Raw genomic sequence first — 56603 nt, 5'->3', positions numbered from 1 at the left:
GCGGGTGGCGAGCAGGGAGTGGCCGCCGAGGTCGAAGAAGCCGTCGTCGGCGCCGACGGCGCCCCGGGGCAGCCGCAGGACGTCCTCGTAGAGGCGGCAGAGCAGGGCCTCGGCCTCGGTGGCCGGGGCGCGGCCGCCGGCGGTGGCGGCGTAGTCGGGGGCGGGCAGTGCCGCGGTGTCGAGCTTGCCGTTGTGGGTCAGCGGCAGGGTGTCGAGCAGGACGCAGGCGCTGGGCACCATGTGCTCGGGCAGCAGGGCGGCGAGGTGGGCGCGCAGCCGCCCGGGGTCGGGGTTCGTCCCGGGCCGGGGCACGGCGTAGCCGACCAGGACGCGGTCGCCCTCGCCCTGCTCGCGGGCGACGACGGCGGCCCGGGCCACGTCGGGGTGGCCGGCCAGCGCGGCCTCGATCTCGCCGGGTTCGATCCGGAAGCCGCGGATCTTGACCTGCTGGTCGGCCCGGCCCTGGTAGGCGAGGGTGCCGTCGGGCAGGCGGCGGGCGAGGTCGCCGGTGCGGTACATCCGGGTGCCGGGCGGGCCGTACGGGTCGGCGACGAAGCGCTCCGCGGTGAGGTCGGGGCGGCCGAGGTAGCCCTGGGCGAGGCCGGGTCCTGCCACGTACATCTCGCCGGTGCGGCCGGGCGGGACGGGCTGGAGGGCGTGGTCCAGGACGTGGACCCGCAGGTCGGGCAGCGGCGCGCCGATGGCGCCGCGCTCACCGGGCCCGTCCAGGCGGTGGTGGGTGACGTGCACGGTCGTCTCGGTGATGCCGTACATGTTGACGAGGGCGGGGGCCCGGTCGCCGTGCCGCTCGGTCCACGGCAGGAGGTGGGCGGGTTCCAGCGCCTCGCCGCCGAAGACGACGTGGCGCAGCGCGAGCGGTCCGGCGCCGGGCGGCTCGTCGCGTTCGGCCTGGACGAGCTGCTGGAAGGCGGAGGGGGTCTGGTTGAGGACGGTGACGCCCTCGGCGCGCAGCAGGCGCAGGAACTCCGCGGGTGAGCGGGTGGTGGTGCGCGGGACGACGACCAGCCGGCCGCCGTGCAGCAGCGGGCCCCACAGCTCCCACACCGAGAAGTCGAAGGCGTAGGAGTGGAAGAGCGTCCAGACGTCGTCGGGGCCGAAGCCGAAGTGCTCCGCCGAGGTGGTGAACAGCCGGACGACGTTGGCGTGCGGGACGACGACGCCCTTGGGCCGGCCGGTGGAGCCGGAGGTGTGGATGACGTAGGCCGGGTCGGCCGGGGTGAGCGGCGCGGGCCGGTCGGCGTCGGTGAGGTCGGCGGGCGACTGCGCGGCGAGCGCGGCCTCGGTGCCGGCCTCGCCGAGGACGACGGTGGTGGCGGCGGTGACCGGCAGCCGGTCGGCCACCTCGGCCCGGGTGACCAGCAGCCGGGGTGCGGCGTCGGCGGTGACGGCGAGGATCCGCTCGGCCGGGTAGTCGGGGTCGAGCGGCAGGTAGGCGGCCCCGCTCTTGAGGACGGCGAGCACGGCGACGACGAGGTCGCCGGTGCGGGGCAGGGCGAGGGCCACGGTGCTGCCGGGTCCGGCGCCGTGGGCGACGAGCAGCCGGGCCAGCCGGTTGGCCCGCTCCCCCAGCGCCCGGTAGCTGAGCTCGGTGTCCTCGGCGGTGACGGCGACGGCGTCGGGGGTGCGGGCGGCCTGGGCGTCGAAGCGGGCGGGCAGGGTGGCGTCGGGGGCCGCGGGCGTGTCGGTGGTCGCGCCGGCGGGCGCGGGCCGCTCGGCCGGGTGCAGCAGGGTGGTGCGGGCCAGCGGCAGGTCGGCGCCGGCGTCGGCGAGCTGGTCGAGCAGGAGCAGTAACCGGTCCTGGTGGTCGGCGAGTTCGTCGTCGGTGTAGAGCGCCGGGTTGGCGTCGAAGGAGAGCCAGAGCCCGGTGTCGTCGGCGCCGGGGCGGACGTTGATCTGGAGGTCCTCGACCGCCCCGCCGGTCAGGTGGTGCCAGGTGGTGGGGTGTCCGGCGAAGCCCACCTCGTTGGCGAACGGGATGAGGTTGACGACGGGCCCGTACAGGCGCCGGGCGCCGTCGCCCAGCAGCCGCAGGTCGCGGCGGAGGTCCTCGCCCCGGTACAGCTGGTGGCGCCGGACGGCGTCCAGTTCCTCGCCGGCGGCGCGCAGCAGGCCGCCGACGGTGGTCCCGGCGGGCAGGGTGAGGCGCAGCGGCAGGATGTTGGAGGCGGTGCCGGGGGTGCGCAGGGCCGCCGAGCCGACCCGGCTCATGGTGGGCAGGCCGAGGAGGACGTCCTGGGCGCCGGTGGCGCGGTGCAGGTAGCCGGCGACGGCGCCGAGCAGCAGGGCGGTGCGGGTGACGCCGAACCGGGCGGCGGCGGCGTCCAGCCGGGCGGTGGCCGCCGCGTCGAGGACGGTCTCGCGGCGGCGGAACGGCGCGGCGGGGGGCGCGGTGTGCGGGGTGAGGCCCACGGCGGCGGGGGCGTCGGCCAGCCGCGCCGTCCAGTGGGCGCGGTCGCGCGCGAAGGCCGGGGACTCCCGGTAGGCCCGCTCCTCCGCGGTCAGCCGGTCCAGCGGCAGGAACGGTCCCGGCTCCGGTTCGCGGCCGTCGGCGAGCGCGGTGTAGACCTCGGCGAGGCGGCGGCCGACGAGCTTGAATCCGTAGCCGTCGAGCAGGATGTGATGGGCGCGCAGGAACCAGAACCAGCGGTCGGGCGCGGCCTTCAGCAGGGCGTGGGTGAACAGCGGGCCGTCGACGAGGTCGACGGGGGTGGCCAGGTCGGCGGCGATCCAGGCGTCGACGGCGGCGCCCGGGTCGGGTTCGGCGGCGAGGTCGACGTGGTGCAGGGGCCACGGGGCGTCGGGGTCGAGGGTGGCGCGCGGGCCGTCGGCCGTCTCCGCGAGGCGCAGCTGGAAGGTCTGTGCCTCGGCGACCGTGTACCGCAGCGCGGCCTCGAAGAGCCGCGGGTCCACCGGTCCGTGGATCTCCACGGACTCGCCGGTGTTGAACGCGGCGCTTCCGGGGTCGATCCGCTGCGCGAACCAGATGCCCCTCTGCGCACCCGACAGCGGGTGACCGGCGTCCTCGTGGCCAGACATGGCACCAACCCTCAATAGGTGTGAGTGGAATTTCCGCCTGAATACCCCCCGGCGCCCCGGGGCGGGCCGGAGCAGGACGGGTCGTTCATATTTCACGTAATCCACGGGCGCCGACGGGAGAGCGCGACGGCCCGGCTTCGGTGCCGACCCGAGTTTCACTCTGCATGAGGAGAACTCGACGAGTCAAGCGATCCATTTCACTGGCCGATAAAGGTCACGCGGAAATGCCGGACGGCCGCCCCCGCGCCGCCCGGCCTGACGTTACCCCCAGGTGAGCCCGGTGTAACACCCAGGCTGAGCTGATGACATAACACCGAGCGATCATGGTGTCACCTACCGGAGTTCGGCCACCGGAAGGCCTGGAAACAAGCCAATCTCCACTGATCGGTTCCCACCCATGCCGGATCGGCCTTGAATGCGGTCATCGATGACGATTCACTCATCGCGGTTCCGCTTGGTGTTTAGGATCGGCTCGGGGGCGCCATTCCGGCACACCCCGGCAATCCTTGTGACCTTATCCATCCCATTCCTGGAACGGCACATGAACGCCCGTGTCCGCACGGTGGTCCGGGGCCCCTCCCGAACACGTCGGCCGACCAGGACGGAAACAGTGAAAGGCGATCCGCATGGACCGCACCGCGCGGCCCCACGCGCACCTCACCCCACCGGCCCCGACGCCCGCCGTCCCGGGCGCACCCGACCCCGCCGTGTTCCCGGTGGCCGCGCTGCTGCGGCGCGCGCAGGCCGGCGACCACGTGGCGATGAACGACCTGCTGGTACACATCACCCCTTTCGTCGGGCGTCTCTGCCTGCCGATCGCGCGTACCCACAGCTGCGACGCCGCCCAGGAGGCGATGCTCGCGATCTACCGCGGCCTGCGCGGCCTGCGCGAACCCCTCGCCTTCTACGGCTGGGTGCGCTCCATCGCCGTCCGGGAGGCCGTCCGCACGTCGAAACGGCTGGCCCTGGAGCACACCGACGGCCTGCCCGACGTCGCCCCCGACGGCGACCCCCTGGGCGCCGTGCACATCAGCGACGTGCTGGACCGGCTGCCCCGCGAGCACCGCGAGATCCTCACGCTGCGCGCCGTCTACGGCCTGAACGAACGGGAACTGGCCTCGGCCCTGCGGCTTCCGGTCGGCACCGTGCGCTCGCGGCTGCACCGCGCCCGCCGCAACTTCCAGCGGGCCTGGACCCACCAGCCCGCCTGAACGGAGCGGCGCCCGGGCGCCGCACGGGCCCGGCCGGCGGCGGGCCCGGATTCAGGTCACGGTGGCCCTCGTCCGGTAGCGGGCCCGCAGATGGTCCCCGGCGTCGACCGCCTCGCGCAGCAGACAGAGCGCCCGCCAGATGTCCCGGTGGCTCAGGAACAGGGCGTTGACGCCGAAGCGGAGCAGGTCCGGGGCCCGCATGTCGCCGATCACCCCCCGGTCGGCGAGCGCCCGCACCAGCGCGTACGCCTCCCGGTGGCGCAGCACGACCTGGCTGCCGCGGCGCCCGGGCTCCCTGGGGGTGACCACCGTGAAACCCCGGCCGTCCAGCAGGGTGTCGGCGCAGTCCTGGAAGAAGCCGGTCAGTGACAGGCTCTTGGCCCTGACCTGCGCCAGGTCCACTCCGTCGAAGGCGGTGAGCGCGGCTTCCAGGGCGAGCAGCGACAGGATGGCGGGGGTGCCGATCCTGGCCCGGCCGACGCCCTCGGCCGGGGTGTAGTCGCCGCTGAGGCCGAACGGGTCGGCGTGGCCGTTCCAGCCGGTGAGCGGGTGGTCGAAGGAGGCCTGGTGACGCCGCGCCACGTAGAGGAAGGCGGGGGCTCCCGGGCCGCCGGACAGGAACTTGTAGCCGCAGCCGACGGCGAGGTCGGCCCCGAGCTCGTCCAGCCGCACCGGGAGGGCGCCGGCCGCGTGGCAGAGGTCCCAGAGCATCAGGGCGCCGGTCCGCTGGACGGCGCCGGTGAGCGCGGGCAGGTCGTACAGTTCGCCGGTCCGGTAGTCGACCGGGGAGTACCCGGCCACCGCGACGCGGTCCCCGTGCCCGGCGAGGAAGCCCGGCAGGTCGTGCGGCGGGACCCGCTCGACGGTGAGGCCGAACAGCCGGCCCACGGCGTCGGCGACGTACTGGTCGGTGGGGAAGTGGGCCGGGTCGGTGAGCAGCAGCGGCCGGCCGGGGCGCAGCCGGGCGGCGGCCCCGAGCGCGTTGAACAGCTGGACGCTGGTGGAGTCCCCGGCCAGGGTCTGGCCGGGCGCCGCGCCGACCAGCCGTCCGATCGCGTCCCCGACCCGCAGCGGTGCCTCCCACCAGCCGGCGTCGTTCCAGGAGCCGATCAGGCCCCGGCCCCACTGCCGGTGGACGGCGTCCTCCAGGGCGGCGGGGACGGCGGCGGGCAGCGGACCCAGGGAGTTGCCGTCCAGGTAGACGACGCCGGGCGGCAGCAGGAACCGTTGCCGCAGCGGGGCCAGCGGGTCGGCGGCGTCGAGGGCCTCGGCCCGGTCGGCGAGGAGGCGGTCGGGGCCGCTCGCCGCCGTCACCGTCGCGGGCCCGGGTGTGCGATCCCCCTCCGGACCGCTCCGCCGGTCCCGGATACGTTCAGACATGGCCACCTCTTCGTCTGGGCCCGCCGCTTGGCATGGCCTCCGACAATGAAGAGGCTGACCAGGGGCCGCCCTATCCCGCCCCCCGCGTGACGAAGGACACACGCCGGACGGCGAGGCGCCCCGCCGTCGGCACCGCGCCGCACACCGTCCCCGAAACGCCGCCGGTCGCCGGCCGGCCGCCCGCAGGCGACGGCGGCCCCGCGCACCCCCGCCACCGGCCGCCTACCAGAGCCCCGGCCCGGCCGGCCGGCCCGGCGGGCCCGGGCGGTAGGGGAAGGGCCGGTACGCGTGGAGGAAGCGGTGGTAGCTGCGGGCGGTGCCGACCAGGGATTCCATCCGCAGGACGTGTTCGATCGCGTCCAGCTGCCCGCCGGTGGCCGTCAGCACCCAGTGCGCGGTGCCCGCCACGGGGCGGGCCTCGGCCACCGCGGTCCGGAGGCAGGCCGCGTCGACGGCGGCGAGCCCGGCGATGCCGCGGGTGCCGGCGAGGGCCTGGCGCAGGAACGTCATCTCCGTCTCGGTGAACCGCAGCCGGGTGCGGCCGGGGATGTCGCCCTCCTCCTCGGGCCAGGGGGCGACCGGGCCCTTCCGGAGTTCGCGGTACTTCAGCAGCAGCCGGCCCTCGGGGGTGATCCGGGCGGCCCAGGCCGGCGGTCCGTCGGCGGTGGCCAGCGTCTCCAGGACGCTCTCCGGGGCGAGTTCGCACAGCCGCTCGGCGGTGAGCCGGCGCGCGGCGCTGGCGCGCCGCCGCGACCACGACGGGGCGGCCGGGGCCGCGGCGAGCCACCCGCCCTCCTCGGCGGCGACGTCCTCCAGCAGCTCCACGTCCTCGGCGCGCAGCGGCATGTCCCGGCCCCTTCGTCGTCCTGGCGTCGTCCTGGCGGTGCGCCGGCCGGCACGACCCGCGCAGCGGGACTCTACGCCCGGGGCCGCCCGCGCGCCGGTCTCTTCGCCGACCGGGGGCGGCGGCACCGCTCCAGGGCCTCCCGAGCTAGAACTCCCGTACGAGGGAAGCTCGTTCGCGCGAGCCGGGCGGGCCGTCAGCCGATCGTGACCCGCAGGTTGGCGAGCACGGCGGAGCCGTCGGCCGCGACGGCCAGCACCCGGCCGCCGCGCTGCCAGTACGTCACCGCCCCGCCGTGCCGCCGCACCCGGACCGGGGACCGGTCGGCGCCGGGGAAGAGGGCGAGGCCGGTCGGCGCGGAGGCGGCGCCCTCGCCCGCCGTGAGGCGGATACCGCGGCCGCCGTCGAGGGCGCGGCTGAACGCCCAGTGGTCGCCGTCGGCGGTCAGGCCGGCCGGCTCGTCCCCCTGGCCGGCCGGCCCGTCCTCGCGGGCAGCCGGCTCGTCCTCCTGGACGGTCAGCCCGGAGTCCGTCCCCTCGCCGAGGAAGCGCAGCACCGTCCGGCCCGGCTCCCGCGTGGGGTCGGGGTCGGGCACGATCAGCCGGCCGCTCGCCAGCACCGTCGCACCGGTCACCGCGGCCGGGTCGAGCGCGGTCCTGGACCGCAGCTCCCAGCCCGGCAGGTCCCAGCGCCAGAGCTCCGTCAGCGGCGCCCCCACGGCCGGGCCGGAGACCACCACGGCCGCGCAGCCGGACGGGGTGCGGGCGATCCGCCCGGTCACCCCCTGGTCGCCGCCGAGTTCACGCCAGACCACGGTGGGGCGGCGGGCCAGGGTGTCGAGGACGGCGATCCCGTCCGCGTCCACCGTGATCAGCTGCCGGCCGTCGTAGGACGGCACGATCTGCCGCACCCGCAGGGCGGTCCAGCGCCGTACGGCCCGGGTGGCGAGGTCCAGCCGGGAGACCTCGGCGACCTCGCCGTAGCGGGCGACCAGCAGCGCGGTGCCGCCGTGGTCGGCGAGCACCAGCTGGTCGGCGGGCACGTCCCAGCGGGCCCGGGTGCGGCCGTCCGGGCCGAGCAGCCGCACGCCCGCCTGGCCGCACGCGACCAGCAGCGAGCCGGAGTCCAGCAGCGCCGCGTCCAGGACCGGGAGTGTCCCGGGCCGGTCGGCGGCGGTGGCGGCCCAGCCGGCCCCCGTGGGGCGGGCGGAGCGGCGGGGCCTGGGCAGGTCGGCGGCGGCCAGCGGGTCGGCGCGCTTCACCAGCCCGTCGAAGAGGGCGCGTCCGGTCCGGTGGTCGAGGGAGCCGCCGAAGCCGCCGTCCCGGACGACGGCGCGGGCCGCGGCGGTGGCGAGTTCACGGTCGGCGGCCCGGTCCGCGCCCGGCAGCCCGGCCAGGGCGGCGGCCAGCGCGGGCCGGCCGGTGGTGTCGGGGTGCCCGTCGCCGTCGAGGACGGCCAGCGCGAGCGTACGGGTCGCCTCGCCCGCGCCGAGGGCGAGCAGGTGGGCGAGGGCCCGGCCGCGGGCCGGCCCGCCGAGGGCGACGGCGTCGCGCAGGTCGGCGGCGACCGTCGGCCGCAGCGTCTCGTCCGGCCAGGCGGCCTCGACCGCGCCGAGCCGGTCCCCGGCCGCACGGCGGTGCTCGGCCCAGGCGGCCCGCAGCTCCCGGGCGGACTGCGGGTCGGTGGCGGTGAGCCGCTCGACGGCGGTGGCGAACGCGCCCCGGCGGTAGGCGGTGCGCACCGCCCGGTCCCGGTCCCCGGCCCGCCACCAGAGGCGGACCACCAGGTCGGCCGCCAGCTCGCGGCCTTCGGCGAGTTCGGCGGCCTGGGCGCCGCGGCCGTGCCGGTCGAGCAGGGCCACCGCCTCGGCGGGCGCGTCCAGCAGGTCGGCGAGGACGAACGCCGCCTCGTCGATCCGGCCCTCCCGCTCCAGCCCTTCGGCGGCCTTCCGGTAGAGGTCGGCCAGGAGTTCGTGGACGGTCGGGCCGGAGAGCGGCGAGACGGCCGCCGCCCGGCCCCCGGCGTCCGGGGTGGGGCGCAGCGGGCCGGCGAAGCGGCGGGGCAGCCCGAGTGAGAGCCAGGCCCGCTCGGCCTCGGGCGACTGCCCGGAGAGCCGGACGGCGTCGCGCAGGGCGTCCTCCCAGCGGCGCTGTTCGAAGGCGCGGGTCAGTTCGCGCAGGTAGCGGGCGTGGCGGCCGCGGACGAGGCGCGCGGCGGGGGTGCGCAGGGCCAGCCGGGCGAGCAGGCCGCCCAGCCGGGACCGCCAGGACGGTCCGGGGTTCCGCCGCCCCTCCGCCGCCCCGGGGGCGGAGGCCTCGGAAGCTGTTCCCGGGGCGCGGCGACGCAGCGCGAAGGCCGCTCCGATGAGCAGCCCGGTCAGCAGCGTCGACGGGTGGAGGCCCCGCCCGGCGACGAGACGGACGAGACCGGCGAGCAGCGGCAGGCCCACGAGGACGAACAGCAGGGCGAGGCCGGCGACGGCGACGGCCCGGCCGACCGGGGCGGGCAGCCGGGGCAGGGACCACCAGCGGCGGGGGCGGTCGCCCCGGGCGCCGGGCGCGGTCGGCCGACGGGACCACCAGCGGCGGGGGCGACCCCGCCCGGCGGGCGCGGTCAGCCGACGGGCCCGCTCGGAGCGGGGGCCGATTCCGGCGGCGGTCCGCAGGTCCGCCGCCGGGCGCCGCGGCCGGTCGTCGAGCACCGGTTCGGGGGCGGCCGGGGCGCCGACCGGCCCGAGCCGGTGGAGGGTGAGGCCGGCCGGGTCGAGCCAGTCGGCGGGCCGCAACTTCGCCAGAACGGCGATCTGGTGACGGTCCATCAGCCCTGCGGTGGTGAGCAGCAGCTGCCCGGCGGCGGCCTGCGCGCCGTTGGTGCCGACGGCGACGAGCGCGCCGTCCCGCCCCAGCAGCGGCAGCCCGGGGGCACGGTCGGCCCGGGTCCCGACCGGTTCGGGCAGGACGAGCAGCCAGCGGCCGTCCGGCAGCCCGCGCAGGTCGGCGCCGTCCTGCCAGTGGGCCAGGACGCGCCCGGCGGCCTCGGCCGCGCCGATCAGCGGCACGTCCAGCACGAAGCCGGTGGCGTCGACGGTGGCACGGAACGCTCCGGCGGAGGTGGCGCTCACTGCTCGCTCCCGATCAGGTGGTGGATCCGGCCGCTGCCCGCGTCGCCGACCACGATCCGCCCGGGGTGCGGTTCGGCGGCGATGAGGGAGAGACCTGGGTGGACGGTCGCCGGGGTGACGCCGCCGGAGAAGCGGCTGAAGGTGCGGACGGCGTCGGCCCGGACGCTGCGCACCACCCGGGCGCTCCGGCTGCAGGTGATCAGCGCCGGCCGGCCGTCGTCGTGCCGGACGAGGCCGATCACCTCGGCATCCTCCCGGAAGGTGATCAGGCTCCGGTCGCCGGCCGGGGTGCGGACCTCCCAGGCCTTGCCGTCGGCCGACCAGGCGACGGCGGTGCCGCCGTGGACGAGGTGCGGCGCGTCCTGGGCCCCGGGTGGCAGCGGGTGGTCGAACGCCCGCGGATCCCGGGAGCGGTGGTACCGCGCGCCGACGGCGCTCGGCGCGACCGGGCCGTCGTCGTGGACGGATCCGTCGGGCGCGATCCGCCACCAGCGGCCGTCGAGCGGGAGCGCGAGGCCGTCCCCGGCGCGCAGCAGTGGCAGGACGGGGCCGGTGAGCAGGGTGTCGAGCAGGGCCTGGTGCAGGCCGAGGGCGACCCGGTCGGCGGTGTACTGGCCGGGCTCGCCGAGCGGGCGGCCGCTGATGTACGGGACCAGCCGGTCACCCTGGACGGACAGCGCGACCAGGCGCCGGCCGAGGCGTCCGGCGGCGACGACCGGCCCGTTCAGCTCGTGGCGACGGGTCCGGACGGGGGTGACGCGCTCCGGTGCGCCGCTCGGCAGGTTGACGGCGAGCAGGGTGGCGGCGTTCGCACCACGGGCCAGCAGGGTGCGGGCCGCGGTGGTGAAGACGGGGTGCGCTCCCCCGGTGGGGCCGGCCGGCAGCGCGGCGGCGGTCGGCGCGCTGCGGCGGAATTCGGCGCCGCGCAGCGCCCGGACGGCGATGTCGGTCGCGGGCAGGGGCAGTTCGGCCCGCGCCTCGCCCAGCCGGACGGTGACCGAGCCGGCGCCGGCCGCGGTCCAGCGGGCCTCCTCGCTCGCCAGCACCCTTCGCCGGGAGGGGAGCCGGTCGGCGAGCCGGGGCGAGGTGAGGACCCAGGCCTGGTCGGCGGCGTCGAGCGTGCCGCAGGCACGCCGGACGTCCTCGGGGGTCGGGTCGGTGCGGCGGCGGGCGTCGAGCCAGTGCGGCAGCAGTTCGGCGAGGTCGCCGTCGAGCCAGTGGCCGGGCCGGTCGCCGAGGATGCCGACGAGCAGTTCGGTGCCCCGGGCGGCGGCCCTGCGGTGCAGGACGAGCAGGGCGGCGAGCTGGACGAGCCGGCCGGCGCCGGCCTGGGCGGGCCCGGTGTCGGCCAGGACGACGATCCGGCCCCGGCCGGCCGGGGTGCGGAACTCGGGTGCGAGGTGGAGGAGTTCGCCGTCGACCAGGCGGCGCAGGAACTCGTCGGGGTACTCGTCGGCGAGCAGCCACTCGGAGGGCAGCAGCTGGTCGGGCCGGCCGGAGCGGGCCAGGCCGCCGTGGCCGTCCGGGGTGCCGTGGTCGTCGGTGGCGGGTTCGCGTTCGCCGGCCAGGGCGTCCAGGCGGCGCAGCAGGGGGCCGAGGGCGGTGGCGAGTTCGGGGGTGAGCGCGGAGAGGCCGGCGGCCCAGGGGGCGAGGGCGGCGGGCAGCGGCGTGGTCATCGCGGGTCGCTCCCGGTGCCGCCCGGACGCGTCGTGCCGCCGGTGCTCCGGGTGTACGGCTCCAGGGCGGCCGGGTCGGTGGTGGGCGGCGGCGGATCGGCGACCAGGGCGTGGCCGGGCAGCAGGACGCAGAGCTGGCCGTCCCGGGCGCCGAGCGCGGTGCGCCAGAGGGCGGCGGCGGGCCGGGGGCGGGCGGTGGTGGGGACGAGCAGTCCGGCGTCGCGGCCGAGGTAGCGGGCACCGTCGGCCCACGGCAGGTCGTCCTCGGCGCCGAGGACGAGCAGCGCGCCGTCGTCGGCGACGGCACCGAGCCGGGCGCCGCCGGTGAGCCGCTCCCGGGTGGCGGCGGCCAGGGCTGGCACGTCGGGGCCGAGGGCGAGCACGGCGGCGGCGGGCAGCGGCGGTTCGCACCGCTCCCAGCGGAGCGGGAGCGGCGGCGGGGCGGTGGTCACGAGGGTGCGACCACCGCGACGAGCTCGGCGCGTATGCCGGCCAGCCCGGCGGGCAGGTCGGCCGGGTCGAACCCGGCGTCGATCTCCCGCAGCGCGGCCTCCAGCCGCAGCCGCGAGTCGCGGCCGTCCGGCAGGGTGCGGTGTTCGGCGAGCAGGGCCGTACTCTGCCGGGCGAGCCGGTCGGCGCGGGCGGCCGAGCTGCGGGACAGCTCCTCGGCGGCGTGCGCCAGGCTGCGGTTGGCGGACTTCTCGACCAGGTCGGCCAGGGTGTCGCGGGCCAGTGCCTGGGTGTCGGCGGTGGGGGCGATGAGCGGCAGCACCCAGAGGTCGCGGGCGGTGCCGGCGGTGCGGCCGTCGAGGACGGCGGCCGCCGCGACCAGCTTCTGCGAGCGGACGGCCCGCCGGTCGCTGACCGGGACGCCGGCGGCGCGCAGCCGGCGCAGGGCGGTGCCGAGCAGCGGGGTGACCTCGTCCAGGTCGCAGTCGCGGGCGGCGGCGGCCAGCCGGTCGACGGCGCCGAGCAGGTCGGCGGGGCGGGCCGGGGCGGTCGCGGGCCGGCGGCCGGCTTCGAGCAGTTCCTCCAGCCGGGCGTCGGCCACCGGTTCGACGAAGACCCGGGCGAGGAAGCGGTCGGCGAAGGCGGCCAGGGCCGGATCCTCCGGCAGGTGGTTGGCGGCGCCGACGCAGACCCGCAGCGGGCTGGCGAGGACGGTGCCGCCGCGCCGGAAGACCCGTTCGTTGAGCAGGCCGAGCAGGGTGTTGAGGACGGCCGTGGAGCCGAGGAACACCTCGTCGAGGAAGGCGATCTCGGCCTCGGGCAGCATGCCGGCGGTCTCGAACTCGACCCGTCCTTCGCGCAGCCGGCGCAGGTCGACCGGGCCGAACAGCTCGTTGGGTTCGGTGAACCGGCCCAGCAGGTACTCGAAGTAGCGTCCGCCGAGCTGCCCGGCGACCCGGCGCACCGCCTCGGACTTGGCGGTGCCGGGCGCGCCGACGACCAGCAGGTGCTCGCCCGCGACGGCGCAGAGCGTCACCACCTCGGCCACCGTCTCGCGGTCGATCATGCCCTGCCCGGCGGCGGCCACGGCGGCGGCGATCAGCTCGGCGTCACCTGCCGCGGCGGTGCCGCCGGCGCCCGGGCGGGTGGTCGGGGTGGTGCTGGTCTCGGTCACGAGCACCGGAGTCTACGGGGGGTCCGGCGGCGCCCACCAGCGGATTGACGCTCGCCGCGCGGTCCCGGGGCCGGGGCCGCGCGGCACGCCGGGCCCCGGCGGCTCGGTCCGGGAGGCCTTCCCCGCCGTGGCCGTCGAGACCTCCCCCGGGCTGTTCGAGCAGCCCCTCCACAACCGCTCACACCACGGACCCGGGCCGGGCGCCGTCGGAGCGCTGGGCGCGGTGGGCGGCGACCCGGACCCGGGTGGCGCAGCGGGGGGTGCAGTAGCGCTGGGGGGCGCGGCGGCCGGTGTCGATGAAGTAGCGGGCACAGCCGGGGGCGGCGCACCGGCCCCAGGCGCAGCCGCCGCGCTCGCCGAGCCAGAGGGCGAGGGCGAGGGCGGCGGTGGAGGGGAGCCAGTGGGTGAGGCCGGCGCCGGCCGCGGCCTTCGAGGTGACCGGAGCCGCCGTCAGCCGGGTCCGCGAGGTGGTGCGCGGCCACGGCGTGCCGGACGGCGACGTCTCGACCTCCCGGCTGGACCTGCAGTCCTCGTGGAGCTACGGCGGCGGCGAGCGGCAGTTCCTCGGCTACGAGTGCACCGCCTCCTTCGTCATCGAGCTGCGCGAACTCGACGCCCTGGAGCGGCTGTTGGTGGACGTCGTGGAGGCCGGGGCGAACCACGTGGAAGGGGTGGAGTTCGACGTCCGCGCCAAGCGGGAGCTGCGGGCGCGGGCCCGGGAGGCGGCCGTCGCGGACGCCCTGGAGAAGGCGGAGCTGTACGCGCGGGCCGCCGGCGTCCGGCTCGGCCCGGTCGTGCGCATCAGGGACGTGGACTCCGAACAGCCGGGCACCGGCTACGTCGGCCACAGCCAGGGCGGCGGCGAGGGCTCGCTCGCGCCCGGCGCGATCCGCGTCTCGGCGGGCGTACTGCTCGGCCCGGCCATCATCGGCGGCTGACCGGACGCTCCCGGAGCTCGGCCCCGGCGGGACGGGGCGGGGCGGCGGGCGGTGGACGGCCGCCAGTCACCCCGCCCCACCCGGTCAGGCCTGCCAGTGCGGTTTGCCGCTGACCATCCGGCAGGTGATCATCCGGCCGTTGGCGTCGTGGGTGCTCTTGTCCAGGTCCGCGTTCCGGCAGAACTGGCCCGCCTGGTAGCAGTTGCCCGCGTTGGACCGGATCTCGCAGGAACCCGTCGCCCCCTTGGCCGCTTCGGGCTCGGGGTCGGTCGGCGGCTGGGCGGTGGTGATCTTGGGCTGCGGCGCCTTGGTGGCGGGCGCCTGCGGCTTGGCCGTGGTCGGTGCGGGTACCGGCGCCGGCGGCTGGGTCGGCTGCGGCGCCTCCGTGGTGGGCACGGCCGCGGGCGTCGTCACCACGGGCGGAGCCGGCACGGGCGCGGCCGCGGTCGCCACCGGCGCGGGGGTGGTCGGCCCGGGGGTGGTCGGCTCGGCCGCGGCCACGGCGGCGGGCGAGGAGGAGGCGGCCGTGGCACCGTCACCCGCCGCCGGGTCGCAGCCGGTCAGGGCGAGACCGACGGTGAAGACGAGTCCGGCGACGGCGGCCAGGCCGCGATGGCCGGCGCGTATCCGTGAAGACATGGGGGAAGAACGCTCCGTTCCGCTGGGGTGAGGTTCACGATTCAACCAGAACTGCGACACGGCTCGCGCACAGTTCCCGCACCTGTTGGCAGATCGAGATCTACGGCCCACGGAACGTCAGCGCACCGGCCCGGCCCCGTTCCCCCACCGACGCCGTCACCCGGCCGACAGCTCTGACATGATCGGCCCGCCGGGCGGAAGGAGTCCCCGCATCATGCCGGACAGCAGACCCCCACGCGACAGCATGAGCACGGAGGAGTGGACCGAGGCTCCGCCGCCCCGGGCGCCCAGGGGCGGGTGGCCGAAGCTCCTCGGGCCGCTCATCGGCCCGGCGTTCCTCCTGGTCGGCATCGTCTTCTCGGCCGGCCACTGGACGGTGTGGCAGCTTCAGCGGCACCTCGCGGGTCTCCGCCGTGGTCGACGAGGTGCGGTACGGCCGGCCGGAACAACGGACCGACGCCACCGAGGCACTGGTCACCGTGGAACCGGACGGCCGGCGACAGCCCGCCGTGGTGGACTCGCCGCACTCGGCGCCGGACCGGCCGTCCGCGGGCGACGCCGTGACCCTGCTGCACGACCCCCGGCGGCCGGGCCATGCCCTCTTCCCCGCCCAACTCGGCTGGGCGGACACCCTCTTCCCCGGCCTGCTGTTCTGCGCGACGGGCCTGGCCGCCACCGCGGCGGGCACGGTGGCGACCGTCCGGTACGTGCGCGGCCGCGAGGGCTGAGCACCGCCGGGCAGACCGGTGGGGCCGCCCGGCGGGCGCCGGAACGACCGGCCGCGCGGGCCCGCCCCCCGGGAGGGCAGGCCCGCGCCAATGCCGTTACGGCACCCAGTAGTTGCCGGAGGCCACGATCATCGACTGGAGCTGGACGCTGCTGCCGTAGTAGAGCGAGCTGTCCACCGCGGTAGCGGCCAGCTTGCTCCAGAGCGCGTCGAGCCACGCCTGCGAGCCCGGGTCGGTCATCGCGGTCACCACGAACGGCGCGGTGAACGCCAGGTCGTGGCCGCTGTCGAAGGCCGAGCCGTTGAGGTGGTAGCCGCTGACGATGTTCGCGGGACTGCCGCCCGTCTTGGCCTTGACCCAGGTGTTGAGCCTGCGCGCCGAGGCGAGCGAGGCGGCGTCGCCGCTGGTGACGGCGTCCGCGCCGATCCGCCACGGGTCGCGGCAGGCGTTCCAGCTGTAGTCGCCGTCGTTGGCGCTCTCCAGGACCTTCCCGGGCGCCGGTTTGGCGGTGCCGTTGGTGTTGACCACGAAGTCGGCGAGCAGACCGGTGTTCGGGGCGTAGCCGCTCTGCTGGGCGGTGATCAGCCGCTGGTGGGCGGTGCGGACGGTGTCCCAGGCGGCGTCGCCGGTGGCGGTCCGGAACGCCCGGAAGTGGTCGATCATCCAGTCCGAGGAGCGGGTGACGTAGTAGGTGGAGTCGCCCCTGCTCGACCAGTCGCCGAGCAGTGTCAGGTGGGTGCTCGGGTTGATCTCGCTCGCCATGATCGCGTTGATGTGCCGGACCGCCAGGGCCTTGTAGTCGTAGCTGCCCGAGCTGCCCCACTGCCGGTCGGCGAGCAGCAGCCCGTACGCGACGTCGAGGTCGCCGTCGGTGGCGGAGTCGGAGCCGTCGACGGACCGGCAGGAGGAGTCCTGCTCGGCGGCCAGCAGGTCGGGGTTGTTGACCGACTTGTGCGCCAGCATGTACTTCACCATGCCGTCGAAGACGGTCCTGGCGTTGGGGTCGGCCCCGGCCATGGTGGCGGTGACGACCATGCCGTAGCCCTGTCCCTCCGCCACGTAGGGGTGGTCGGCGTCCGGCGAGAGCACCTGGTACCAGCCGTTGCCGCAGTTCTGCTTGACGAACGCGGCCTTCCAGGCGTTGTAGGCGGCGATCACCTTCTGGTCGAGGTCCGCCTGCGCGCCGGAGGGCTTGAGGATGCCCGCCGCGTACGGGTAGCGGTGGCTGCCGAAGGGCACGGCGGGCGCGGCGGCGGCTCCCGGGCCCGGGGCGGCCGAGGCCGCCGGGGCCGCGAGCAGGCCCGCCGCCAGGCCGGCGCCCGCGAGCAGCGCCGCGGCGGCCCGGAGGCGGAGGCGGGGGCGGGGGTTCGGCTGTGTCATCGGAGTGCTCCTCAGCCCTGGTACTGGACGACGATCCTGGTGAACTCGTACGGGGACTGCGCGACGCCGCTACAGGCGTCGGCGTCCGTGCCGGAGCCGCAGGCGCGGTCGCGGTTGACCGCCCAGAAGGCGAACCGGGCGAGGTGGTGCTGCCGGGCGTAGCCGAGGATGGTCCGGAAGTCGGCGGTGGTGACGGTCTCACCGGCCTCGTCGGTCTTCCCGTTCGTCGACGAGACCCCGGTGTGCCGGTAGGCCGCGTCGTCGCTGTAGCCGTAGGCGCTCTTGACCGCCGCCTTCAGCCCGTCCAGCGCGCTGACGGTGGCCTGGCCCATGGTGCCGCTGTGGCCGCCGAAGTCGAAGGGCATGATCACCCAGCCGTCGTTGGCCAGGCCGGCCGCGGCGCCGCGCCTGATCAGGTCCTTGCCGGTGGCGTCCGGGCCGCTGGGGGTGGTGCCCATGGTGACGTAGGTGACGATGCCGGGGTTCCTCGCCTTGACGGTCTTCAGCGCGTCGACCACCCGCTGACGGACCGTCGCGCTGGAGAACTCGGTGTCCTCGATGTCGATGTCCAGCGCCTTGAGCCCGTAGGCGTCGATCACCTTCTGGTAGGCGCCGGCCAGCGCGCTCGCGCTGCCGCACTTCTCGCCCAGCTTGTTGCCGCTCCAGCCGCCGACCGAGACGACCACGTCGCCGCCGGCCGCCCGGATCGACCTGATCGCGGCCTCGTCGGAGCCGCCGGTCAGCGGCCGGCTGCCGTCCCACTTCGGGTTGCAGCCGCCGTCGGAGAGGATGAACGCGAGGGTGAACCACTTCACCCCGGTCGCGTTCATCACGTCGGTCGGCTTCTGCGGGTTGCCCCAGCCCAGGTACTCGTACGGCGCGGCCGCCATCCCGGGGGCCGCCGCCCTCCCGGGCGCGGCGGCCGGCTCGGGCGGGGCGGCTGCCGGGGCGGCCAGGGCCTGGGGCGCGGGGGCCAGCAGCAGGGCGGCCGGGCCGAGCGCGGCGGCCAGCAGCGGGGCGGCGAGCCGGGCGGCCGTCCCGGCCCTGAAGGTCTTGTACATGCCAACTCGCTTTCGTCGGTCCACCGCACGGTGACGGCCGGTCAGGAGAGAGGCGAAACGGCCCGCACCGGCCGGCGGGCGACCGGAGCGGGCGCCTGCAGGACCGAGGTGACGGGACGGCCGGTCGACGACTTTCGTTAGGAAAGTTTCCCAATGGTCGACACTCTCAACCCCCTTCACCGCCGGACACCTTGACGCGGCGGATCCGGCTCCCCGCCATTGACGACCCGTCAACGCTCGGGCACCGGAAGACCGGCCGGCGGTTCAGCGCGGGTGCTCGACGTCCGCGCGGATGGCCCGCATGACCGGGGCGACGTCGGCGGCGGTGAAGCCGACCTTGGTGCTGGTGCCGTCGCCCTTGATGATGAGGCTGACCCCCGCGGCCGTGGTGGCGGTGAACCAGGAGCAGGTGGTGACGGCCGTGGTGAGCATGGCGTTCTGGACCAGCACGGTGTTGCAGATCGCCCGCCCGCCGTGCGGGCCGGGGTCGGTGTCCACGGCGTTGGTGCTGATCCGGTCCCCGGCGCCGTCGTTCCTGGTGGCCGGGGGCTGGTTGAGCGCGTCGTGCAGACGGTCGGGGTCGAAGCCGCTGCCGGTGACGCCCGAGTAGAAGATCCACGCGCCCTGGGCCCGGTCGTCGTAGTAGCCGTGGACCGGTGTGCCGGTCACGCCCAGGCGCTTGGCGTACAGCTGGGCATCGGAGTCGACCTTCTGGATCAGGTCGGCCGGGGGCTGACCCTGCCGGTAGCCGGCCGCGACCGGCGGAGCGCTCAGCACGTACGCCGCCCCGCCGCCCCCGGCCGGCGGGGCGGCGCCGTTCTGTGCACCGGCACCGTTCCGCGTGGCCGGCGCATCCGGTGCGGCTGCGCCGCCGTTCTGCGAGGCGCCGCCGCTCTGCGCGGCCGGCCCGCCCGACGCCTCACCGGGGAAGCTGCCGGACGAACCGCAGGCCGCGACCAGGAAGAGCGCCGCCAGCGCGCACGCCGCCGCCGGCACGCGGCCGGACCTGGGCGGGCGCCGACCAGACGGCGCCGGGCCGGGCCGCCCCGCTGTCGAAATCGAACGGACCATGCGCTGCCTCCTGGTGGGCGTGAACGGGACGTGCCCGGCCGCGGGCACACGTCTGCCGGGGCGCGCCGCCGAAGTCCGGTGAGTGGCGGCCAGTGTGACATCCCGTCGGCCACCTGACGGCCCCGCCCGACAGCGGCGCTGAACCCGGGCGACAGCAGGACTGGCACCCTGCGGCCCGACGCGTGGCAGGATGGGCCGCCGAACGACCCGGAGGAACCGAGGAGGAGCCCGCCCCATGGACCTCGACCCCCGGCGGCTGCTGGTCCTGGACGCCATCGCCCGCCACGGCGGTCTGGCCCCGGCGGCGCGGGCGCTCGGCCACACGCGGTCGGCGGTGTCGCAGCAACTGGCCAGCCTGGAGCGGGAGGTGGGCCTGCCGCTGGTCGACCGGTCCGGCGGCCGGCTCGAACTCACCGCGACCGGCCGGCTGCTGGCCGCCACCGGCGACCGGATCAGCAGGGAACTCGCTTCCGCCGTCGAGCAGTTGAGCTCCGCCGACGGGAGCCCCACGCAGGGCCCGGTGGCGATCGGCGCGAGTTCCTGGGTGATCGAGCGGCTCGCGGCCCGGGCGCAGCGGCTGCTCGCCCAGTGGCATCCGCAGGTGCGGCCGAGGTTCGTGGAGACCGGTCTGCCGGACGGCCTGCAACGCCTGCGCCTGGGCGGGCTGGACGTCCTGGTCATCACCGACGACCGGGACACCGCCGTACCACTGCCGCCCGCCGTACGGGCGTGGGTGCTGAGCGAGGACGAGTACCGGGTGATCGTCCCGGACGGCTGGGACCTGCCGGGTCACCCCGCCGAACTCTCCGGCCGTCCGTGGATCGGCGCCCCCGAACAGTCCGCCCGCGCCCGGGCCTTCGCCCGGTTCGCGGCCGCGCACGGCGTGGTGCCGTCGGTGGAGCACGTCGCCGAGCACCCGACCGCCCTCGCCGCGCTGCTGGCCGGGCAGGCCGGTGCCCTGATCATGCCCGCCTACCACGCGGCTCTGCTGGACCGGGCGAAGGTGACCGGCCTGCCCGTCACCGGCAGCCTGATCACCCGGGTGCTCCACCGCACCGGACACGCCCCCGGCGCCCCGGCCGCGCGGGCCGCGGCCGACGCGCTGAGGCAGGCGGCCCGCGACCACGCCGAGGCGGTGACCGCGGGCGCACCCGCGGGCCGGGACATCGTCGTCCGCCGCCTGCACGACCCCAGCGGCACCGACCGGCAGTGAACTCCCCGTCCACGGCGCGGCCCTGCCCCGGGGAGGCGAACACCGGCGCCGTGACCGTGCCCGCCTCCGCAGGACGGCACCGTCACGGCGGTCCGCACGAAGGTGCACGCATGTGCACAATGGCCCGGTGGATCTCCAGGACCAGCTGACCCAGGCCATGGAAGCGGCCCGCCCGGTACTCACCGCCGGACGGGTCGCCGACTACATTCCGGCGCTCGCCGCCGCCGACCCGAACGCCTTCGGACTGGCGCTGGCCACCGTCGACGGCGCCGTGTACGGCGTCGGGGACTGGGAGCAGCCGTTCTCCGTCCAGAGCATCTCCAAGCTCTTCACCCTCTGCCTCTCCCTGGCCGCCGGCGGCGACGGCCTCTGGCAACGGGTCGGCCGCGAGCCCTCCGGCAGCCCCTTCAACTCGCTGATCCAGCTGGAGACCGAGCACGGCATCCCGCGCAATCCGTTCATCAACGCGGGCGCCATCGTGGTCACCGACCGCCTGCACAGCCTGACCGGCGACGCCCGCGCGGCCGTCCGGGACTTCCTGCGCGCCGAGTCCGGCAACCCACTGCTCGACAGCGACTCGGTGGTCGCGGCCTCGGAGGCCGCGCACGGCCACCGCAACGCCGCGCTCGCCCACTTCATCGCCAGTTACGGCAACCTGGAGAACCCCGTCGACACGGTTCTCCAGCACTACTACGACCACTGCGCCCTCACCGCGAGCTGCCGGGACCTGGCCCTGGCCGGGCTCTTCCTCGCCCGGCACGGCCTGCGCGCCGACGGCTCCCGGCTGCTGAGCCGCAGCGAGGCCAAGCGCATCAACGCCGTGCTGCTCACCTGCGGCACCTACGACGCGGCCGGCCAGTTCGCGTACCGGGTCGGGCTGCCCGGCAAGAGCGGCGTGGGCGGCGGCATCCTCGCGGTGGTGCCGGGCCGGGGCGCCCTCTGCGCCTGGGGCCCCGCGCTGGATCCGGCCGGGAACTCCGTCGGGGCGGTGGCCGCGCTGGACGCGTTCACCACGGCCACCGGGTGGTCGGTGTTCTGAGCCGCGGCGGCCGGGCCCGGGCGGCGGCGCCCCGGACCGGCCGCTCGCCCGCGCGGGGCCGGTTCACTCGGCTCTCCCCGCGTGGGCCGGTCCGGTCAGCCCTCGGCCGCGACCGCCTCGCGCTCGGGGGACGGGGCGTCCCGCTCGCTCCCGGCCGCGCCGCGCACCGCCGGGATGACCGCCGCGATCGCCGCGGCGATCAGCGCGACCCCGAGGCCGATGAGCAGGCCGGTTCGGAAGCCGCTCTCGGAGGCGAAGGCGTGGCCGCCCATCGTGGTGGTCATCTGGGAGAGGACCGTGCCGATCACGGCCGCGCCGATGGAGGTGCCGAGCGAGCGCATGAGCGTGTTGAAGCCGTTGGCGGCGGCGGTCTCCGCGGGCGGGATCGAGCTCATGATCAGGGCGGGCATCGCCCCGTAGGCGAGGCCCACACCGCTGCTGGTGACCATGGTGACCAGCATGAGCCCCCAGGCCGAACCCATCAGCGCCAGCGACAGGCCGTAGCCGGCGGCGATCACCAGGACGCCGCTGATGAGCGTGAACTTCGGGCCGCGGGCGTTGGTGAGCTTCCCGCCCAGGGGGGAGACGATCATCATCATGATGCCGCCCGGGGCCATCCACAGGCCGGCGGCGAGCATCGACTGGCCCAGCCCGTAGCCGGTGGCCTTCGGGAACTGGAGCAGCTGGGGGACGATCAGCATGCTGGCGTACATGCCGAAGCCGACGAAGACGGAGGCGAGGTTGGTGAACAGCACCCGGGGGCGGGCAGTGGTGCGCAGGTCGACCAGCGGGTCCTTGGTGCGCACCTCCCAGAAGCCCCAGCCCGCCAGCACCACGACGGCGGCGGTGAACAGGCCGATCGTCGTGCCGGAGGCCCAGCCCCAGTCGGCGCCCTTGGAGACGGCGAGCAGCAGGCAGACCAGGCCGACGCCCAGGCCGAGCGCGCCGGGCAGGTCGAATCGCTGACCCCTGGCGGTGGCCGGCACGTCCGGCACCAGGAACCAGATCAGGGCGGAGACCACCAGGGCCAGGACGGCCGCACCCCAGAACAGCACCCGCCAGTCCGCGTACTGGGCGACCGCCGCGGCGATCGGCAGGCCGAGACCACCGCCGATCCCCATGGATGCGCTGACCAGGGCGATCGAGGAGCTGAGCTTCTCCGCCGGGACGACGTCACGCAGCAGGGCGATGCCCAGTGGCACCATGCCCATGCCCATCCCCTGCAGCCCACGCCCGACGATCATGGGCACGACGGAGGAGGCCAGCGCGCACACCACCGAGCCGGCGACCAGGGGCACCGAGCAGACGAGCAGCATCCGGCGCTTGCCCACCATGTCGCCGAGGCGTCCGGAGACCGGCACGCAGACGGCCGAGACGAGCAGGGTGACGGTGATCACCCAGGCCGCGTTCGAGGGCGTGGTGTGCAGAATCTGCGGCAGTTCCGCGATGAGCGGGGTGACCAGCGTCTGCATGACCGCGGCCACCGTGCCGGCGAAGGCCAGGGTGGCGACGACGCCGCTCGGGTGCGCGGATCGTTGAGAGGTGTCCATGGGGAAGCTCCGGAACAGTCTGTCGGACAAGAAGTGCATCATACATGTCTAGTGCATCATGCACATTCTATGGTGGATGCATAATGCTGTCCGGAGGGACGCGGACGGAGCCGGCCGGCCACGGACCGAGGCGGCCGTCGGCCAGGAGGTGGCAGGAACATGGTCAGACCCACGCACGAGGTCGAGTACGAGCAGATGCTCCTGAGCCGTCACGGCCTCCAGGGCAGCGCCGGCGCCCGCCGCAAGGACAGCCTGCTCGAACGCAGCGCCTACATCCTGCTCAGTCGCATCCGCGTCCAGGGGCCGATGTCGATCGGAGAGCTGAGCGACGCCTTCGACCTCGACGCCTCCACCCTCAACCGACAGACCACCGCCGCGATGCGGGCCGGGCTCGTGGAGCGCATCCCCGACCCCGAGGGCGGGATGGCCAGGAAGTTCCGCATCACCGGCCGGGGCGTGCGGCTGCTCGACCAGGAGCGCGCCGGCACCATCGACAGCCTGGAGCGGGTGATGGCCGACTGGACGGACGACGACATCGCCGCCTTCGCCGGCTACCTGAGGCGCTTCAACACCGGCATCGAACGCCTGGGCGGACACCCCTGGCCGCGCCCCTGAACCACCCCCGCCCCGGTCCCGACCCCGGCACGAGGGTGGAACGACAGCGACGCACCCAGCATGATGGCAGTTCCGGGTGCGGGGCCCGCAGGGGAGGGGAGGTCCGCATGTGGCGTCCGTCGGCGCGAGCGGCGGCGGTACTGGCGGCGATCGGCCTTCTGGCTGGGGCGGGGTGGCTGGCCTGGGTACTGGCTGCCGAACGGGTGGGCGCGGCCGCGGGCCTCGGTCCGCCGAGCGGCGTCGTGCTGGTGGAGAAGTGCTACGACGTGTCCGACGACGAGGGCAACAGCGCCGGCCGCGACTGCCGGGGCCAGTACACCCCGGCCGGCGGGACGGCGGCCGGGGCCCGTCCGGTCGTGGTACGCGGCGTACCCCGCGACCACCGGGCGGGCACCCGCCTGACAGTCCGGCTGTCCCACGGCGTCGCCTACGAGCCGTCGTCGACGCCGGCCCTGCGGTACGGCGTCGTCGCTGGACTGATCATGGTGCTCGGCACCGTACCGGCCGCGTGGTTCCTCTCCTGTGCCCGGCACGGGAACCTCCAGGACGGCAGCGGCTACGTCGCGGCCGGCTTCGCGGGACTGCTGGGCGTACCGCTGCTGGGCATCGCGGTCGGCCTGGTGGCCGGGATCGCCGAAGCCGTCCTCTGAGCGCGGCCCGGCCGGCTACAGCCGGAACGGGTTCCCGCCACTCGCGGCGAGCGGGTGGGCGGTGCCCTCGGACCAGACCTTGCCGGTGTCCGCGGTACTGAAGCTCACACCGGTGCAGGGACCGTCGGTGACGGAGAGCCGGCCGATCGTCCGGTCCACGGCGGCCGAGCAGGCTGGGTCGGGCGTGGCCGGGTGGCTCCAGGTCCGGACGTCCTCGGCGGGGCCGGCCACGGGATCAACTGCCGGACAGGCCTTGGGCCGTCGCGCCCGAACGGCGGCCGAACACCTCCGGCCGGGCGATCTCCAGCGCCGTCGAGACGGCGCCGAGCAGGACCGCCTCCTCCCCCAGCAGGCTCGGGGCGAGCCTGGTCCGCAGCGGGGAGAGCCGGTGCAGCGCCCGCTCCAGCGGCTCCAGCAGCAGATCCGCGCTGCCGCCGACGCCACCGCCGAGCACCACCAGATCCGGGTCCAGCACCGCCGTCAGCACCGCGACGGCGTAGGCGAGTTGCTCCGCCTCCTGCTGGACGGCCCCGGCCGCGAGCGGGTCGCCGGACCGGGCCGCGTCGAAGACCTGCTTGGCCGTCAGCGGGCCCGGCATGCCGAGGCCGAGCGCGGTGCGCACCACCGCGTCCGCCCCGGCCACCTGCTCGATCGTCCCGGCCGGCTCCCCGGCGGGCCGGCCGGGCAGCGGCAGCAGCCCCACCTCGCCCGCGGCTCCGTGCGCGCCGGCGAGCAGTTCGCCGTCCTTCACCACGCCGACGCCGAGGCCGGTGCCGACCAGCAGATAGGCGAACACCCGGCTGCCCTGCCCGGCGCCGAGGGCGAACTCGCCCAGCGCGGCGAGGTTGGCGTCGTTGGCGACGGTGATCGCGGTCTCCAGCCCGTCCGCGATCCGGTCGAACAGGCCCGGTCTGCCCCAGCCCGGCAGGTTGGTGGCGTAGCGGACGCCGCGGCGCCGCTCGTCCCAGACGCCCGGGCTGCCGATCACCGAGTGGACGATGCCGCCGGCCGTCAGCCCCGCCTCCGCGATGGTCTCCCGGGCCGCCGCCACCACCGCGTCGGCCACCGCGTCGGCCGTCCGCCCCCGGTTGGGCACGTCCCGCCGGGCGACGATCCGCCCGGCCAGGTCGGCCACCGCCACCCGCAGCCGGGCCCGGCCGATGTCCACGCCGAGCACATGGCCGGCCGTCGGGTCGGCCTCGTACAGCACCGCCGTGCGGCCGCGCTCGGGGACGAACCGCCCGGCCTCGCGGGCCAGTCCGGCCTGTTCCAGCGCGGCCAGCGCGGCGGAGACGGTGGGCTTGGAGAGCCCGGTGTCGCGGGCGAGCTGGGCCCGCGAGGACGAGCCGCCGGTGCGCAGCAGTTCGAGCAGCAGCCACTCGTTGTTGCTGCGCAGCCGCTGCCGGTTCCACGGCTGCACCGGCGCTCCGGCCGCCGGGAGGTGGGTCGGCAGGTGGCGGCTCATCAGGTCCTCCGGTCTCGGCGTACCCCGCGGACCGGCGCGGTACCGGGGCGGTGGCGGGCCTGGGCTCAGGCACCGCCGCCCAGTATGACCGGTTGTCAACCCGCCCATCGGCCCGGATCCGGCCCCGGGACCGGTCAGCCCACCCGGCCTCCGGTGAGGGACCGCACCGCGGAACTGTCGAGGTCCGCCGGCTTGGCCGCGACGAAGGCGCGGGCCCGCCCGCCCGGCGCTCGTCGGTCCGCCCGGCGCCGCGCCGGTCCGGGCCGTCCGCTCGCCCGCCGTCCGCCCAGAGCTCGGCGAGCGCCTGCTCCAGGTCCGCCCAGAGGTCCTCCGGGTGCTCGGTGCCCACCGAGAGGCGGACCGTCCCGGCGCCGATGCCGGCGGCGGCCGGCTCCGTGTCGTCCAGCTGCCGGTGCGAGGTGCCGGCCGGATGCAGCACCAGGGTGTGCGCCCCGCCGGGCGAGGGTGCGAGGGAGGCCGGCCGGACGGACTCGGTGAAGGTCCGGGCCGCCTCCCGTCCGCCCGCGAGGTCGAACGCGAGCACGCCGCCGTGGCCGTCCGGGAGCAGTCGGCGGGCGCGCTCGTGGTCCGGGTGGGCGGGCAGGCCCGGGTAGTGGACGGCGGTGACGGCCGGGTGCGCGGCCGGACGGCCGGGTCGAGCGCGGTGTCGCAGCGCCTGCGCACCCGCAGGGCCGGCGTCTGCAGGCCGCGCAGCGTCAGCCAGGCGGCGAACGGGTCGGCCGCGGCGCCGGGTTCGATGGCGTAGCGCCAGACCCTCCCAGAGCCAGTCCCGGTCGATCGGCCCTGGACGGCCGCCGGGCCCGACGGCGCGTGCCGAGGGGCCCGGCGGGTCTCAGCGGCGGCGTCCGAAGACCCGCTTGGCGGCGTAGACGATCCCGACGATCAGCAGCACGAAGAAGAGAATGATCAGGATCACCACGATCAGCAGGAACTTGCCGAGCTTGGCGAAGAAGCCCTTCTTCTTCTCCTTCTCCGCCGCCAGCCGGCTCGCCGGAGCCGCCGCGCGGTCCTCGGCGGCCCGGGGGACCTGGACGGTCTGTCCGCCCTCGGCCCCCTCCATGCCCTGGATGCCCTGGACGCCCTGCGGCTGGACGGCGCCGGCCGCCACGGCCGCGGGTCGGGGTGCGGCCACCGCCGTCGCGCTCGACGCCGCCGCGGTCAGGCCTGCGGTGGCCAGCAGGGCCACCAGGGCGCCGGCTATCGAACGTGCGATCCGGTGAGTCATCGTGCTCCTTGGTTCCGGTCCGGGTGCGGCACCGATGGGCCCGGCCGTCCAGACCCCCTGGGCTGACCTGCGGGTTTCCTCATCGGCGCCTAGTATGCTCCACTGAAGTTCTACAGCGGTGTAAAAGTTTACCGGCGGCGGACCCGCCCACGGTACCCGGGGTCCGCGCGCGGGCGCCCAGCACACCGACGGGGATCTCGTGGCAACTGTGGAGGGTGACGACATGTCAGGTCGCAGGGGTCCCGGCGGAGCCGGGGCGTCGAGGAGCCGGTCGGGCGGCCGACGCGCCCGTCCCCGGCGCAGCCGCAAGCAGAAGGTGCTCTGGGTGACCGCCGGCTGCACCGCCCTGCTGGTACTGGCCGGCGGCGCCGTCTACTACCGGCTGAACGGGAACATAGCCACCTTCGACGGAGACGCCGTCAGCAAGGACCGCCCGGAGGCGGCCAAGCCCGACGCGCAGGGCCATGTGCCGGTCAACATCCTGCTGATCGGTTCGGACAGCCGCGGCGGCAACAACAGCGACCTGGGGGGCGGCCAGGAGGGCGGGGCCCGTTCGGACACGGCGATCCTGCTGCACGTCTACGCCGACCACAAGCACGCGGCGGGCATCTCCATCCCGCGCGACTCGCTGGTCACCATCCCGCCCTGCAAGCTGCCGAACGGGAAGTGGACCAAGGAGCAGAACAATGTCATGTTCAACAGCGCCTTCGCGGTGGGCGACACCGAACAGGGCAACCCGGCCTGCGCCCAGAACGCCGTGGAGAAGCTGACCAACATGCGGGTCGACCACACCATCGTGGTCAACTTCGAGGGCTTCGCCGCGATGACCAAGGCCGTCGGCGGGGTGGAGGTCTGCCTGCCGAACGAGATCCGCGAGGGCGACCTCAACCCCAACCTCGGCCGGAAGGGCAAACTGCTCTACCCCAAGGGCCTGCAGAGGGTTCAGGGCCAGTCCGCGCTGGACTACGTCCGGCTGCGGCACGGCATCGGCGACGGCTCGGACATCGGCCGCACCAAGCGCCAACAGGCCTTCCTCTCCGCGCTGATCAAGGAGATCAAGGCCAAGGGCATGGACCCGACCACCCTGCTGCCGGTCGCCGACGCCGCCACCCGGTCGCTGACCGTCGACCAGGACCTCGGCTCCGCCGCCAAGCTGCTCTCCTTCGCCATGTCGCTGAAGGACATCGATCTGCACGACGTCAAGTTCGTCACCGCGCCCTGGCGTTACGAGGGCCCCCGGGTCGCGCTGGTCCACCCGGACGTCGACCAGCTCTGGGCGGCGCTCCGGGCCGACCGCACGCTGGACGGCCAGGACGCGAGCGCGCCGAGCGCGGCGGTGTCCGAGGACCCCTCGCCCTCCCCCACGGCCTCCCCCGCTCCCGAGCCCCCGGCGGCCGGCACAGACGTCAAGGTGACCGTGCTGAACGGCACTTCGGCCACCGGCCTCGGCGGCCGGGCTGCGGAGTCCCTGAAGGCGGCCGGGTTCACCGTGACGGCCGTCGGCAACGCGCCGAACCGTCAACGCGCCACCACCGTGGTCGACTACGGGCCCGGCGAGCGGACCTCGGCGGAGGCCGTGGCGAAGCTCTTCCCCGGCGCCGGGGTCCAGCCCGGCGCCAAGGCGGGCGTCAGCGTGGTGCTGGGCCACGACTACGCCGCCACCGCCACCGCCGCGCCCTCCGGCCCGCTGCCGCCGGCCCCGGGCCCGCTGCCCACCAGCGTCCGCGACGCGGCCCGCTCGGCCGACGACGACCCCTGCGCCAACCTCTCGTACGGCTGACGGCGCCGCCGGCCCGCACAGGGCCGGCGGAGAGCGTCGGGGGGGCCCCGGGGGGGGGGGGGGGGGGGGGGGGCCGGGGGCGGGGGCGCCCCGGGGGGGGCCCCCCCCGCCCCCCCCGCGGCCGCCGCGGGGGCCGGCGGCGCCCCCGTCCCCCCGGGGCCCCCCGTCGCCTCGGGGGCCGGGCGGCGGGGCCCCCCGGGGGGGGGGGTGGGGGGGGCGGCCGCCGGGGGGGGGGGGGGGGCCGGGGGCCCGCGACGGTCCTGGTCAGCGGCGGGTGCCGCACCCCGGGCAGAACGCGGCGCCCTCGGGCAGCGCGGCCTGGCACTGCCCGCACTGGTTCGGGTTGGCCAGGCGGAAGCCGCAGCCCGGGCAGAACGGCGTGCCGTGGGTCTCGGTGCTGCACTGCGGACAGACCAGCTGGCGCGGCGTCTGCACGTCGAAGGCCTGGCCGGTCTGCTGCCCCTGCGTGTAGGCCCGCTCGGAGACCATGTCGTTGAGGCCGCGCCGCTGGGCCGCCATCGCCTCGGCGGCGGTGTCCGGGGCGCAGGTGTGGCAGAGGCCCTGGGCGGGGTCGAAGCAGCGGCCGCAGACGTAGTTGGTGCACCGTGCGCACCGGTTGAAGTGGGTCTGGGCGTTGGCGATGGCCCGCTGGAAGGCGGCATCGCGGGAGCTGCCCCAGTTGGCGCCGGCCAGCCCGTCGGCGGCGTTGCTGATGGTGTTGGCGTTGCCGCCGATGAGGTTCCAGGCGGCACTGACGCCCTTGCTCACCCAGCCCGCCACCTGGCCGGTGGTGAACGCCTCGAACGGCGAACGCCAGGTGTCGGAGCAGCGCGAGCAGGAGAACTCGAACTGGAAGCCGGCCCCGGTACCGTGTTGCTCGCACAGGTCACGGTAGTTGTTGCTGAAGTAGATCTCGGAACTCACGTCGTCCCCGGTGGCTGAGTTGGCATGTCGGCGGTCCCCGGCCCTCTGACGCCGACACGGCTGCGATGGGTCACGGGGCGCTGCACAGAATGACATATACCGTCATATTTTGTGAATCCCGTTGGGGTAAAGCTTCGCTGAGCAACGGTTCAAGAACCGCCCGGTCCACCGGAGTGGGTCTCAGACCCCACCGGCCGGCAGCAGCACCACCCGGGCCGGGTCGAACGGCTCCCAGCGGGCCGGCCGCCCGCTCCGGGCCACCCGCAGCCGGCACCAGCGCCGCCCGGCCGCGTCCTGCCACCACCCGCTGATCCGCCCGAGCGCCCAGGTGCCGTCACCGAAGTGCACCTCGACCGGCTGGTACACCCGCTCCACGCCCGGCTCGGCGTCCAGGTCCACGCCCCCCGGTCCCTCGCCGTCCACAGGCCCGCGCCGACTCTCCTCCACGGTTCCGCCTCCCGACCCGGATGTCGCCACCGGCTCCCCCGACAGGGCAGCCGCGAGGCCTGGCGTACAGCTCACCCGACAGACTCTACAGCCGTGTAGAGAACAGCGTGGCGAGAACCCCCGGAAGGCGGCCCCGGGCCCGGCCCGGATCCGGCCCGCGACCGTCCCCCACCCGTCCGGAGGATGAATTCCGGGCAACACGCCGACCGGTCACCGCCTTCCCGCCGCGCCGCGCCCACCCCCCGCCTAGCGTCTGAGTGCCTCCCCCGCCCCTGTCTCCTCTGTTCACCTCCAACCCCTGTGGCCCGATCGCACGAAGGAGCGCCATGCCCACCATCACCACCGACGACGGCACCCGGATCTTCTACAAGGACTGGGGCAGCGGCCGGCCGGTCGTCTTCAGCCACGGCTGGCCGCTGAACGCGGACGCCTGGGACGAGCAGCTGCGGCTGGTCGCCGAACGCGGCTACCGCGCGATCGCCCACGACCGGCGCGGCCACGGGCGCTCCGACCAGCCCTGGCACGGCAACGACATGGACACCTACGCCGACGACCTCGCCCAGCTGACCGACCGGCTCGACCTGCGCGACGCCGCCCTGGTCGGCCACTCGACGGGCGGCGGCGAGGTGGCCCGCTACCTGGGCCGGCACGGCACCTCCCGGGTGGCCAAGGCGCTGCTGCTGAGCGCCGTCCCGCCGCTGATGCTGCGGGGCCCCGGCAACCCGGAGGGCACACCGCTGGAGGCCCTCGACGGCATCCGGGCCGGGGTGGACGGCAACCGCTCGCAGTTCTACTGGGACCTCAGCGAGAGCTTCTACGGCTTCAACCGCCCCGGCGCCGACCTGTCCGGGGCCGACGGCATCCGCCGGGCGTTCTGGCTCTGGAGCATGCAGGTCGGCGCGAAGGCGGCGTACGACTGCGTCCGGCAGTTCTCCGAGACCGACTTCACCGAGGACCTCAAGCGCATCGACATCCCCACCCTGGTCGCGCACGGGGACGACGACCAGATCGTCCCGATCGCGGCCGCCGCCCCGAAGACCGCCCGGCTGATCCCGGACAGCGTGCTCAAGGTCTACCCCGGCGCGTCGCACGGCCTGCACGGGGCGTACCGGGCCGCCTTCGAGGCCGACCTGCTGGACTTCCTCACGTCCTGATCCCCACGTCCTGACCCCGGGACCCGGGCGGCCCGTTGCCCGCCGGTACGGCCGGGACCGGGGCCGCCGGCCCGGTCAGCGCCTGCGGGCCCGGGCCCGGCGGCGCTGCCAGACGGCCAGCGGAACGGCGGCGGCGAGGGCGGCGGCCTCCGGGGCCGGCGGGCTGTCGAGGGGGTTGTCGTGCGGGGCGGGTGCGCCCAGCGGTGCCTGGTCGAAGGTGTCGGGGACGGGGAGGGTGTCCCAGTGGGAGAGCGGCCAGGCGACGACGAAGGCGCGGCCGATGACGTTGTCCACCGGGACGAAGCCGCCGCCGGCCTCGCGGGTGTGGTACCGGGAGTCGCGGGAGTCGTCGCGGTGGTCGCCCATCACCCAGAGGTGGTCCTTGGGGACCTTGACCGTGCCGGCCGGCTCGTTGTCGCAGGGCGTGGCGCCCGGGTAGATGTACGGCTCGTCCAGCGGGACGCCGTTGACCTTGACCGGGCTGCCGCTGTTGCACTCGACGGTGTCGCCGCCCACCGCGATCACCCGCTTGATCAGGTCCTTCTCGTCCGCCGACGGCATCAGGCCGACCACGCCGAGCACCGTCTGGACACCACGCATGACGCTGTTGCCGGACTGCTCGGGCGGCCCCTCCAGCCAGCCGCCCGGGTCGCGGAAGACCACCACCTCACCGCGGTCCGGGGTGGCGCCGAACCACGGCGTGAACTTGTCGACCAGCACCCTGTCCCCCTTCTCCAGGGTGTGCTGCATCGAGCCCGAGGGGATCGAGAAGGCCTGGACGAAGAAGGTCTTGATGCCGAGTGAGAGCAGCAGGGCGATGACCACCAGGACCGGCAGCTCCCGCCAGAAGGACCGTTTCTTCGACCCCGCCGCGCCCTTCCCGCCGGCCTCATCGGCCTGATCGGTCTCCGTGGTCTGTTCGACGCTCATCCCTGGGCCCCCTCCGGACGGCCTGTCGGGAGCCCGGTGCGGAACCCCCGTTGTGAGCCAACGAACCTAACGACCAGAGGTTCCCGGCCGGGCCCGGACGTGGATGCGTTCGCCCTGCGGCCCGAACAGGCTCAGGAACTCGACCGGCGTCGGCCCGGCGTTGCCGAAGGCGTGCGGGATCCGGGTGTCGAACTCGGCCGCCTCCCCCGCGGTCAGGACGAGATCGCGCGAGCCCAGGAGCAGGCGCAGCCGGCCCGCCAGGACGTACACCCACTCGTGACCCTCGTGCACCTTGGGCTCCAGCTCGGGCCCGGCCCGGTAACCCGGGGGCATGATCTGCTTGTAGGCGTGCAGCCCGCCGAGGTGGTGGGTGAGCGGGACGAAGGTCTGGCCGCCCCGGGTGAACGGCCGGGCGTGGATGCGCGGATCCCCGGTGGCCGGGGCGCCCACCAGTTCGTCCAGCGGCACCCGGTACTCCCGGGCCAGCGGCAGCAGCAGTTCCAGGGTGGGCTTGCGCCGGCCGGACTCCAGGCGGGAGAGGGTGCTGAGGGAAATGCCGGTCGCGGCGCTCAGCCTGGCCAGGGTGGTGCCACGCTCGCGCCGCAGCGCCCGCAGACGCGGGCCCACCGTGGTGAGGACGGTAGAGAAGTCGTCGGCCATGTCTTCTATTTGCCGAGGCGGCAAGCGTGGTTGTCAAATCAGCTTGCCGGCACGGCGGCCGGCGGAACCGCGGGGCGGCGGGCGGCGCCGGGGAGCCCCCGCGGTCGGCCTCCGCCCCGGCCCGGTGCCGCCCCTCAGTGTGCGCCGCCCCTCAGTGGCCGACGCCGAGCATGACCCGGGCGATCAGCTCACGGCGGCTGGCCACCCCGGCCTTGGCGAAGACCGACTTGAGGTGGTCCTGCACCGTGTAGGGCGTCATCGTCAGCAGCCGCGAGACGTCCCGGGTGTCGCAGCCGCGCACCAGCAGCAGCGCCACCTCCTGCTCCCGTGCCGTCAGCCCGTACGCGGACAGGTAGAGCGGCATCACGTCCGCCGGGGTGGCCTCGGAGGCCACCACCGTCACCTCGCCCGCCGTCCCGCCCCGCAGCGCCGAGGCGTGCAGCACGAACCAACGGCCGTCCCTCGCCTGCACCCGGATCTTCCGCTGCGGGGCGGGCAGGCCGTACGCCGCCCGGCGGGCCTGCTCGGCGGCGATCGCGAAGGCGGTCGGCACCGCGAGCGCCGACGGTGTGGGGTCGGCCAGGCCGGCCAGCAACTCCTCGGCCGGGCCGGACATCGCGAGCAGCCGGTTCGACGGGCCGAGCAGCAGGACGACCGGCGCCCCGCCGTCCGGACAGGACTCGTCCTCCGGCCCGTCGCCGGGCGGCGGGAGGTGGCTGGCCCGCAGCGCGTTCCCCAGGTGCCGGGCGGCGATGTCGGCGAGCTCGCGCTGGTGGCCGAGGTACGGCCCGCGGTCCCCGGCCCGCATGAACGCGGCGCACCCCCACATCCCGCCGTGCGCGTCGAAGACGGCGCGCAGCTCGTCGCCGAACCCGGCCGGGGCGATCTGCTCGCGGTAGCGCACGCTGTGCTCCGGTCGCCCCTTCGTCACCCGGTTCAGTGTCTCGGCCCGCACGCCGCTGCGGCGGATCTTGGGGAAGGTGGCGACGTCATCGGACCAGATCTCCAGGCGGACGGCGTCCTGGAAGCTGTCGAGGCTGAGGTCGTCGCTCAGCACGGAGTTCACCAGCCCGGTCGCCGGGTCGGCGGTGTGCCAGCAGACCGCGTCGAACTCCATGACTCCGCGCAGCAGTTCGTCCGCCCTGCGGAACACCTCGGGGGCCGTCAGCCCGGCCCCAGCCAGCTCCCGCAGCCCCTCGATCGCCTGTTGCGCCGCCGCCCCACGAACCCCACGTGATCCCATGGCCGGAAGCTAACACGCAGACCAGTCAGCGGTCATGCGCCGATCGTAGGGGGTCGACTCCGACTCATGGCGGGGTCCCGGCCACTCCGTACGGCTACGCTGCCCGCCATGAGAACCGAACTGACCAGGGACAGCGTGGCGATGGGCGACGACGTGTCGGCTCCGCACGCCGAGCGGCGCGAGTTCCCGGACGGCATCGGTGTGCGGGACGCCGTCGTCTCGGTGCTCGCGGACGGCTACCTCGCGACCGTCCAGGGCGGCCGGGCGACCTGGATCGTGGTGGCCGCCGACCGGACCCGCCTCGCGGTGGTCGCCCAGCAGTGGGCCGCTCCCCGGCTGCTGCCCGCCGCCGGCCAGGGCCCGCTCGCCCGGTTCACCGACCGGGACGGCGTGGTGCGGCTGCACTTCGACTACCGGCAACAGGCGGACCCGGAGGCCGAGTTCGAGCGACTGTCCGCCACCGGGGCGCGCGCGGACGGTTAGGCCCCGCCGCCGACACGGACGACTGAGCCCCCGGTCGGTGCACACCGCCCCGGCGCGCGCGGCCGGGCACCCGCCGGTCCCGGACCGCTCCACGTCAGCGGAGTGCCGCCGCGTGGTCCGGCCGCAGGGGCCGCCCGGTCAGTCCTCCTGGGTGGCCGTCAGGCCCCACCGGATGGCCTGGGAGGACCAGCACCGCGCCCAACGCCCCGGCCGCACCGACCAGCGCCCGCTTCGCCGTCTGCTTCATCGCGATACCCCCTGACGATCCGTCCGGACCGGCCGCACGTGGAACCGCGCGGCCGTCCGTCGCCGTTCTTCGGCACCCGAACGACCCTACGGCGGCCCACTGACAAGTGCGGCGGACCAGCCCACTACCGGTACTCCCGCAGCCGCGGCCGGACGCCGATCGCCAGGCCGGTGCCGAGGGTGACCGCCTCCTTCAGCCGCCCGGCCGGGGTGCGGGACGAAGGTACGAGAAGGCGTCCGCCCCCTGCCCCGCGGCGACGGGGCAGGGGGCGGCGCGGGCCGTGCCGTCCGGCGGGGAGGCGCGGTTCAGCGCACGGCGATGACGGCCGCGGCAGCGACGACCGGCGGCCGCGGATGCGGCGGGCGGTCGTGGTGGCGTGCCGGGCGGTTCATGCCCTTCATCCAAGCCGCCGGCGCGGGCGGGGGGCAAGCCCCGCCGGCCCGCCCTGACGGAACCCTGACGCCCTGTCCGAACGTCGTGCCGCTCACGGCGGTTCACGGGCGAGCCGCGGCACTCAGAGCCAGTTGCGGCGCTTGAACACCAGGTAGAGGCCGGTGCAGACGAGCGCCATCAGCCCGATCGCGAACGGGTACCCGAACGCCCACTTGAGCTCCGGCATGAGCTCGAAGTTCATGCCGTAGACGGTGCCGATCAGGGTCGGCGCGAAGAGGATCGCCGCCCAGGAGGAGATCTTCTTGATCTCGTCGTTCTGCACGTGCCCGGCCTCGGCGAGCTGCTTCATCTCCTCGTTCTGCCGCTGCGAGACCAGGGTCGCGTTGACGGTCAGGATGTTCTGCAGCATCTGCCGGAAGCCGTCCACCCGCTCGGCGGCGTACGTGGCGTGGTCGGCCACGTCCCGCAGGTAGCGCTGGAGCTCGTCGTCGGTGCCGTACTTGCCGAAGCCCGCCTCCAGGCTCTTCATGATCTCCAGCAGCGGACGGGTGGCCCGCTGGAACTCGATCACCTCGCGGGAGAGTTCGTAGATGCGGCGGGACACCTGCGGGTCACCGCCGAACACCTCGGTCTCGATCTCGTCGATGTCGTGCTGCAACCCGGCGATCACCGGCGCGTACCCGTCGACGACCGCGTCCAGCACCGCGTACAGCACCGCCTCGGGGCCGAGCGCGAGCAGCTCCGGGTCGGCCTCCAGGCGGCTGCGCACCGCGGAGAGGTCCGGGGCCTGCGAGTGGCGCACGGTGAGGACGAAGTCGGGGCCGACGAAGAGGTGGATCTCGCCGAAGTCGACCTCCTCCACGTCGTCCAGGTAGCGGGCGGCGCGCAGCACGACGAAGAGCGTGTCGCCGTAGCGCTCCAGCTTCGGCCGCTGGTGGGCGACGATCGCGTCCTCGACCGCCAGCTCGTGCAGGTTGAACCGCTCGGCGGCCTCCAGCAGCTGCGCCTCGGCGGGCCGGAACAGGCCGATCCAGGCCATCGTGCCGGGCTTGCCGGGCAGCTGGCGGTAGATGTCAGCCAGGCTGGCGGGTTCCTCGACCCGGTGCCCGCCCCGGTAGACGGCCGCGTCCACGACGGAGCGCTCCAGCGTGACGGGCTCCGCGGGCTGGTCGGGCCTCGGGTCCATCGAGTGCTCGGGCGCCGGCTGCGCGTCGCCGCCGCGCGGCGTGGTGACGGAACGGGAGAACGGACGCTTGCTCGCGCGCACGGCGCGCACACGCCAGTCGGACATGGCGGGGTACCTCCACGGGTCGGTGTCCGCCGCTGCCGAGGCCGGGGGCCGCGGGGTCGGGCGGGGCGGGGGCGGGAGGCGCCCGGCCGTCCTCCACCGCGCACGGCGCCCGGACCACGCGGCCGGAGCCGCCGCTGTCAGCGGCGGGCGGTACGGCGGCGGGGTGCGGGAGCGGTACGGGAGGAGAAGTGCCGGGTGCCAGGAGAAGAGGGGGACGTCCTGGGGCGGGGCCGACTTCGGCCCGGACTACTGCTCTCCACAGGTCTCACCTCCTCGCCGTCGGGGCGCCCGTACTCGGGTCGCCGTTACCGGGGCCATCAGGGAGATCCACACCACGCGCCGCGGGCACACCTGGCCGCGGGACGGGCGGGGCACCCCTGATCTCGTCAGAGCTTTGGCACGCCACGGCGTAGCACCCGGGGGTGCAGCCACTTGGGATCACCCCTTAGGCCGGGGAGACCTGTCCTGAACCTGGGCGTCTCTCGACGTCGTGGGGTCAGTGGCCTGTGTCCGTGGCGACGCCTCACCGAACGAGGTGCCTTCACAACTGTGCCAAGTCTAGTACCCGCGCGACCGCGCCCTTGACCAGGGCCTCCGCCGAGGCCTCCACCGGGGCCCCGACGGGCCCGGGCCGCCGCTTCGGCTCAGCCCAGTGCGAGGTGGGCGGCGGTGTACGGCAGGGCGACCGTCTCCAGGCCCCCGACGCTGCCGAACACCGGGTGGACGTTGACCTCGAAGACGACGCCGCCGTTCTCCGCGCCGAGGTCGACACCGCCGAGCGGCAGGCCCAGGGACTTGGTCGCGGAGACGGCCAACTCGGCCAGACCCGCAGGCAGTTCGCCGTCCTCCAGCAGCTTCGAGACGGCGCCCTGGATCTCGTTGCAGGGCGCGTCCGGATCCGGCTGGACGTGCTCGACCGCGCGGACGACGCGCCCGCCGAGCACCACCACCCGGTACTGGTGGCGCCGGCCGTCGGCGTTGAAGTTCCCGGCGTCGCGGGCGATCAGCCAGTCGGCGCCCGAGGCCACGTAGTGGTCCGCGGCGGCGGTGAGCTGGTCGCGGGTGGTGACGTGGAAGACATCGTTGCCGCCCATTCCGACGGTCGGCCGGGCCCAGACGTCGCCGCCGAGGCGGTCGAAGGCATCGACGGCGGCCTCGGGGGTCGGCCGGGAGAGCGCGATGGTGGGCATGTGCGCGATGCCGTCCCGGCTGAAGCGCTCGACGGTCCGGTCCTTCTCGGTGGCCGCCCGCCAGCCGTCCGTGTCGGTGCCGAGCGAACGGGCGCCGTACGCGCGGAGCCGCTGCTGGCAGGCCTCGAAGGCGCGCCGCTTGTGCGGCGGTATCTCGTAGACCAGCACGGTGTCCGCCGTCACGGCGAGGCCCTCGGCCGGCACCTCCAGGCGGAGCCCGCCGTCGGCGGCCGGGCCGATCCGGCCGGTGCCGCCGCGCATGAAGTGCCGCGCGTCGAGCAGGACGGGCGCCCGGCCGGTGAGCATCCGCGCGGCGGTGGCCAGAGTCTCCCGGCTTCCCTCGGTCGAGCTGTGATCCGTCATCAGAACGAGCTCGCTTCGCGGCATGCCGCCATGGAACAGGCCCCGCCCGGCCCGGGCAAGAGCGTGTTCCAGGCCTGGCCCCGCCTCCGGTGGCCGGAATCCTCTTCGTTCCCGGTCGGACCGGGGCCGGGTCGGTGCCCGCGTCCGGGCCCTGGCCGAGACCGCTCGGCTGCTCGATGCCCGTGGTGGCGGCATCGACATGCTTCACATCAGCGACCTCTTCCTCGCCCGCGGCCCCTGAGCGAGGCGAGTCAACCGAGACTGTGGCTTTCCAGTTCGGTGAGAATCTCGAAGAGCTGACTCTTCGCGCGAAGGAATTCGTCACTCATTGCACTCACGCTGAATTCCCCAAGGGTTTCCGCGCGGGCTTGTGCTTCGATCTCCGCTGCCATATCGGCCAGCACGTCAGCCCCCAGGGCCCTGGCGCTGGACTTCAGCGTGTGAGCGGCCCGCCGCACCTCGTCGTTCTGCTGACTGCCCGACATGGCGGATATCAGTTTCGGCGCATCTTCCACAAACAGCTCGGCCAGTTCAGCAACCGAGGAAGCCCCGCCCAGGTCGTCACAGAGACGCTCCAGAACCTCTCGGCTGACCGAAGTGTCGGAGTGCTCCGGCTGCGGGGTGGTGTCCTGCTCGCCGCCGGGTGCGGACACACGGCTCAGCGCTTCAGCCAACTGGTCACTCTTTATCGGTTTCGCTATGTAGTCGTCCATGCCCGCGGCAAGGCAGATTTCGCGGTCGCCCTGCATCGCGTTCGCCGTCATCGCGATTATGTAAGGACGGCGGCCGGCCTCAAGCATTTGATTGATCTTCCGCGACGCCTCGAGGCCGTCCATGACGGGCATCTGCACGTCCATCAGCACGACGTCGTAGCAATCATTGAGGACGGCATCGACGGCCTGACTGCCGTCGTCGACTATCTCGGCGGTGTGGCCGAGTTTCCGCAACATCAGCGTAGCGATCTGCTGATTCACCGCATTGTCCTCGGCCAGCAGGATTTTCAGATCAGAAGACGCGCCGTCAGGAGACGTACCCTTGCTCGGGGAAGGGCTCACCCCGGCGGGTTCCCGCTTGCCCACGATGACCGTCACAAGCGCATCATGCAGCTGCGAAGCCCTTATAGGCTTGGTCAGGACCGCGGAGAATTCTTCACGGTCGATCAGTTCTCTGGACGTCACCAGTGAGGTTGCCAGTATGAGCGGCAGACGTTCACGACCCAGGATCCGGTGGATCCTCCTGGCCAGCTCCACGCCATCCATCTTCGGCATCATCATGTCGATGACTGCCACATCAAACGGATCGCCCGACTCAAGTATTCTGAGGGAATCTTCGGGGAAGGCCGTTTCATAGGGCACCATGTTCCATGAATCAGCGTGCCGCCTGACCACTTCGCGGTTGACCGCATTGTCATCGACAATGAGCAGGCGCTTCAGTCGCAGTGGTTCTTCCGCGACAGGCGGCAGACTGCCTTCAGCGACCTCCAGATTGATTTCGAAGCTGAAGACAGAGCCGACGCCGCTCTTGCTCTCCACCTTCATGAAACCATCCATCATCTCGACGAGGCGCTTGCTGATCGCCAGCCCCAGGCCCGTCCCCCCGTACCGGCGAGTGGTGGACGAATCCACCTGGCTGAAATCCCGGAAGAGTCGATCCATGCGATCTTCAGGGATGCCTATACCCGTATCCGAAACGGAAAAATGCAACCGCGTGGCCCGGTCGTCCCCGTCGACATCCTCAGTGGTTCTCACCGAGACTACGACTTCACCGGTCTCGGTAAATTTAATCGCATTGGAGAGGAGGTTGGTCAGTACTTGCCGGAGGCGCATTCCGTCGCCGACCAGCCTGTCCGGAACGTCAGGCTCAACCAGGCAGGCAAGTTCGAGCGATTTTTCTGCGGCACGGGTGGCAATCACCCCGACCGCGGAATCCATCATATCACGCAAGGAGAACGGCCGGCTCTCCAGCTCCAGCCCGCCGGCTTCTATCTTGGAGAAGTCCAGAACGTCATTGATGATACCAAGCAGGGCCTCCCCGCTGGAATTGATGATATCAACAAAGTTTCGCTGTTCGGACGTCAGTTCAGTAGACAGCAGCAATTCAGTCATCCCGATGACTGCGTTCATCGGGGTCCTGATCTCATGACTCATGGTGGCCAGGAACGAGCTCTTGCTGCGGGCCGCGGTCTCCGCGACCGAGCGCGCGTCCTGCAACTCCCGCTCTGCCTTCGCCCTTTCAACCACGCGTGACAGCTGAGCGCCGACCTGAATCAGCAGCTTCGTGAGCATCTCGTCCTGGCTGATTTTTCCCGGCGCGGCAAAGAACTCAAGCACAAAAATGACTTCGGATTCACAGAAAACAGGAAGCGTCAGGAACTCGGTGATTCCGAGTTCACGACAGGACTTGATGTAATCTATTTCTTCGTCCTCGCTGCCGACGGTGCCTGTCAGCGCCTCGGTGGACAGCAGGGCGCGTCCGGCCGGCCCACGCCCCCGGGGGACCATGAGCCCATCATTCGCCTGCAGCGCTCGCAGGTGTTCCGGATCGTCCGCCCACCAATAACGCGAGTACGAGGCAAGCATGCCGCTGTCCGGCGAGAACGACAGCGCATGACCGGCCGGGCACCCCGTGAAGGTGCATATTCCTTTTACCGCGGCAAGCAGCGGATCGCTCACCTGGAGCGCGTTGTTGCATGCCGCAGCCACCGACTCCAGCAGTTCCAGACCCCGCTGCTTCTCGAGCTCCTGGTTCTTTGCGTCATGCAGCTTGCGAATCATTTCCTCTGATATCAGCTCGGCCTGCCGCCGCGCCTTGCGTTCCTTGTTCAGTAGGCTTTCCAGCAGAGCTGCTTCCCGATCTATATTCCGCTCACGCTCCACCGTAATCTCCTATGACGCTAGCCTTACTTCAAATACGCATTCTTCGTCCCCTCGCCCGGTGCATCTGGGCTGCTTGATCTGAACGGACTCCCCGAAGTGAACGGCCGCACCCTCGATAAGTCCTTCGCCGAACCAGCACAGCTGTCGTTCCGACCTGTAGCTCATGATGAGTACATCATCGGACGACGTATCGAATCTGAAACTCGGCACATCGGCACCGGGATAGAGCCGCCTCACTTCGGGATGTATGATGTCGTTCAGTGTCAGCAGGAAGGTTCGAGCCGAGCTGTGTCTTTCGAAGAACACGGGATATCTGTCGGCGAAGATCGGCAGCGCCTCGCGCCCCAGCCAGCGAACAATTTCGTCTTCTGACATACCGAACATGGACGCCGCTTCGGCAACTATTTTCAGGAACTCGGCATCCGGGTAGTTGCCGAGCGACGTATACACTCCCTCAACACCTGCAGCGTTGATCAGGTCTTCCCATGCGGTCAGGCCGTACTTCTGCGAGACCACCTCATTGAAGAGATCAAAAACGACGCCCTTCATCGCATCTCATCCCCTTGCCCTGACGTCTCGACGGCAACCAAGTCCACGGATCCGAGGGTGCCGGCTTTCACGAGTGCCGCGATTGATTCTCGAATGCCACTTTGTGCGAAGACATCTTCATCGCTTATTACTGTGGCGTCTCCAGCAGCCGCATATTGAATGAGCGGAACCAGCATACGCCCGCCCGGACACCGGTGCGACTGGAGGGGAGGATGGCAGACCGGTCGCCATGGAGCGCTCTTGCCCCCGTACACCTTTGGCGCCGCGCGCGAGCCGGTACAGTGCGCCTTTAGGGCCTTTAGGGCGCGGCGCGCCTTCAGCCGGCGGCGGCCCCTTTCGATCCATCTCCCCAGACACCGACGGAGGACCGCTTCCCGCGAAGGGATATCTCTCCGACGAAGACGAGGTCGTCGGAATGCCTGCTCAGCATGGCGTAGGTTTCGTTTGAGATCAAAATCGCGTGCGGTACCTCTTTGGTCATTTGCTCAAGACGGGATGCGGTATTGGTGGTATCACCCACCGCCGCATACTCGAGGCGGCGTTCCGACCCTACTGTTCCGGACATCACCGGGCCACTGTTCAAGCCGATTCCGATTCTGAATCCCGTACCCAGGCCTTCGCGCTTCAGCCACGTATTGAAGTCCAGCAGGGCTTCCTGCGCCATCATGCGGGCCGCGGCCAGGGCGAGGTCGGCATGGCATTCCTCCTCGATCGGAGCCCCAAAAGCGGCCATAATCCCGTCGCCCATGTAGGACACCAGGGTACCGCCGTGATCGAGAATAACGTCACTCATGGAACCGAGATAGTAGTTCAGGGCATTGATCACGAGATCCGGCGAACTGTCCTCGGCCCAGGACGTGAACCCGCGCAAGTCTGCGAACATTATCGTTGCGACGCATTTTTCTCCCTTCAGCCTGAGATCCTCGCCGGCCTGCAGGAGCACTTTGTCGACTATAGCTGTGGGAACGAATCGCCCAAAGATGCTGCGGACCCTCTCCTGTTCCAGGTCGTGAATCCTCTTCCGGTTGAGGCTCGCATCCATCCTCGCCCGCAGCAGGATCTTGTTGGCTGGCTTCGGAATATAGTCGGTTGCTCCGAGGCCAATCGCTTTGACAACACTGTCTATATCTTCGATCGCCGAGATCATGATGACGGGAATGTGACGAGTCCTCGTATCCTGCTGGACGCGTTCCAGCACGCCGAAACCATCCATCTCGGGCATCTCGATGTCGAGGAGAATGACGTCGACGTCGTTCTCCGCCAAAAGATCACAAGCGACCCGCCCGTTTTTTGCCGCGAGTGTCAGATACCCCTCTCTTTCGACGAGCCTGATGAGGAACATCCTGTTAACGGGATCATCGTCCACCACTAGGACGCACGGGCGGTCCAATCTCATATCGAATCCTCCTTGCAAATGTCTCAGCACCCGGCAAGGGTCGGGGACTCAAGTCCCGGCGGACAGTCCGCCAGGTAACGCGCACCCGATATCTGCGCGTCGTCCAGGAACCAGGTGAATCGGCTTGGTGATCCTTACCCGCGTTGATTCCTCTCTGTCACCACCCAAAGTGGTGGCTGCCATTCCCATTATTCGCGGCCAATCCTCGTGGCGCCAGACCTGATGAGACCTTGGGAGCCCTTTTCAGGTGCAGGTCGTGCGGGTGAGGGTGGCGACGGTGACTGAGGACCTGCCCGCACTGTGTGTGGCCGTACTTGTGGTTACCGCTCACCTTCCGTGAGATGGAGGAGCTGATGCCGGAGCGCAGCGTGATCGCCTCCCAGGAGGCGGGCCGCCGATGGCGCCTGAAACTCGGCCAGGCCTACGGCGACAACCGCGGCCCGGTGACAGGTGGTACTTGGAGGAGGTCTTCATCATGATCAACGGTGACTGTAAGTACCTGGGAGGGCGCGGGCACAGCGGTAACCGTCCGCGTTCAGCGGCATCTCACCCCGCTTCAGACCCCGCCGCCACGTCATGACCGCTGGTCGGCACCGACTCGAAACGATTATCCGCCTCGCCATCTGTAACCACATCACCGAGCCGCCGGCCCGCCCGCGGCAGGCTGAACCAGGCCCGGAAGCGAGCCCCGGCACGCCCCGAGACGCCCCCTCCGGGATGCCGGACGCCGATCCGCACGGACTCCGGCGGCCGTACCCGCGAGTTCCTTGAACTGGCGCGCGGCGCGCGGTCGATGATGGTCCTACTCGGTGGGGACGGCCATCACCGACGGTATCCACCAGGTGGTGCCGAAGGTTCCGGCGCCGGCCTCGGCACCGGCCGTCGAGCCCGCCGGGGGCACCGCCGGTCGTTCGCCAGGAACGTCCCGGCCCCAGTGCCCAGTTGCGTGTCGCCGCATCCGCGCGGCCCGCGACACCGGCCTGCGGAACCTGCCCCCGGCCCCGGTTGTGGCACAGCTGGCAGGCAGGGCTCCCGCGTAGCACAATCGAAGTATGTTCAGCCGCTCAGGGCCCCAAAGGACATGGCATGAGCTACAAACCGATTGAGAACTACGGAGTAATCGGGGACATGCACACGGCGGCTCTGGTCGGCATGGACGGCTCGATAGACTGGTGCTGCCTTCCGAGATTCGACTCGCCAAGCGTCTTCGCCCGCCTGATCGATGATGAAAGGGGCGGGTACTTCAAGATCTCGCCGGTACTGTCGGGGCGCTGCCAGCAGATGTACATGCCCGACACCGCCGTTCTGATCACGCGCTTCCTGAGTGCGGAAGGCGTAGGCGAACTGGTCGACTTCATGCCCGTCAAACAGTCCGCCTCCCGCGTGACGTCGCACCAGATTGTGCGAGTCGCCAAGGCGGTTCGCGGTAACATACCTTTCCGCCTGGACTGCTTTCCCGCCCTTGATTTCGCGCGGCAGGACCACGAAATCAGCCAGGAGGGGCGCGGGGCCGTATTTCGCGGTGGCGAGATCTCCGTTGCTCTCACCAGCCGCTTTCCGCTGGCCACGGTGGGCTCCGGGGTCTCTGCCGAGTTCACGCTGCATGAGGGTGAGGAGGTGACGTTCCTGCTCCGCCAGGTGGAAAGCCTCGGCGGCGAGGCTGATCTCCTCGAGGCGCGCCTGACCGGCCAGGACCTCCTGCACCGCACTATCGACTACTGGAAGAGCTGGCTCGGCCAGTGCACTTATACCGGCCGATGGCGGGAGATGGTGCGGCGTTCGGTTCTCACGCTGAAGCTGCTGACACACGATCCCACCGGCGCTATCGTTGCGGCTCCGACCACCAGTATTCCCGAGGAGATAGGAGGGGAAAGGAACTGGGACTACAGGTTCACTTGGATCAGGGACGCCGCGCTGACCCTCCTCGCCTTTATGAAGCTGGGATTCACGGAGGAAACCATCCGCTTCATGGAGTGGCTCGAGGACCGCGCCAAAGAGACCGGCGAGGGTTACCCGCTGAAGCTCATGTATCGAATTGATGGCAATGCTCAACTCGATGAAATGACACTGGACCACCTGCAGGGCTACCGGGAATCACGGCCGGTACGCATCGGCAATGACGCCTCGAACCAGCTCCAGCTGGACATATACGGCGAGCTCCTCACTGCGATCGAGCTTTTTGATGCGCGCGTCTGCCATATATCTTATGACTTGTGGTGCCATCTCCAGCGAATGGTTTACTGGGTCGCCGACAACTGGCACCGTCCCGATGAAGGAATATGGGAGATCCGGGGCGAGAAGCAGCACTTCGTCTATTCGAAACTGCAGTGCTGGGCAGCCCTCGACCGGGCCCTGCGCATATCTTCCCGTCGTGGATTTCCACTCGACAGTGACCGCGTGAGGAGTCAGCGTGATGAGATATTTCAAACCATCATGCAGGAAGGCTACGACTCACAACGCAAGACCTTCGTTCAGTATCTCGGCTCAGATGCCGTGGACGCCAGCATTCTCGCCATGCCCATGATCGGTTTCATATCACCGAAAGACCCGCGGATGCTCGGCACACTTCAGAGCATCATGGAAGACCTTTCGTCGGACAGTCTCGTGTACAGGTACGAGGCGGACAAGGCCGCGGGTGACGGACTCCGCGGCGGCGAAGGGACCTTCAATATCTGCACGTTCTGGCTCGTCGAGGCCATGGCGCTGGCCGGGCAGGTGGAACCGGCCCGCTTCCTGTTCGAGAAGATGCTGACTCACGCCAACCACCTGGGGCTTTTCGCGGAGGAAACGTCCGCATATGGAGAAAGTATCGGAAATTACCCGCAGGCCCTCACCCATCTGAGTCTCATAAGTGCCGCGTGCACCCTTGACGAAGCCCTGGGGAGGGGAACGGTGTGATTCGAGAAAATCATTCAGCGGCCGGCGGATACCTCGACAGACCGGCCGAATACTGGATGTCCTTTGTTCGCAGCGACGATCCGACCGAACGACGGCTGGGCGTCTACGCGCTGGGAGAGATCGGTTCGGTCGAGGTCGTACCCGCGCTCGAAGCAGCGCTGCACGACTCTTTCAGCTTCGTACGGGTCTGGGCGGCGGCCGCTCTGGCCAGGGCAGCCTGCGACAAGCAGAAAGACGCGGTCCTCGCCCTCTCGGCAGAGAGCGCGGATTCCGCCGGCTTCGTTCGCAGCCTGGTGGCCTGGTCCCTCGGCCGCCTCAGCTATCAGCAGGGCGGGGAGGCGGCAGCCGTCCAGACGCTTCGAGTCCTGCTCGAGGACCCGGATGCCAGTGTTCGCGCCGAGGCCGATCTCGCCCTGCACCAGATTCTCCGCAGGGCCCGACGAATGGGTCTCGACGACTGACCACCGGCTCCTGGCGGGAGGCACCCGCCCGCACCGGTTTTCTTCCAGCCGGTACTGATCGCCCGGGCCCCGTAAAGCCGGTGGGCCCACGACGACACGCGTCCCGCCCCGTTCGGGTGACATTCCCCCTACGGCGGGTTCCCGCTTCCCTAGGGTGCGGTTGCACGTTGGCCTACGAAGGGATCGCTCCATGTACCGTACCGTCCGCACCCTCGCCGTCCTGCTGGCCGCCGTCGGCGCCGTCGCCGTTCCGGCCCAGGCCTTCGCCGACAGCCCGGCTGTGACCACCACGACCATCACGGTCATCGGTACCGGCAACCAGCTCGCCGGCGCCGACATCTTCAACACCGGTGGTGACAACGTGGTGGGCTCGTTCGACGGCAACGGGTACCAGACCCCCTGACCTCGCACCGCCCACAACTGCCGCACCGCCCGCACCGACCCCGGTGCGGGCGGTGCGGCACGTTCGGACCCCTGCGCTCCGGGGGCGGTCAGCCCGTAACGGCGTAGTCGAGCGCCGGCCGCCCAGCGACGTGCCCAGGAACGCGGCGCTCTTCACCTCCAACGAGGCCGGGGCGAACCAGGTCGACGGTGTCGAGTTCGATGTGAGTACCAAGAAGGAACTCCGCGCCCGGGCGCGCACGGCCGCCGTGGCCGCCGCCCGCGAGAAGGCGGCCCTGTATGCGGAGGCCGCCGATGTCCGGCCCGGCCCCGTCATCCACATCAAGGACGTGGACTCCGATCAGTTGCGGAACTCCTACCGCGGGCACCGCCAAGCCGGCGGGGCCGGGGGCGACCTCGCCCCCGGCAAGATCAGTGTCGCCGCGGGCGTGGTGATCGGTTTCTCGATCACCGGCGGCTGACAACACGCACAACAGAGGCCTGGTGCCCGGCCACGAGCGCGGCCGGGCACCAGGCCGCCTGTTTCCGGAGTGGAAGGACGACCGGACTGAGCGCCGGTCGTCGTTTCCGATGTTCCAGGCCCCGTGTCGGCCATGACAGCATTTGATCACGCCGTACCCGAACTGCCGCGCCGGCCTCAGGCGGTGGCCGTCGGAGCGGGCGAAGCCGCGCCGGTGGGCGGGGCCTGACAGGGCAGGGTGACGATGACGCCCACACCCTGGCCGGACTTCGCCCCGCCCACCGAAACGGTGTAGCGGTCGGGCTCGTGGACGGCCTCGAAGTCCCAGGTGGGCGAGGTGGACCGGGTGGCCGAAGCGGACTCGTTCGAGGTGATCTTGAAGCCCTCGCCCGCGAGCTTCTCCCGCAGTGCCCGGAGCACATCAGGACGCTGGTCGTCCGTGGCCTTCAACTGGATCGCCGAGCTGAGCCGGCGGCAGTTGGATACCCGGCCTCACCGGTATCGAGCCCCTACTCGGTCGGCCGCCGCACTCCCGGCGGGCCGGCGGCGGGGCGTACCCCGCGGCGCGGGCCGCCGGGGTCCTCCGGGCCCTCAGGTCTCGCGCTGCGGGTGGTACTCCGCCTCCGTCAGGCCGAAGGTCCAGGCCACCCCGGCCCGGGCGGTGCGGGTGCCGGGCGGGACGCGCAGCCAGTAGGTGCGGAAGGTGCCGTCGGGCTCGGCGGTGGAGTTCACCACCTCGACCATCACCACCGGCTCGTCGGCCGGCAGCTGGATCCGCCAGAGCACCCCGGTCTCGTCCCGGTGCAACGGCTCGGCGCCGGAGTCCGCCAGGTAGCGCTCGTAGCCGTAGTGCTCCAGCAGGACGCGGCGCAGCTCGGCGTTCTCCTCGGTGCGGATCCGCTCGACGGTGACGGTGCCGAGGCCGGCCAGGAAGCCGGGCGGGACGGGCATGCCGCGCCAGGCGTGCAGCGCGAAGCCATCGGCGTACTCCAGGGCCGGGCCGTCGGCGCGGTCGAGCCGGCCCGCCTCGTCCCGGTGCAGGGCGACGGGCCGCTCGCTGACCAGGGCCACGCCCTCGTACGGCCACCACCAGCCGGCCTCGCGCGCGACCCGGGCGAGCGCGTCGATCCCGTCGGCCTTCTCGGCACCCCCGTCGGCCTCCTCAGCGCTGTCGGCCGCGCCGGTCGGCTCCCCCGCCGCCTCGAAGGCGGCGAACCACGGCGCGTCGTGCTGGCCCCGGACGGCGTCCAGCAGGGCGAGCCGGACGGCCGTGCGGCGGGCGCGGGCGGCCTCGACGACGTCCTGCGGATCCTCCTCCGCATCGGCCTCCGGGGCGAGCCGGTCGAGGACGGCGTCGCGGACCCGCCCGGCCAGGGAGTTGGTCACCGGGCCGAGTTCCCCGCCGGTGAGCGCCCAGAGCGGCGCCCAGCCGGCCGGGCCGACCCGCTCGACGGCCCGGCGGCGGGCCTCCTCCCACGGCCGGGTGCGGACGGCCTCACGGACGCTCACCGCGCCGCCGGCCCGCAGCTCCAGCGCGGCCTCCGCCGCCGCCCGCGGCGAGCCGAACCAGCGGACGACCGCCGGCTCCGCCAGTCCGGCCGCCCGGTAGGCGGCGCGCAGCGCGCGCTCGACCCCGGCCCGGTCGGCCGGCCCGGTGGCCGCCGCGCTCGCCCGCCAGCGGGCCGTCACCGCACCGGGCCCGACCGTCTGCTCCGTCACCATCACGCACTCCGCTCCCGGCCGGGAGCCCTGCCCGGCCACTGGTACTCGATCTGTTCAACTGCTCGATCCGTTCGACGCCGCCGCACCATCCGCGCGGCGGCGGCCCCGCTGTGAACCGCCGCCGGGGCCTCAGTCGGCGACGACGCGGACCGCGCCCGGCATGTACTCGCGCTGGCGCACCACCCGGTACCAGCCCCTGGGCAGCGGTATCGCCGCGTGCTCCTCGTGCACCACCCGGCCGCCCTCGGGCAGGTGCAGCCAGGCCGCACCGAACGGCCCGGCCTCCCTGCGCAGTTCGCCCGGGCCGACCACGGCGTGGGCGTGGCCGGTGACCTCGCCGAGCGCGAGGACCATCCGGCCCCGTCCGTCCCTCGGCTGCGCGGCCAGCGCGCCCACCCGCGGCGGCACCGCGGCCTCCTCGACCGGCGCGATCAGCACATCACCCTGGCGGTACATCAGCCCTCCTGACCGGTCCGGCGGGCGCCGGACCTCTCACGCCCCGAAACGTAGAGGAGGGGTCCGACAACGCGCCCGGGCGACGCCCCAGCCACCGGATTGTCGGACCTGGCTGGTAGACATTTGTTCGGCCCCAACCCCCGAGGAGCAGCGCATGACGGTCAGCAGGCACATCGAAGAGTTCCACGGCCTCCCGGTCTTCGACTTCGTCCAGGCCGTGGAGAAGGGCGCCCAACTGCCGGACGCGGCAGCGGTCGCCTGGAAGATCGGCCTGGAGTACGAGTCCCCGCGGACGTTCACCGAGTGCTGGCAGCAGTTCCTCGACACGGTCGAGGCGGACCGGGTGAGCGCCGTGGTGATCGGCCTCTGGTCGCAGGAGGAGCCGGACAGCTTCACCGAGCCGCTGCGGGCGATCGTCGGCGCGGCCGGGCGTCTCCCGGCGCTGCGCGCGCTCTTCGTCGGCGACATCACCTTCGAGGAGTGCGAGATCTCCTGGCTCCAGCTGGTGGACGTGACCCCGCTGCTGACGTCGTTCCCGCAGCTGACCGAGCTGGTGGTGCGCGGCTCCGGCGAGGACTGGGAGGGCGGGAGCGGCCTGGCGCTCCAGCAGGTCCGGCACGAGCGGCTGCGCGCACTGCGCTTCGAGTCGGGCGGCCTGCCGGTCTCCGTGGTGCGCTCGGTCGCCGCGTGCGACTTCCCCGCCCTCGAAAGCCTGGCGCTCTGGCTCGGGGTGGACCAGTACGGCGGTGACGCCGCCCTCGACGACCTCACGCCCTTCCTGGACGGGTCGCGCTTCCCGGCGCTGCGCCACCTCGGCCTGCAGAACAGCGAGTTCCAGGACGCCATCGCCGCCGCCGTGGCCCACGCCCCGGTCGTCGCCCGGCTCGAAGCACTGACCCTCTCCATGGGCGTGCTCACCGACGAGGGCGCCACCGCGCTGCTGGAGGGCCAGCCGCTCACCCACCTGCGCGCGCTCGACCTGCACCACCACTACCTCTCCGACGCGATGCAGGAGCGGCTCCGCCAGGCCCTGCCCGGCGTGGCGCTCGACCTCTCCGAGGCCGGGAAGCCGGACGACCAGTGGCGCTACGTCGCCGTCGCCGAGTAGCGGCGCCGGCAGCACGCGAGCCACCGGACCAGCACGCAACACCCAGCACCAGCACTCCCACCACCGACCGGCAGAGCGCCGCAGGAGCATCCGTGTCCGTCAACCACCCCGAGCAGTTCCACGGGCTGCCCGTCTTCGAGTTCCCCATCGGCCCCGACGCCTCCCGGAAGCAGCCCGCCCCGGGCGCCGTCGCCTGGCGGCTCTCGGTGGACTACGGCTCGGGCACCGACTTCGACGAGCGCTGGCAGGCGTTCCTCGCCGCGATCGACCCGGCCGGGGTGCGGGCCCTGATAGTCGGCCCCTGGTGGGCCGAGGACTACGGACCGGTGGACGACACGCTCGCCGCGATCGTCCGGGACGCCGGGCGCTTCCCGGCGCTGGAGGCGCTGTTCATCGCCGATGTGGCGTCCGACGAGTGCGAGATCTCCTGGCTGGAGATGTGCGACGTCACGCCGGTGCTGACGGCGTTCCCCCGGCTGACCGAGCTGGTCGTGCGCGGCGGCGGGGGCCTGGAGCTGAAGCCCGTCCGGCACGACCGGCTGACCGCCCTGCGCTTCGAGGCCGGCGGCCTGCCGGCCACCGTGGTGCGGGCGGTGGCCGGCTCCGAACTCCCGGCGCTGGAGCGGCTGGAGCTCTGGCTCGGCGTGGACGAGTACGGCGGCGACAGCACCATCGACGACCTCGCGCCGTTCCTGGACGGGTCGCGCCTCCCGGCGCTGCGCCACCTCGCCCTGGCCAACAGCGAGTTCGAGGACGAGATCGCCGCCGCCGTGGCCCACGCGCCGGTCGTCGCCCGGCTGGAATCGCTCGACCTGTCGATGGGCGTGCTCACCGACGAGGGCGCCACCGCGCTGCTGGAGGGCCAGCCGCTCACCCACCTGCGCGCGCTCGACCTGCACCACCACTACCTCTCCGACGAGTTCCAGGAGCGGCTCCGCCAGAGCCTGCCCGGTGTGGCGCTCGACCTCTCCGACGCCGAGGCCGAGTACGAGGACGATCCCGAGGACCGCTATGTCGCGGTCGCCGAATAGGCGGGTGGCGTTCGGATGACCACGCGGCTGACCGTCCTCGGCAATCCGGGCCACCGGCGGGTGACGCTGTTCGCCGCCGCGGCCCGGGCCGCCGGCCTGCCGGAGCCCTCCGTACTGCCCTGGCTCGACCTGCTGCGCGGCGAGTACCGGCTGCCCGACGGCGCTCTGCTGCGGATCGAGTCGCCCGGCGAGGAGCCCGCGGTCGACGAGCTGCTGCGCGGGCCGGCGCTCGGCCCGGGCTACGCGCCGACCAGGGTGGAGGGCGGGGCCGCCTGGTACGCCGGGGTGATGACCGCCCTGCGCGGGCTGGCCCGGGTGCCGGGGGTACGGCTGCTCGGCGATCCGGAGGAGATCGCCGTGATGTTCGACAAGCGGCGGGCGCACACGGTGCTGGCCGCCGCCGGGGTGCCGGTGCCCCGCGCGCTCGACACGCTCGGCGCGGACGTCACCGGCTGGGAGGAGCTGCGCGAGCGGCTGCGCGCCGCCGGACTGCGCCGGGTCTTCGTCAAGCCCGCGCACGGTTCCTCCGCCTCGGGGGTGGTGGCGCTGGAGTTCGGCCCGCGCGGGCAGGTCCTGGCCACCACCTCGGTCGAGCTGGCGGGCGGGCAGTTGCACAACTCGCTGCGGGTCCGGCGCTACCGGGACGAGCGGCAGGTCGCCGGGCTGGTCGACCGGCTGGCGCCGGACCGGCTGCACGTCGAGCAGTGGATCCCGAAGGCCTCGCAGTCCGGCCGCTCGGCGGACCTGCGGGTGGTGGTGGTCGCCGGACGGGCCACCCACGCGGTGGTGCGGACCAGTTCCCAGCCGATGACCAATCTGCACCTCGGCGGCGCCCGGGGCAGCCTCGACCTGGCCCGGGAGGCCGCCGGGGCCGCCTGGCCGGCCCTGCTGGAGACGGCGGAGCGGGCGGCCGCCTGCTTCCCGGACTCCCCGATGGTCGGCGTGGACGTGCTGCCCGCCTCGGGCTGGCGGCGGGCGCTGGTCTGCGAGGTCAACGCCTTCGGCGACCTGCTGCCCAACCTCACCGGACTGCCCGGCGGCCCGGCCGAGGGCCTCGACACCTACGGCGCCCAGCTCGCCGCCCTCCTGGCACGACCCGACGCCCGGACCGGACCACCCGGCCTGCGGCCGGACACCCGCCCGGCACCGACGAACCACCAGATCATGGAACCGACCCGATGAACCAGCACACACCCCACCGGACCACCGACCGGACGCCCGACCCGGCGAACCGCCCCGCCCCCGACATGAACGCCGTCGTGGGCAGCCACGACCTGCTCCTCGTCACCCTGGACACGCTGCGCTTCGACGTCGCGGAGGAACTGGCCGCCGCCGGGCGGATCCCGAACCTCGCCGCGTTCCTGCCCGGCGGCCGCTGGGAGCGCCGGCACTCGCCCGGCAGCTTCACCTACGCCTCCCACCAGGCGATCCTGGCCGGTTTCCTGCCCACCCCGGCCTCTCCGGACGGACCGCACCCGCGTCTGTTCGCCGCCCGCTTCGCCGGGTCGGAGAGCACCGCGCCGCGCACCTGGGTCTTCGACGCGCCCGATCTGCCGGGGGCGCTCGCCACGGCCGGGTACCGGACGGTCTGCATCGGCGGCGTCGGTTTCTTCAACAAGCAGGGACCGCTGGGCTCCGTCCTGCCCGGCCTCTTCCAGGAGAGCCACTGGGAGCCCGCGATGGGTGTCCCCTCCCCCACCTCGTTCGAGGCGCAGGTCGCCCGGGCCGAACAGGTCGCCGCCGAACAGCCGGACGGACAGCCGCTCTTCCTCTTCCTGAACGTCTCGGCGCTGCACCAGCCCAACTGGTTCCACCTGCCCGGCGCCGACCGCGAGCACGGAGACTCCCGGGAGAGCCACGCCGCCGCCCTGGAGTACGTGGACGCCCACATCGGCCGGCTGTTCGCGGCGATGAGCGCCCGCCGCCCGTGCTTCGCGATCGTCTGCTCCGACCACGGCACCGCGTACGGCGAGGACGGCTACACCGGCCACCGGATCGGCCACGAGGTGGTCTGGACGGTCCCGTACGCGCACTTCACCATCCCCGCCCGCCCGACGGCCACCGCCGAGGAGACCTCATGACCACGGCACCGGCGCCGACCGGCCACCCACTCGACCCGACGACCGCGCGGCCACCCGGCCTGACGGCTGACCGGGCGGCCGAGCAGTCGCCCTACCAGTCCTACGTCTACGCCTACCCGCACAAGACCGCGTACCGGCCGCTGCCGGACCGCCCGGCGCTGCGCGAGCTGTGGGCCGGCGAGCCGCAGCACGCGCTCTCGCTCTACCTGCACATCCCGTTCTGCGAGGTGCGCTGCGGCTTCTGCAACCTGTTCACCCGGATCGGCAGCCCCGAGGGCCTGACCACCGCCTACCTGGACGCGCTGGACCGCCAGGCCGGCGCCGTCCGCGAGGCCCTGGCCGACGACGCCCGGTTCGCCCTGGCCGCGTTCGGCGGCGGCACGCCGACCTATCTGACGGCCGCCGAGCTGGAGCGGCTCTGCGACATCGCCGAGCGGCGGATGGGCGCCGACCTACGGGCGATACCGCTCTCCGTGGAGGCCTCCCCCGCCACCGCCACCACCGACCGCCTGGAGGTCCTGGCCGCCCGGGGCACCACGCGGCTGAGCCTGGGCGTGCAGTCCTTCGTCGACGCGGAGGCCCGCTCGGCCGTCCGCCCGCAGAAGCGCGCCGACGTCGAGGCCGCCCTCGGGCGGATCCGCGCGGCCGGCTTCCCGGTTCTCAACATCGACCTCATCTACGGCATCGACGGCCAGGACGAGGCCGGCTGGCTCCGCTCACTGGACGCCGCACTCGCCTGGCAGCCCGAGGAGCTGTACCTCTACCCGCTGTACGTCCGGCCGCTGACCGGCCTGGCCCGGCGCGGCGAGCAGGAGAGCCGGACCGCCTGGGACACCCGTCGGCTCGCCCTCTACCGCACCGGCCGCGACCACCTGCTCGCCCACGGCTACCAGCAGGTGTCGATGCGGATGTTCCGCCGCGCGGCCTCCCCGCAGGCCGGGAGCGGCGAGTACGCCTGCCAGACGGACGGCATGGTCGGCCTCGGCTGCGGAGCCCGCTCCTACACCTCGCGGCTGCACTACTCCTTCGACTACGCGGTGAACGCCACCGAGGTGCGCGGCATCATCGACGACTACGTGGCCACCGAGGACTTCGGACGGGCCGAGGTCGGCCGGTCCATGACCGCCGAGGAGGCGCGTCGGCGGCATCTCGTCCAGTCGCTGCTCCAGGCCGAGGGCATGCCGCTGGCCGAGTACCGGGCCCGCTTCGGCGGCACGCCGGCCGAGGACTTCCCGGCCGAGCTGGCCGCGTTCGGGGCCCGTGGCTGGCTGGCGGACGACCCGTTGCGGCTGATGTTCTCGCCGGAGGGGCTGGCGCACTCGGACGCGGCCGGTCCGATGCTGTTCTCGCCCGAGGTCCGGGCGCTGATGGCCGACTACGAGGTGAAATGACCTTCCTCGGCATGCCCACCACCGCACCGGAGCCCGGCACCGAGGCCGGTACCGGCACCGGCCTCGATCTGACCCTGCTCTACCGGGGCCCGCTGTCCTCCTGCGACTACGACTGCCCGTACTGCCCGTTCGCCAAGCGACGTGACACGCCAGGGCAACTGCGCGCCGACCGCGCCGCGCTGGAACGGTTCACCGGGTGGGCCGCGGAGCGCGCGGGGACCGGCGACACCCTGTCGCTGCTGTTCACGCCGTGGGGCGAGGGGCTGGTGCGGTCCTGGTACCGGCGGGCGCTGGCCGAGCTGAGCCGCCTGCCGCACATCCGGCGAGTGGCGATCCAGACCAACCTCAGCTGCCGCACCGACTGGCTGGCCGAGGCCGACCTCGCCACCCTGGCGCTCTGGGTGACGTACCACCCCGGGCAGGTCGGGCACGACCGCTTCCTCGCCAAGTGCCGCGAACTCGACGCCCTGGGAGTGCGGTACAGCGTCGGCGTGGTCGGGCAGCCGGAGCACCTGGCCGAGGCCCGCCGGCTCCGCGCCGCGCTCGCCCCGGCCGTCTACCTGTGGATCAACGCCGCCGAGGGCCGGACCTACACCGACGCCGAGGCCGCCGACTGGACGGCCCTGGACCCGCACTTCGGCTACAGCCGGCACGCCCACCCCAGCGCGGGCCTGCCCTGCCGCACCGGCGAGTCCGTGCTCTCGGTGGACGGCGACGGTACCGTCCGCCGCTGCCACTTCGTCCGCGACGAACTGGGAAATCTCTACGACGGCTCGTACCGCACCCAACTGCGCGCCCGCGGCTGCCCGTTGCCGGTCTGCGACTGCCACATCGGCTATGTGCACCTGGAGACGCTGCCGCTGTACGACGTCTTCGCGGGCGGCGTGCTGGAACGAGTGCCGCACGGCTGGTGAAAACCCGTTCGCGCCCTCACCCGGTGGCGGCCCGGGAAGGCCCTGGAAGGCCCGGGGCGGTCAGTGCTGGACGGTCGTCGAGAGCGAGAAGTCGGCGAAGTACGCGTGCTGGGTGCTCGTCGGGCCCCAGGTGGTGTCGTGGCCGCCGTAGAAGGTCGAGAAGAACACCCCGCCGAACGGGACGGACACTTCCCGTCCGGCTCACACTTCGCCGGATCGTGCGGCGGGACACCCCTGACCCTCGTCAAGCAGTACATCGAGAACCAGCAGCGCCCCGCCCGACCGTCACCACGGAGGCGCAGAACCCTCCGCCGCTTCGCGCCCCCGGTCCAAGGACGGCCTTCACCCCAGCCCGAAGGGCGGAACACTGGCCAAGATCAGAAGTAGACCTCACCGTTGTCCGGCGCGGAGGAGTTGCCCCGCCACATGTACCGGGTGGACCAGCCGTTCCCGTGGTTGCCGCCGGACTCGTCGCCGATGGTGCCGCCGTACAGGCCGGGCAGCTTGCCGGCCTTGCCCCAGTCCTGCCCGGCGGGGAACTTGAGGGAGTACTTCAGGTCGAGGGTCGCGGACTTGGCCAGACCGGCCAGGCCCAGGGCCTTGAGGCCGGTGTAGAACTGCCCGCCGCCGGGATTCGGGCAGTCCGTGCACGAGCTGGCGGACGAACCGGCGCCGTACGTCACCCGGAGCGCGGAGCCGTCGCCCGGCCCGCCCGGGGAGGTGACGGCGCTCAGCTGCGCACCGCCCCAGGACCCGGCGGCGGCGGTACCCCGGACGGCCCGCCAGGCCGCGGTGCCGTACCCCGTGAACTGCCCGCTCCAGGCCGGAGCGCCGGCGCGCGCCGCACCTGCCGTACCGGTGGTCAGCGGGGTGGCGGCCAGAACGGCCGAGGCGGCGAGCCCGGTTCGGCGGCGCGGCCCGGGTGTCCGGCGCGACGTCATGTTCGTTCTCCTGCAAGGCGCAACGCATTACCGTCAGTTAGTGGGTTTCCTGACTTTCCGCCACTGTCAAGAAGCCTGGGGCCTTGCATCACAGACCGGAACCCGATCCGGCGTACAAGCCGGGGCGTGAGCAGCCGATACATGTGCGCCGTATGCACCGAGCGCCCCCTCCTTCGCCCTTGCCGAATCTGTTGGTCGGGCGCTCACTGACTGATCGTTTCAGAATGAGGTTCGGAGCTTTCGCAGGCAGATGATGCTGCAGGCGAGTTGGAGCAGGCCGAGGTGGAGGTCGGCGCGTATCTCG

The 56603-nt window shown here is 73.2% G+C and carries 51 protein-coding genes, 1 pseudogene and 1 riboswitch (1 of these 53 running past the window's edge); of the genes and pseudogenes, 20 read left to right on the top strand and 32 right to left on the bottom strand.

Annotation, left to right across the window (positions count from 1 at the left end):
- A protein-coding gene (locus tag ACIP82_RS32880; protein WP_400658797.1) for an amino acid adenylation domain-containing protein crosses the window boundary here: on the bottom strand, positions 1-3057 show its beginning. 15732 nt of this gene lie to the left of the window's left edge; the window shows 3057 of its 18789 coding nt (coding positions 1-3057); it begins with the start codon at positions 3055-3057; its stop codon lies off the left edge, out of view.
- 761 nt (positions 3058-3818) lie between these two features.
- On the opposite strand from ACIP82_RS32880, the gene ACIP82_RS32875 reads away from it, so the two are divergent.
- Positions 3819-4268, top strand: a complete 450-nt coding sequence (locus ACIP82_RS32875) for an RNA polymerase sigma factor (protein WP_400658810.1) — start codon at positions 3819-3821, stop codon at positions 4266-4268.
- A gap of 51 nt (positions 4269-4319) precedes the next feature.
- On the opposite strand, the gene ACIP82_RS32870 is transcribed toward ACIP82_RS32875, so the two are convergent.
- The 7 genes from ACIP82_RS32870 to ACIP82_RS32840 form a co-directional block, all read right to left on the bottom strand.
- Positions 4320-5648 carry an aminotransferase class V-fold PLP-dependent enzyme gene (locus ACIP82_RS32870; protein ID WP_363607603.1) on the bottom strand — a complete coding sequence of 443 codons (1329 nt, stop codon included), beginning with the start codon at positions 5646-5648 and terminating at the stop codon, positions 4320-4322.
- A gap of 222 nt (positions 5649-5870) precedes the next feature.
- Positions 5871-6494 (bottom strand): hypothetical protein, encoded by a 624-nt coding sequence (locus ACIP82_RS32865; RefSeq protein WP_363607604.1) that lies wholly within the window; start codon positions 6492-6494, stop codon positions 5871-5873.
- A 194-nt stretch (positions 6495-6688) separates the two neighbouring features.
- On the bottom strand, positions 6689-9613 hold the full coding sequence (locus ACIP82_RS32860) for a bpX6 domain-containing protein (protein WP_400658794.1): 2925 nt from the start codon (positions 9611-9613) through the stop codon (positions 6689-6691).
- A complete protein-coding gene (locus ACIP82_RS32855; protein ID WP_400658792.1) occupies positions 9610-11289 on the bottom strand; it encodes a hypothetical protein in 1680 nt (559 codons plus the stop codon). Before ACIP82_RS32855 ends, ACIP82_RS32860 begins: the two co-directional genes overlap by 4 nt.
- Positions 11286-11741: a hypothetical protein gene (locus ACIP82_RS32850; RefSeq protein WP_400658790.1), complete on the bottom strand. Its 456-nt coding sequence runs from the start codon at positions 11739-11741 to the stop codon at positions 11286-11288. The genes ACIP82_RS32855 and ACIP82_RS32850 overlap by 4 nt, the downstream gene beginning before the upstream one ends.
- Entirely contained in the window at positions 11738-12913 is a 1176-nt protein-coding gene (locus tag ACIP82_RS32845; RefSeq protein WP_363607608.1) for an AAA family ATPase, read from the bottom strand. The genes ACIP82_RS32850 and ACIP82_RS32845 overlap by 4 nt, the downstream gene beginning before the upstream one ends.
- Positions 12914-13091: 178 nt before the next feature.
- Positions 13092-13211: a CGNR zinc finger domain-containing protein gene (locus ACIP82_RS32840; RefSeq protein ID WP_400658808.1), complete on the bottom strand. Its 120-nt coding sequence runs from the start codon at positions 13209-13211 to the stop codon at positions 13092-13094.
- 106 nt (positions 13212-13317) lie between these two features.
- Here ACIP82_RS32840 and ACIP82_RS32835 point away from each other — a divergent pair, with 106 nt between their 5' ends.
- Positions 13318-13851, top strand: a complete 534-nt coding sequence (locus ACIP82_RS32835) for an SIMPL domain-containing protein (protein ID WP_400658788.1) — start codon at positions 13318-13320, stop codon at positions 13849-13851.
- An 84-nt stretch (positions 13852-13935) separates the two neighbouring features.
- On the opposite strand, the gene ACIP82_RS32830 is transcribed toward ACIP82_RS32835, so the two are convergent.
- Positions 13936-14490: a hypothetical protein gene (locus ACIP82_RS32830; RefSeq protein ID WP_363607610.1), complete on the bottom strand. Its 555-nt coding sequence runs from the start codon at positions 14488-14490 to the stop codon at positions 13936-13938.
- 413 nt (positions 14491-14903) lie between these two features.
- Between ACIP82_RS32830 and ACIP82_RS32825 the strand changes: the two genes are divergently transcribed.
- Positions 14904-15218, top strand: a complete 315-nt coding sequence (locus ACIP82_RS32825; RefSeq protein ID WP_400658785.1) for a hypothetical protein — start codon at positions 14904-14906, stop codon at positions 15216-15218.
- A 96-nt stretch (positions 15219-15314) separates the two neighbouring features.
- Here the strand turns inward: ACIP82_RS32825 and ACIP82_RS32820 are convergent, their stop codons facing one another.
- From ACIP82_RS32820 to ACIP82_RS32810, 3 genes are all read right to left on the bottom strand, one after another.
- Positions 15315-16598 carry a glycosyl hydrolase family 8 gene (locus ACIP82_RS32820; protein WP_400658783.1) on the bottom strand — a complete coding sequence of 428 codons (1284 nt, stop codon included), beginning with the start codon at positions 16596-16598 and terminating at the stop codon, positions 15315-15317.
- 11 nt (positions 16599-16609) lie between these two features.
- Positions 16610-17659, bottom strand: a complete 1050-nt coding sequence (locus ACIP82_RS32815) for a chitinase (protein WP_400658781.1) — start codon at positions 17657-17659, stop codon at positions 16610-16612.
- Positions 17660-17923: 264 nt separating this feature from the next.
- Complete coding sequence (locus ACIP82_RS32810; RefSeq protein ID WP_400658779.1) at positions 17924-18655, bottom strand: hypothetical protein; 732 nt, start codon at positions 18653-18655, stop codon at positions 17924-17926.
- A 310-nt stretch (positions 18656-18965) separates the two neighbouring features.
- Here ACIP82_RS32810 and ACIP82_RS32805 point away from each other — a divergent pair, with 310 nt between their 5' ends.
- Positions 18966-19943 carry a LysR family transcriptional regulator gene (locus tag ACIP82_RS32805; protein WP_400658777.1) on the top strand — a complete coding sequence of 326 codons (978 nt, stop codon included), beginning with the start codon at positions 18966-18968 and terminating at the stop codon, positions 19941-19943.
- Between the two features lie 127 nt (positions 19944-20070).
- A complete protein-coding gene (locus ACIP82_RS32800) occupies positions 20071-20982 on the top strand; it encodes a glutaminase (RefSeq protein ID WP_363607616.1) in 912 nt (303 codons plus the stop codon).
- A gap of 95 nt (positions 20983-21077) precedes the next feature.
- Here ACIP82_RS32800 and ACIP82_RS32795 read toward each other — a convergent pair whose 3' ends face one another.
- Positions 21078-22532 (bottom strand): MFS transporter, encoded by a 1455-nt coding sequence (locus tag ACIP82_RS32795; RefSeq protein WP_400658806.1) that lies wholly within the window; start codon positions 22530-22532, stop codon positions 21078-21080.
- A gap of 159 nt (positions 22533-22691) precedes the next feature.
- Between ACIP82_RS32795 and ACIP82_RS32790 the strand changes: the two genes are divergently transcribed.
- Both ACIP82_RS32790 and ACIP82_RS32785 read left to right on the top strand, forming a co-directional pair.
- Entirely contained in the window at positions 22692-23147 is a 456-nt protein-coding gene (locus tag ACIP82_RS32790) for a MarR family transcriptional regulator (RefSeq protein ID WP_363607617.1), read from the top strand.
- Positions 23148-23254: 107 nt separating this feature from the next.
- Positions 23255-23797: a hypothetical protein gene (locus tag ACIP82_RS32785; protein WP_400658774.1), complete on the top strand. Its 543-nt coding sequence runs from the start codon at positions 23255-23257 to the stop codon at positions 23795-23797.
- A gap of 15 nt (positions 23798-23812) precedes the next feature.
- Here ACIP82_RS32785 and ACIP82_RS32780 read toward each other — a convergent pair whose 3' ends face one another.
- From ACIP82_RS32780 to ACIP82_RS32765, 4 genes and pseudogenes are all read right to left on the bottom strand, one after another.
- The gene (locus ACIP82_RS32780; protein ID WP_400658772.1) at positions 23813-24028 is read right to left on the bottom strand and encodes a hypothetical protein; all 216 of its coding nucleotides are present in this window, start codon (positions 24026-24028) and stop codon (positions 23813-23815) included.
- Positions 24029-24032: 4 nt separating this feature from the next.
- Positions 24033-25262, bottom strand: a complete 1230-nt coding sequence (locus tag ACIP82_RS32775) for an ROK family transcriptional regulator (RefSeq protein ID WP_400658770.1) — start codon at positions 25260-25262, stop codon at positions 24033-24035.
- Positions 25263-25620: 358 nt separating this feature from the next.
- Positions 25621-25866 (bottom strand): annotated as a pseudogene (locus ACIP82_RS32770) (PLP-dependent transferase); the annotation flags it as partial.
- A gap of 249 nt (positions 25867-26115) precedes the next feature.
- Complete coding sequence (locus tag ACIP82_RS32765; protein ID WP_400658768.1) at positions 26116-26508, bottom strand: hypothetical protein; 393 nt, start codon at positions 26506-26508, stop codon at positions 26116-26118.
- Between the two features lie 223 nt (positions 26509-26731).
- Between ACIP82_RS32765 and ACIP82_RS32760 the strand changes: the two genes are divergently transcribed.
- Complete coding sequence (locus ACIP82_RS32760) at positions 26732-28288, top strand: LCP family protein (protein WP_400658766.1); 1557 nt, start codon at positions 26732-26734, stop codon at positions 28286-28288.
- Between the two features lie 264 nt (positions 28289-28552).
- On the opposite strand, the gene ACIP82_RS32755 is transcribed toward ACIP82_RS32760, so the two are convergent.
- Together ACIP82_RS32755 and ACIP82_RS32750 are read right to left on the bottom strand one after the other, a co-directional pair.
- The gene (locus tag ACIP82_RS32755) at positions 28553-29212 is read right to left on the bottom strand and encodes a double zinc ribbon domain-containing protein (RefSeq protein WP_363607623.1); all 660 of its coding nucleotides are present in this window, start codon (positions 29210-29212) and stop codon (positions 28553-28555) included.
- Positions 29213-29392: 180 nt separating this feature from the next.
- Entirely contained in the window at positions 29393-29611 is a 219-nt protein-coding gene (locus ACIP82_RS32750; protein WP_400658764.1) for a hypothetical protein, read from the bottom strand.
- Between the two features lie 374 nt (positions 29612-29985).
- On the opposite strand from ACIP82_RS32750, the gene ACIP82_RS32745 reads away from it, so the two are divergent.
- Positions 29986-30813, top strand: a complete 828-nt coding sequence (locus tag ACIP82_RS32745; RefSeq protein ID WP_400658762.1) for an alpha/beta fold hydrolase — start codon at positions 29986-29988, stop codon at positions 30811-30813.
- A 75-nt stretch (positions 30814-30888) separates the two neighbouring features.
- Here ACIP82_RS32745 and lepB read toward each other — a convergent pair whose 3' ends face one another.
- From lepB to ACIP82_RS32730, 3 genes are all read right to left on the bottom strand, one after another.
- On the bottom strand, positions 30889-31743 hold the full coding sequence (gene lepB / locus ACIP82_RS32740; protein WP_400658760.1) for a signal peptidase I: 855 nt from the start codon (positions 31741-31743) through the stop codon (positions 30889-30891).
- A 66-nt stretch (positions 31744-31809) separates the two neighbouring features.
- Positions 31810-32403 (bottom strand): helix-turn-helix transcriptional regulator, encoded by a 594-nt coding sequence (locus tag ACIP82_RS32735; protein WP_363607627.1) that lies wholly within the window; start codon positions 32401-32403, stop codon positions 31810-31812.
- Between the two features lie 151 nt (positions 32404-32554).
- Entirely contained in the window at positions 32555-33646 is a 1092-nt protein-coding gene (locus tag ACIP82_RS32730) for a helix-turn-helix transcriptional regulator (protein ID WP_363607628.1), read from the bottom strand.
- 108 nt (positions 33647-33754) lie between these two features.
- Here ACIP82_RS32730 and ACIP82_RS32725 point away from each other — a divergent pair, with 108 nt between their 5' ends.
- Entirely contained in the window at positions 33755-34129 is a 375-nt protein-coding gene (locus ACIP82_RS32725; RefSeq protein WP_363607629.1) for a hypothetical protein, read from the top strand.
- 761 nt (positions 34130-34890) lie between these two features.
- Here ACIP82_RS32725 and ACIP82_RS32720 read toward each other — a convergent pair.
- The 5 genes from ACIP82_RS32720 to ACIP82_RS32700 form a co-directional block, all read right to left on the bottom strand.
- The gene (locus ACIP82_RS32720) at positions 34891-36060 is read right to left on the bottom strand and encodes a magnesium and cobalt transport protein CorA (protein ID WP_363607639.1); all 1170 of its coding nucleotides are present in this window, start codon (positions 36058-36060) and stop codon (positions 34891-34893) included.
- A gap of 371 nt (positions 36061-36431) precedes the next feature.
- Positions 36432-36602: riboswitch (M-box (ykoK) riboswitch) on the bottom strand.
- Positions 36603-36704: 102 nt separating this feature from the next.
- Positions 36705-37637, bottom strand: a complete 933-nt coding sequence (locus tag ACIP82_RS32715) for a RimK family alpha-L-glutamate ligase (RefSeq protein ID WP_400658756.1) — start codon at positions 37635-37637, stop codon at positions 36705-36707.
- Positions 37638-37864: 227 nt separating this feature from the next.
- Entirely contained in the window at positions 37865-40489 is a 2625-nt protein-coding gene (locus tag ACIP82_RS32710; protein WP_363607641.1) for a response regulator, read from the bottom strand.
- Positions 40490-40498: 9 nt separating this feature from the next.
- The gene (locus tag ACIP82_RS32705; protein WP_400658753.1) at positions 40499-41038 is read right to left on the bottom strand and encodes a heme NO-binding domain-containing protein; all 540 of its coding nucleotides are present in this window, start codon (positions 41036-41038) and stop codon (positions 40499-40501) included.
- Positions 41039-41354: 316 nt separating this feature from the next.
- Entirely contained in the window at positions 41355-42434 is a 1080-nt protein-coding gene (locus ACIP82_RS32700; RefSeq protein WP_363607643.1) for a response regulator, read from the bottom strand.
- Between the two features lie 1086 nt (positions 42435-43520).
- On the opposite strand from ACIP82_RS32700, the gene ACIP82_RS32695 reads away from it, so the two are divergent.
- From ACIP82_RS32695 to ACIP82_RS32680, 4 genes are all read left to right on the top strand, one after another.
- Positions 43521-45332, top strand: a complete 1812-nt coding sequence (locus tag ACIP82_RS32695; RefSeq protein WP_363607644.1) for a glycoside hydrolase family 15 protein — start codon at positions 43521-43523, stop codon at positions 45330-45332.
- Positions 45329-45793 (top strand): HEAT repeat domain-containing protein, encoded by a 465-nt coding sequence (locus ACIP82_RS32690; protein ID WP_400658751.1) that lies wholly within the window; start codon positions 45329-45331, stop codon positions 45791-45793. The genes ACIP82_RS32695 and ACIP82_RS32690 overlap by 4 nt, the downstream gene beginning before the upstream one ends.
- Positions 45794-45983: 190 nt before the next feature.
- Positions 45984-46196: a hypothetical protein gene (locus tag ACIP82_RS32685; protein WP_363607646.1), complete on the top strand. Its 213-nt coding sequence runs from the start codon at positions 45984-45986 to the stop codon at positions 46194-46196.
- Positions 46197-46326: 130 nt separating this feature from the next.
- A complete protein-coding gene (locus ACIP82_RS32680) occupies positions 46327-46656 on the top strand; it encodes an SIMPL domain-containing protein (RefSeq protein ID WP_400658748.1) in 330 nt (109 codons plus the stop codon).
- A gap of 176 nt (positions 46657-46832) precedes the next feature.
- On the opposite strand, the gene ACIP82_RS32675 is transcribed toward ACIP82_RS32680, so the two are convergent.
- The 3 genes from ACIP82_RS32675 to ACIP82_RS32665 form a co-directional block, all read right to left on the bottom strand.
- Positions 46833-47075, bottom strand: coding sequence for a hypothetical protein (locus ACIP82_RS32675; RefSeq protein WP_363607648.1), 243 nt, complete (start codon positions 47073-47075; stop codon positions 46833-46835).
- Positions 47076-47246: 171 nt separating this feature from the next.
- Positions 47247-48377, bottom strand: coding sequence for a DUF6745 domain-containing protein (locus ACIP82_RS32670; RefSeq protein WP_400658746.1), 1131 nt, complete (start codon positions 48375-48377; stop codon positions 47247-47249).
- Positions 48378-48506: 129 nt separating this feature from the next.
- On the bottom strand, positions 48507-48833 hold the full coding sequence (locus tag ACIP82_RS32665) for a hypothetical protein (protein WP_363607650.1): 327 nt from the start codon (positions 48831-48833) through the stop codon (positions 48507-48509).
- Positions 48834-48987: 154 nt separating this feature from the next.
- On the opposite strand from ACIP82_RS32665, the gene ACIP82_RS32660 reads away from it, so the two are divergent.
- The 6 genes from ACIP82_RS32660 (at position 48988) to ACIP82_RS32635 (ending at position 55358) form a co-directional block, all read left to right on the top strand.
- A complete protein-coding gene (locus ACIP82_RS32660) occupies positions 48988-49941 on the top strand; it encodes an STM4015 family protein (RefSeq protein WP_400658743.1) in 954 nt (317 codons plus the stop codon).
- A gap of 92 nt (positions 49942-50033) precedes the next feature.
- Positions 50034-50972 (top strand): STM4015 family protein, encoded by a 939-nt coding sequence (locus tag ACIP82_RS32655; protein ID WP_400658741.1) that lies wholly within the window; start codon positions 50034-50036, stop codon positions 50970-50972.
- Between the two features lie 15 nt (positions 50973-50987).
- Complete coding sequence (locus ACIP82_RS32650; RefSeq protein WP_400658739.1) at positions 50988-52154, top strand: STM4014 family protein; 1167 nt, start codon at positions 50988-50990, stop codon at positions 52152-52154.
- A gap of 65 nt (positions 52155-52219) precedes the next feature.
- Positions 52220-53053 (top strand): STM4013/SEN3800 family hydrolase, encoded by an 834-nt coding sequence (locus ACIP82_RS32645; RefSeq protein WP_400658804.1) that lies wholly within the window; start codon positions 52220-52222, stop codon positions 53051-53053.
- A complete protein-coding gene (locus tag ACIP82_RS32640; RefSeq protein ID WP_400658737.1) occupies positions 53050-54444 on the top strand; it encodes an STM4012 family radical SAM protein in 1395 nt (464 codons plus the stop codon). The genes ACIP82_RS32645 and ACIP82_RS32640 overlap by 4 nt, the downstream gene beginning before the upstream one ends.
- An 11-nt stretch (positions 54445-54455) precedes the next feature.
- Entirely contained in the window at positions 54456-55358 is a 903-nt protein-coding gene (locus ACIP82_RS32635; protein ID WP_400658735.1) for an STM4011 family radical SAM protein, read from the top strand.
- 60 nt (positions 55359-55418) lie between these two features.
- Here ACIP82_RS32635 and ACIP82_RS32630 read toward each other — a convergent pair whose 3' ends face one another.
- Positions 55419-55547, bottom strand: a complete 129-nt coding sequence (locus ACIP82_RS32630) for a polysaccharide lyase (RefSeq protein WP_400658733.1) — start codon at positions 55545-55547, stop codon at positions 55419-55421.
- A gap of 188 nt (positions 55548-55735) precedes the next feature.
- Positions 55736-56299, bottom strand: coding sequence for a polysaccharide lyase (locus tag ACIP82_RS32625; protein ID WP_400658731.1), 564 nt, complete (start codon positions 56297-56299; stop codon positions 55736-55738).
- Positions 56300-56603 lie beyond the last annotated feature (304 nt).

It is taken from the genome of Kitasatospora sp. NPDC088548 (assembly GCF_044753005.1).
In the GTDB taxonomy this organism is placed as follows: Bacteria; Actinomycetota; Actinomycetes; order Streptomycetales; family Streptomycetaceae; genus Kitasatospora.
Note: the sequence above shows the minus strand (reverse complement) of the source record. Positions and strands in the feature narration are given on the sequence as shown.

Coding starts and splice junctions, on each gene's coding strand:
- ACIP82_RS32875 (WP_400658810.1), top strand. CDS start 3,819: ATGAACGACCTGCTGGTACACATCACCCCTTTCGTCGGGCGTCTCTGC.
- ACIP82_RS32870 (WP_363607603.1), bottom strand. CDS start 5,648: ATGTCTGAACGTATCCGGGACCGGCGGAGCGGTCCGGAGGGGGATCGC.
- ACIP82_RS32865 (WP_363607604.1), bottom strand. CDS start 6,494: ATGCCGCTGCGCGCCGAGGACGTGGAGCTGCTGGAGGACGTCGCCGCC.
- ACIP82_RS32855 (WP_400658792.1), bottom strand. CDS start 11,289: ATGACCACGCCGCTGCCCGCCGCCCTCGCCCCCTGGGCCGCCGGCCTC.
- ACIP82_RS32830 (WP_363607610.1), bottom strand. CDS start 14,490: ATGTCTTCACGGATACGCGCCGGCCATCGCGGCCTGGCCGCCGTCGCC.
- ACIP82_RS32820 (WP_400658783.1), bottom strand. CDS start 16,598: ATGACACAGCCGAACCCCCGCCCCCGCCTCCGCCTCCGGGCCGCCGCG.
- ACIP82_RS32815 (WP_400658781.1), bottom strand. CDS start 17,659: ATGTACAAGACCTTCAGGGCCGGGACGGCCGCCCGGCTCGCCGCCCCG.
- ACIP82_RS32805 (WP_400658777.1), top strand. CDS start 18,966: ATGGACCTCGACCCCCGGCGGCTGCTGGTCCTGGACGCCATCGCCCGC.
- ACIP82_RS32795 (WP_400658806.1), bottom strand. CDS start 22,532: ATGGACACCTCTCAACGATCCGCGCACCCGAGCGGCGTCGTCGCCACC.
- ACIP82_RS32790 (WP_363607617.1), top strand. CDS start 22,692: ATGGTCAGACCCACGCACGAGGTCGAGTACGAGCAGATGCTCCTGAGC.
- ACIP82_RS32785 (WP_400658774.1), top strand. CDS start 23,255: ATGTGGCGTCCGTCGGCGCGAGCGGCGGCGGTACTGGCGGCGATCGGC.
- ACIP82_RS32775 (WP_400658770.1), bottom strand. CDS start 25,262: ATGAGCCGCCACCTGCCGACCCACCTCCCGGCGGCCGGAGCGCCGGTG.
- ACIP82_RS32765 (WP_400658768.1), bottom strand. CDS start 26,508: ATGACTCACCGGATCGCACGTTCGATAGCCGGCGCCCTGGTGGCCCTG.
- ACIP82_RS32760 (WP_400658766.1), top strand. CDS start 26,732: ATGTCAGGTCGCAGGGGTCCCGGCGGAGCCGGGGCGTCGAGGAGCCGG.
- ACIP82_RS32745 (WP_400658762.1), top strand. CDS start 29,986: ATGCCCACCATCACCACCGACGACGGCACCCGGATCTTCTACAAGGAC.
- lepB (WP_400658760.1), bottom strand. CDS start 31,743: ATGAGCGTCGAACAGACCACGGAGACCGATCAGGCCGATGAGGCCGGC.
- ACIP82_RS32735 (WP_363607627.1), bottom strand. CDS start 32,403: ATGGCCGACGACTTCTCTACCGTCCTCACCACGGTGGGCCCGCGTCTG.
- ACIP82_RS32730 (WP_363607628.1), bottom strand. CDS start 33,646: ATGGGATCACGTGGGGTTCGTGGGGCGGCGGCGCAACAGGCGATCGAG.
- ACIP82_RS32725 (WP_363607629.1), top strand. CDS start 33,755: ATGAGAACCGAACTGACCAGGGACAGCGTGGCGATGGGCGACGACGTG.
- ACIP82_RS32720 (WP_363607639.1), bottom strand. CDS start 36,060: ATGTCCGACTGGCGTGTGCGCGCCGTGCGCGCGAGCAAGCGTCCGTTC.
- ACIP82_RS32715 (WP_400658756.1), bottom strand. CDS start 37,637: ATGCCGCGAAGCGAGCTCGTTCTGATGACGGATCACAGCTCGACCGAG.
- ACIP82_RS32705 (WP_400658753.1), bottom strand. CDS start 41,038: ATGAAGGGCGTCGTTTTTGATCTCTTCAATGAGGTGGTCTCGCAGAAG.
- ACIP82_RS32700 (WP_363607643.1), bottom strand. CDS start 42,434: ATGAGATTGGACCGCCCGTGCGTCCTAGTGGTGGACGATGATCCCGTT.
- ACIP82_RS32695 (WP_363607644.1), top strand. CDS start 43,521: ATGAGCTACAAACCGATTGAGAACTACGGAGTAATCGGGGACATGCAC.
- ACIP82_RS32685 (WP_363607646.1), top strand. CDS start 45,984: ATGTACCGTACCGTCCGCACCCTCGCCGTCCTGCTGGCCGCCGTCGGC.
- ACIP82_RS32670 (WP_400658746.1), bottom strand. CDS start 48,377: ATGGTGACGGAGCAGACGGTCGGGCCCGGTGCGGTGACGGCCCGCTGG.
- ACIP82_RS32665 (WP_363607650.1), bottom strand. CDS start 48,833: ATGTACCGCCAGGGTGATGTGCTGATCGCGCCGGTCGAGGAGGCCGCG.
- ACIP82_RS32660 (WP_400658743.1), top strand. CDS start 48,988: ATGACGGTCAGCAGGCACATCGAAGAGTTCCACGGCCTCCCGGTCTTC.
- ACIP82_RS32650 (WP_400658739.1), top strand. CDS start 50,988: ATGACCACGCGGCTGACCGTCCTCGGCAATCCGGGCCACCGGCGGGTG.
- ACIP82_RS32645 (WP_400658804.1), top strand. CDS start 52,220: ATGAACGCCGTCGTGGGCAGCCACGACCTGCTCCTCGTCACCCTGGAC.
- ACIP82_RS32640 (WP_400658737.1), top strand. CDS start 53,050: ATGACCACGGCACCGGCGCCGACCGGCCACCCACTCGACCCGACGACC.
- ACIP82_RS32635 (WP_400658735.1), top strand. CDS start 54,456: ATGCCCACCACCGCACCGGAGCCCGGCACCGAGGCCGGTACCGGCACC.
- ACIP82_RS32625 (WP_400658731.1), bottom strand. CDS start 56,299: ATGACGTCGCGCCGGACACCCGGGCCGCGCCGCCGAACCGGGCTCGCC.